The organism is Fluviicoccus keumensis (genome assembly GCF_004217445.1).
In the GTDB taxonomy this organism is placed as follows: Bacteria; Pseudomonadota; Gammaproteobacteria; order Pseudomonadales; family Moraxellaceae; genus Fluviicoccus; species Fluviicoccus keumensis.
In genome coordinates this window covers 516,549-573,489 of the sequence record NZ_SHKX01000012.1, presented here as the reverse complement: position 1 = coordinate 573,489, position 56,941 = coordinate 516,549, and the positions used below count along the sequence as shown (strand labels likewise).

The window sequence follows — 56,941 nt, the reverse complement described above, 5'->3', positions numbered from 1 at the left end:
CCTGACCATGACCAACCACCCGATCCACCTGCACGGCCATGATTTCGAGGTGACCGGCACCGACGGCGGCTGGGTTCCGCGCTCGGCGCGCTGGCCGGAAGTCACGACCGATGTCGCTGTCGGCCAGATGCGCGCCGTCGAGTTCACGGCAGAGGCCGGGGACTGGGCGTTTCACTGTCACAAGTCGCACCACACCATGAATGCCATGGGTCACGGCCTGCCGACGATGATCGGTGTCCGTCAGGACGATATTGCCGAAAAGATCCGCAAGCTGACGCCGGATTTCATGGGTATGGGCAGCGCCGGCATGGCGGACATGGCAGAAATGGACATGCCGCTGCCGGACAACACCCTGCCGATGATGAGCGGGCAGGGTCCCTTCGGCCCGCTGGAAATGGGCGGCATGTTTACCGTGCTCAAGGTGCGGGATAACCAGCCGCTGGGCGACTACCGCGATCCGGGCTGGTACACCCACCCGGAAGGCACTGTCGCCCGGCTCTATACCGGCGAGGAACCGGCCACCGTTCGCGCCGATGCGCCGCCTGTAGCCGCCTCCGACCTCCGCGTGCGCAAGCCCGGCGGACACATGGATCACTGACCAAGACTGACCCCGACAGGGGTGGGAGAAATGCGATGTACCTGCGTAAACAATGGCTGGCCCTCGGCCTGCTGACCCTGACCGGCCTGATGAGCGAAGCCGCTCTTGCGGAAGGAGCACATGCCGCGCCGTCCACCACCGCCAGCGGCCAAACTAGCAACAGCGACGCTGCCGACCGCTACACCCTTGGCGAAATCCGTAAGGTGGATACGGCGCAGGGCAAACTGACCATCCGTCACGGCGACATCAAGAACCTGGGTATGCCCGGCATGACCATGAACTTCAAGGTCAAGGACCCGGCCATGCTGGGTCAGGTGCAGGTCGGCGATCCGGTGCGCTTCGTGGTCGAACGCGAGAACGGCGGGCTGGTCATCACCGAACTGCACAAGGCCGGGAAGTAAGTGATGACCTATCGATCCGGGCTTGTGATGGCCGCCCTGACACTGGGTCTGGCGGGCCTCCTTGGCTTTGCATATTCCGGCGTCTATCCCATCGGCGCGGATGTTCCGCACTGGAAGCCCGTGGAGGCGGCGATCACGGTCTTCCGCGACCGCGCCATCCGCTCCCACGCCAAGGGCGTTACCGTACCCAAGAACCTGGAAGGCCCCGAGCTGATCGCGATGGGGGCCGAGCACTACAACGCCATGTGCGTCGGTTGCCACCTGTCGCCGGTGCAAACCGATTCGGAAATCCGGCCCGGCCTCTATCCGCAACCCCCGGCCTTGTCCGCAAACCCTATTCGTGATCCGGCGGAAGCGTTCTGGGTCATCAAGCACGGCATCAAGCTGACCGCGATGCCCGCTTGGGGCCCCACCCATGACGACGAGGAAATCTGGGCGATGGTGGCCTTTTTGCGTAAATTGCCTACGCTGGATGCAGCGGCCTACCGGAGTCTGACCGGTCCGGATTCGGAAGGGGAGTCGGATCATGAGCACAGCGACAAGGCCGGAAATACCCCCGGTGCGCATGAAACGGCAACGGAGCATGCGCATAGCCATTGATGACGCCCTAATGCGCGGGGCAAGGAGCCGGTCATGTATGTCACCGGCTCCGGACTGAGTAGCGCGACATGGAAACCGCTAGGGCTAAAGCCCGGGGCTTTACAGAATGAATGAGCGGCTTCCTTTTTAATCTGTCCCTAAGGACAACCTGACCCCTGATGGAGTAACACACCATGAAAAACCCCCTGCTGCTGTTGCCGCTGATCGCCGCCCTGAGCGGTCTGACTTACGCGGAAGACGCCGCCAAGCCCATGAACGGGATGGGCGGCATGGACAAGATGGAAAAGATGGAAAAGATGGACATGAAAACGATGGGCGCCAAGGGCGACATGAAGCCCGGCGCCGACACCAAGCCCGGCGCGGATATGAAGAACATGCATGACATGAAGAACATGCATGAGAAGTGCATGGGCGACAACAAGGCCGCCGACAACGCCAAGGGCATGGACGACATGAAGGCCATGCACGACAACTGCATGCAGGCCCAGGATGCCAAGAAACCGGCGGACAAGGCCGTAAAGAAGCCGAAGCACCGCAAGAGCACCAAGACCAAGCCTGAAGCCGCTCCCGAACATGACCACAATCATGGCGCGACAGCCGGTCAATAACCGCCCCAAGCCGTAATGACCGGAGGCCGCCATGCACGAGCATGACCCCGAACACCCCCACGACCACGCTCATCACGCCCACCATGAGCAGAGCAGCCGCCCGGGTACGGGGAAACTGAAGGATCCGGTCTGCGGCATGACCGTCACCCCGGCGTCTCCGCACCACGCGGAGCACGACCGGGCGACCTACTATTTTTGCAGCGCCAAGTGCCTCGGCAAGTTCCAGCTGGAACCTGCCCGCTACCTGGCGCCGCCCGCGCCGGCCCCGGTGAGCGCGGCCGATGCCGGGACTGAGTACACCTGCCCGATGCACCCTGAAGTCCGGCAAATCGGCCCCGGTAATTGCCCCAAGTGCGGCATGGCGCTGGAACCGGTATTGCCCGATCTGGAGGAAAAGGAAAACCCGGAACTGGTCGATTTCCGCCGCCGCTTTTGGGGCACGCTGCCGCTGACCCTGATCGTGTTTGTACTGGCAATGTTCGGTCATCGCCTGGGCTGGTTCGCCATGGATACCCAGAGCTGGGTCGAACTGGCGCTGGCCACACCGGTGGTGCTGTGGGCGGGCTGGCCGTTCTATGTGCGCGGCTGGCAATCGGTAATCAACCGCAGCCCCAACATGTGGACGCTGATCGGGCTCGGCACCGGCGCGGCCTATCTCTACAGCGTCGTCGCCACACTGGCGCCGCAAGCCTTCCCGGACTCCTTCCAGTCCATGGGCCGGGTGGCGGTCTACTTCGAGGCGGCGGCGGTGATCATTTCGCTGACCCTGCTGGGCCAGTTGATGGAATTGCAGGCGCGCTCGCAAACCTCCGCCGCCATCAAGTCCCTGCTCGGGCTGGCGCCCAAGACCGCCCGCCGCCTGCGTGACGACGGTACGGAAGAGGATGTCCCGCTGACTCATGTTCATGTCGGCGACCGCCTGCGCGTGCGGCCCGGCGAGAAAGTGCCGGTGGACGGCGTGGTGCTGGAAGGCGGCAGCGCCGTCGACGAATCCATGCTGACCGGTGAACCGCTGCCGGTCAGCAAACGCCCGGGCGACAAGGTGATCGGCGCTACTTTGAACACTAACGGCGCGCTGGTGATGCGCTCGGAGAAGGTCGGCGCGGGCACCATGCTGTCGCAGATTGTCACCATGGTCATGCAGGCGCAGCGCTCGCGCGCGCCGATGCAGCGCATGGTCGACCAGGTGGCCGGATACTTCGTGCTGACCGTCATCGCCATCGCGGTGCTGGCCTTCCTCGGCTGGGGTCTGCTGGCGGGCAACTGGGTTTACGGCATCATCAATGCCGTGGCGGTGCTGATCATTGCCTGCCCGTGCGCGCTCGGCCTGGCGACGCCGATGTCGATCATGGTCGCCACCGGCGCGGGGGCCGGACGGGGCGTGCTGTTCCGTGACGCCGCCGCCATCGAAAACCTGCGCAAGATCGACACCCTGATCGTCGACAAAACCGGGACGCTCACCGAGGGCCGACCCGCCTTTGACCGCGCGGTGGCCGCCGCCGATTTTGACGAGGCGGAAGTGTTGCGACTGGCCGCCAGTCTCGATCAGGGCAGCGAGCATCCGCTGGCCGCTGCGATCGTCCAGGAAGCCCGCAAGCGACAGCTGTCGCTGGCCAAGGCCGAACAATTTGAATCCGGCACCGGTATCGGCGTGCGCGGGGTGGTGGAAGGCAAGGCGTTGGCGCTGGGCAATACCGCGCTGATGCAGCAGTTGGGTATTGCCGTCGACAGCCTGCGCGCCGAAGCGGAACAACTGCGCTTGCTGGGCGCCAGCGTCATGCACCTGGCGGTGGACGGACAACTGGCTGGCTTGCTGGCGGTGTCCGACCCGATCAAGGCCACCACCCCGGACGCGCTGGCCACACTCAAGGCCACCGGCATCCGGGTGGTGATGGCCACTGGCGATGGCCTTACCACCGCGCGGGCCGTGGGCCAACGGCTGGGCCTGGACGAAGTGCACGGGGAAGTCAAACCGGCGGATAAGCTGGCGTTGGTGGAGCGGCTGCAAAAGGAAGGACGTTGCGTGGCGATGGCCGGCGACGGCATCAACGACGCCCCGGCGCTGGCCAAGGCGGATGTGGGCATCGCCATGGGCACCGGCACCGATGTGGCGATGAACAGCGCGCAGGTGACGCTGGTGAAGGGCGACCTGCGCGGTATTGCCACCGCGCGCGCCATTTCCGTGGCCACCGTGGCGAACATGAAGCAGAACCTGGCGTTTGCCTTTGTTTACAACGCTCTGGGCGTGCCGGTAGCGGCGGGCGTGCTGTATCCCTTTACCGGCTGGCTGCTGTCGCCGATGCTGGCGGCGCTGGCCATGAGTTTCAGTTCGGCATCGGTGGTGTTCAATGCGTTGCGATTGCGCCGGGCCGCGTTGCCGGAAGATTGATGTGCTGTGATCGGGGGCATGGAAGCCTTGGCGTCCGGGTGTTAAGGTTCCGCCATGACACATCAGGAAGCCCTTCATGAACATCCACGAGGTTTGCATCTGGGACGCCAAGCGCTTTGGGAAACCGAAGGATATGGATCAAGCGGCGGCGTTGCGCCAGCAGCCGGTGGATGCGCCCTCAGCAGCTATGCTGGCGTTCGCGGCGGAGGTGGAGCAGTCGGCCAAGGCGTTGCTGGATGAAGCGGAAGGGCTGGACGAATTGACCGGCCTGGAAGCCGCCATGCAACAGTCACCGCATGCGGGTTTTGTGGTGACGATGCCGTATTTCAGCTGGCAGCCGGTGTTGCTGATGCTGGGTGAAACGGCGGTCAAGCATGGGTTGGTGTTGGTGGATGGCGAAGTGGTCGCAGCTTATGTGCCGCCGGGGAAGGTGATTCCGGCGGAGGCGGCCAGGGCGTTGAAGAAGATGAAGGAGATGTATGAGGGGGATGATGCTTTACCGGCGACGTTGAAGCAGTTTGAGGCGTGGGTGGAGCCGATTATTGAGATGGCGTTGAAGCCGCATGGGTTTACACAAAATCCAGATAAAAAGCATAGATTCCAGAAAGCAACATATTATGAAAGAAATGTAGGTGTTGGCTGTCAGTATTTGTATATGATTTATCAAAAGTATTCAAATGGGTACTTTATGTTGTTTAATATGGAAATGGCTTGCGAAAACGTGCTTTCTATTTATGGGAAATTTCCGTTTTTTGAGTCTGAATCAATAATGCTTTGTACGTACAATACAGAGATTATGTCAAAGCGTAATCCTATTTTAACTAAGTGTGAGGCGATTAATTTAGTAGATGAAACTTTGCGTTGTGTAATTAATATTTTTGACTCAGCAGTAGATATTAAGGGGCTTGATGCAGTTGTTAATGGAGAGATTGATGTATTATTTAGAAATCATCTTCATAACTTCTTTTATATGCCGCATTGCCTAATAGTTGCACGATTGGCCGGTAATCCTCATTTTGAAGAGTTGGTTTTGTCTTTACGCAAGGGTAGAACTCCCGGAGCCAACGCCGATGCCATGATGACGGAATGGCCGAAACTGGTCGAATATCTCCGAAACGAAGTCAAGCCCCTCGTTTAACCGGCTTCGCCAAACCACGAAGCGGGAAGATCCGTAACCTCGGGGTCGCCTCTTTTGTACTGGCCGAAGTGAGTCTTTATGATGACTTCCGCAATATGGTTCACCACCTAAGGAGTGAGGATTATGAGCAACATGACGATCAGCATCTGGGACCCGGCAAACGACGCCAAGCCGATGCGTTCGTTTGAAGAGGGTGTGGCTCGGTTCAACCAGTGTCGCGAAGAAAGTCGGGAGCCGACACCGAACCTGTTGGCCTTTGGCGAGCGTTTGCAGGCGTTTGTTGAGGCGCACCGTGACTGGTTTGAAGATGAAGAAGATTTCCTGAACGATTTCGGGTTGCGGCTGGCGGCCGATGTGGCGGCTAACCGTGAGACGGTATATTCGTTGGAGATGCCGTATGGCGGCGATGCGGCGTTACGGTTGAAGCGGGCGGCAGTGGATGCGGCCTTTGACTTGGGGTTGATGATTTTTGATGAGGATATCGGGTTGATTGTGGCGCCGGGGCGGAAGATGTACCCGCCGTCGAAAGCGAAGTTGTGGAAGGGGATGGGGGAATATCTGGATATTCTGGCGTCGGAGTATTTTCCGTCGACGGGGGCGGGATTTGCCAAATTAATAAATCCGATGTTGGAGCAGATGATGCTGAGGCATGGGTTTGTGAAAATGGAAAAGCAGGATGATACACAATATGCAAGTTGGTATCAGCGAAAAATCGAGCTTGGCGAACAAAAGGTTACTTTTGTACCTTATTCAAGACGAGGAGGAGGATTTGCAGTGGGAGTATCATTTGATCTTCGTTATGATGCCATTTTAAATATTTGTGAAGCAGCTGGATTTCCTCAAGGCACAGGGTGGATTTCTGATGATATATCGCTGGCTAATGGGACACTTCCTCAGCATTCAAAGAGTGGCGTGTACTCTCCTCGTTATGAAATTTATGATGTTAGCGACCTAGGTAGTTACTTTAAAGTGTTGGAAGAAAATCTGTTTAATATAATAAATATGGCTAGCCACGTCAGTGGCCTGGATAAGCTTTTAAATGTTGGGAATGAGTACTCTGGCATCAGGTGTTTTGCACAAAATAAATACATGATGCCTGCATGCCTTGTAGTGGCTCGTTTGGCTAATAATGCACAATTTGAGGAACTGTCCATATCATTATCAACTGGGGTGCCTTGGCTTGAGAGTAATATGTCTGTGTACAAAGATTCTTGGGAAAAATTGGTTAATTATTTGCGTAATGAAGTTAAACCACTTATTTCATAGAGGCTCAGCAAAGTTGAAAAATCGGGAATAAATCCCGATTTTCACTCCCCCACCTCCCACGTTTCCCCACAATTCAACCCCGCCGCCCGATCCATCTTGCAGGCCAGCCCGGTTTGCCCGCGTTCCTTCAATTGGCCGCGCAGATAGCCGTCTGCCACTCCCAGCTTCAGCAACGATCCCCAATCCTCCAGCGGCAGCCACTCCGACAGCGTCTCCAGCAAGCCCGAGGCAGAGCCGTTCACCAGATAACCGCCGCTAAACGCGGCTTTCAACTGTTCATGATCCTTGAACAGCCAGGCCAGCCGCTTGCGTTTGTCGGGTATCGGCAGGGGGGATTGCGATACCGCCTGCATCGCTTCCAGCGTCCAGAAGGGGGGAACGCCCTGACTTTCCATGCGGCGCAAAGTCGCCTTGTCCAAGGCCTCCACCGCCGTGAGATACGCACGGTGTTCCTGCGCGCGATGCGCATTGATGAATGCCGCGAGCCCGCCACCCTGCTTCGGATCAACCTGCGGGTCGGTGACTTCCCCCTCCTTGAACAATTCCTTGAAGGCGGGGCAACTTTCCAGCGCGCTGGTGTCGCATTCCTGCTCAAAGATTTGCCAGACAGGGTCTTTAGGCTCCACGTCCACCAGGGCCGGCTTGCCGTTGACGGATTGCCAGCGCAGCAGCGCGGATTCGCTGGAGTTGCAACGGCCCGACGTGCGATACGACAGCCAGTAACGCTGGTTGGTGCGGGTGTCGCGCACCGGAGTCAGCAGGAAGGTGGCGGAAAACGGGGTTTCCAGCAGTTCCAGGGTCTGGTCGGGGCGAAGACGATACAAAGCCGTGGCATCGGTCGGGTCGGGGCAGGAAGGCGTCGGTTCGCGGGTGGGGCCGTCAAAGCTGTCCTGATCGCCGCCAATATAGGGATCGACCACCTCATCGCCGGACAGCAAAAGGCCGCACGTTTCCTCGCCCGGAATGGTCATCAGGCTGACGCCGCTGGCGTAGACGGCGCGGTCACTGCCAATCACCGGATTGCGGTACAGCATGCGGTAAACCGTGTCGCTCATCGTAAAGCGGCAATCGGCATCGCGGTCGGGAACCAGCACCGGCGACGTGACTTCCGACAGGGGCAGGATGACAGACTGGCGGATCAGGGTATCGGTCACCTCGGGCGGGCTGTGCCGCAGGCAGGACGGGGTCAGCGCCAGCGGAGCCGAGGATGCGCCTTGTTGACGCACGAAGTTGATCTTGGCGGGCAGGGTCTTGGGCAGGGCTGTCCACTCCCAGCGGCAGTCGCTGTCGCCGCCGGGGCGATAGGGGGCCAGCATCAGCGGGATCACCTGCGAGGCCATGCCCGGAAACCGGGCGGCCAGATCCGGCCAAAACCGGCTGAGTGGTTCCGGCGGGGTTTCCGCCAGAAACCGACCCAGTTCGGTTTCCAACTCGCCGGGGCGATAACCGCGCTGGAACAGCAGCGGCCACAAATCGGGCTCGGTGACGGCCAGTAGTGGTGGAAGTTGCGCTTGGTCCAGCGGGCCGGGCAGCCGCGCCAGCAGCGCTTTCCAGTTATCCGGATGCACGGGGTTGCGGCCATGGCTGCCGTCGGTGGTGAAGTCGACGCGGCCGTGCAGGCTCATGCCGCGCAGCGCCGCGCGGGCGTGCTTTTGCAGCACTGAACCATCAACGGTTTGCAACAGGGCGGGAAACTTGTCGGCAGGCATGACCGAGGCCCAGCCCAGCCAGTGCTCCAGGGTCGGGTCGTCATCCAGCGCCTGCCGCCACAAGGCGGGCGAGAGTTGCTGCAGGACCGGCTGCGCACTGGCGAGCGAGCGCGTCAGTTGCTGTTCATACACCATGTAACGCGGTTCGGGATACAGGTCGAGATGCAGCTGCTGCACAAAGCGGCGCACGGCGGGCACATCCGCCGGGATTGCCGGAGCAGGACTGCCGGTGGCGGGGCTGGTCGGACGGACGGCGGGCGGCTTGGGCAGCGCCATGTTGAACGGCGGCGCTTGCAGCGCCTTGACGATACGGGGGCGGTTGCGGTCCCGCGCCAGTTCCAGCGCATCCAGGTTGCCCGCGCTGGCGCTGGATTGCAGTTTCAACCGGGGATCGGCTCCCTGTTGCAGCAACCACAGGGCCGTCCGGTCCAATCCGGCGCGGATGGCGTGATGCAGCAACGTGCCGAAATGCCGGTAGGCGTTGAAATTGGCGCCGGCTTTTTGCTGCGCCGCCAGCCAGCGGATCAGCCGGTCTTCGTTCCAGCCCTGATAATCGTCGGCGTCGGGCAAGATCCAGCGACCGGTTTGCGGGGCGGCGGCGGGCTGGGTCAGCAGGGCGGCGAAGGCACGGTCAGTAGCGTCGCCGTTTTCCGCATGGGCGGCGGTGGAACCCAGTGCAAGGGCAGCCAGCACGGCCAGTACGGGTAATTTCATGGCACGATGGCCGGATTGATCCGCCACACATCCAGCTCCAGCCCGGACACGGACAAGTGCTGACGTTCGACGCGGAAGGTTTGCGGGTCCAGGCGTTGCTGCACGGCATCGGTCACCAGGATTTCCCCGGCGCGGGCCAGGTCTTCACCCAGCTTGTAGGCCAGGTTCACCGCGTCGCCATAGCAGTCAGCATCGGGAATCAGCAGGATGCGCCCAAAATCGAGGCCGATGCTCACCGGCAGGCCGTCCGCCGCACAGGCCGCCATCACGTCCAGCGCGGCGCGGACGCCATGGTTGCAGTCGCTGAAAACTACCATCAGGTTGTCGGCGTCGCACTTCACCAGATCGCCATCATGGCGGCGCAGCACCGGCAGGGCCAGCGCCTGCATCCGGCGGATCTTGCGCAGATAGGCGAGGATGCCTTGGCGGCGCACGGTCAGCGAGAAGCCGCTCATGTCGAGGGCGAAGACGGCTTTTTCACAACCGAAGACATCCCACACCATCGTCTCCAGCTGAGGCTGCTGGTCGGGGTGCTGGTTCATGCGGTCGATCAGGGAAAAGAAGGCTTTCATGGGCGTCCGTTCGGTATTGTTCTGATGCGGACACTGTAGCCGGAAAAAACAAGGGGCCGCAATTGCGGCCCCCGGTCTTTTACCCGAAAAACGGATTACATGTTCGGGTAGTTCGGGCCTCCGGTGCCTTCCGGTACCACCCAGTTGATGTTCTGGGAGGGGTCCTTGATGTCACAGGTCTTGCAGTGCACGCAGTTCTGCGCGTTGATCTGCAGACGCGGCTCGCCGCCGGCGGTCACGACTTCATACACACCAGCCGGGCAATAACGCTGGGCGGGCTCGTCGTACAGCGGCAGGTTCTTGTGCATCGGGATGCTGGCATCCTTCAGCTGCAGGTGTACCGGCTGGTCTTCCTCGTGGTTGGTGTTCGACAGGAACACCGAGGACAGCTTGTCGAAGCTGATCTTGCCGTCCGGCTTCGGATACTCGATCGGCGTGCACATCTTGGCCAGGTCCAGGCACTCGTGATCCGGGGTGTTGTCGTGGATCGTGATGGGAATCTGGAAGACGTTCTGGTCGATGAAGTTGAAGGCCGCGCCCATCAGGAAGCCCAGGCGGTGCATGGCCGGGCCGAAGTTGCGGTAGCGGTACAGTTCTTCATACAGCCAGGAAGCCTTGAACTTCTCGGGATAGCCGGTCACTTCGTCGTGACCTTCGCGGCCTTCCTTCAGCGCCTCGAACACGGCTTCGGCGCAGATCATGCCCGACTTCATGGCGGTGTGGCTGCCCTTGATCTTGGCGAAGTTCAGGTAGCCCGCATCGTCGCCGATCAGGCAGCCGCCGGGGAAGGTGGTCTTCGGCAGCGAGTTCAGGCCGCCCTTGACGATGGCGCGCGCGCCGTAGGAAATGCGCTTGCCGCCTTCCAGGTACTGCTTGATCACCGGATGGTGCTTCCAGCGCTGCATTTCATCGAACGGCGACAGGTAGGGGTTGCTGTAGGCCAGGTCGGTGATCAGGCCTAGGGTGACCTGGTTGTTCTCGGCGTGGTACAGGAACCAGCCGCCGGCGGAACCGGATTCGCTCAGCGGCCAGCCGGAACCGTGCACGACCAGACCGGGCTTGTGCTTGGCGGGATCGATTTCCCACAGTTCCTTGATGCCGATGCCGTAGTGCTGGGGATCGCAGTCCTTGTCCAGCTCGAATTGGCTGATCAGCTGCTTGCCCAGGTGGCCGCGGCAGCCTTCGGCAAACAGGGTGTACTTGGCGTGCAGTTCATAGCCGGGCGTGAAGGAATGCTTCTTCTCGCCGTTCTTGCCGATGCCCATGTCGCCGGTGGCGACGCCCTTGACGCTGCCGTCTTCATGGAACAGGACTTCCGAGGCGGCGAAGCCGGGGAACAGGTTCACTTCCAGCTCTTCGGCCTTCTGACCCAGCCAGCGCACCACGTTGCCGAGGCTGACAATGTAGTTGCCTTCATTGTGCATGGCCTTGGGCACGGCCCAGTCCGGCATCAGTTTGCTCTTGGTCTCGCTGAACAGCAGGTGGATCTCGTCCTTGGTGACGGGGGTGTTCAGCGGCGCGCCTTCTTCCTTCCAGTTGGGGAAGAGTTCGTTCAGGGCGCGCGGTTCGAAGACCGCACCGGACAGGATGTGAGCGCCGATTTCGGAGCCTTTTTCCACCAGACACACCGAAATGTCGTGGCCGGTTTCAATGGCCAGCTGACGCAAACGAATGGCTGCCGACAGACCGGCAGGGCCGCCGCCGACGATGACGACGTCAAACTCCATCGATTCTCTTTCCACGACACTCTCCTCAGGGCACAGAAGAAACGGGTCCGGTTAAGGACCGTACGGGCAGGCGTCCCGTCCGCTTGCAAAGCCGGGCGGGGCGCGTACCATGTTGAATGCAAGTATTATTCCCGTTCTGGCGGGAAGCGCGCGTAGTATAAAAGCACAACCTGCAAAGGCCAACTTTTTATACGGTATTTTGTCCGACAAATGATGGGAAGTGTACGGAATGACCCAGCAGTCACAACTCAAGGCCGATCCGGCGGCCATCGCCCGGCTGTTGCTGGATGAAAACGGGCAGCCGCGCAAGGGATTGCCGCCGGTACACCTGTGGAATCCGCCGTTTTGCGGCGACCTGCCGATGCAGGTCAAGGCCAACGGCCAGTGGTTTTACCAGGGTACGCCCATCAGCCGCATGCCGTTGGTGAAGCTGTTCAGCAGCATCCTGCGGCGCGAAGACGACGATGCCTATTACCTGCTGACCCCGGTCGAAAAGGTGCGCATTACCGTGGACGACGCCCCGTTCTTCGCCGGGGTGGTCGATCGGCTGGTGGAAGAAGGAGTGCCGTACCTGCGTTTCACCACGCTGACCGGCGATGCCGTGGTGGCCGACGCCGACCATCCGCTGCGGGTGGAATACGATGAGACCGGCGAGCCGCGCCCCTATATCCGGGTACGCGACCGCCTGGACGCCCTGATCGGGCGCAATGTGTTCTACCAGCTGGTCGATTGCGCGGAATTGCGCGAAGTCGACGGCAAGACCGGTTATGCCGTGGAAAGCGCCGGTCAGTGGTTCATGATCGCGCCTGAATGAAGGCGCGCACCGCCTCGGCGAAGTTGTCGGGGTGGTCCAGCAGCAATTGCCAGTGACCGCCGTCCACTTCCACGGTGGTGAGGTCCGGCGCCCAGATTTCCTGACGTTCCAGGACTTGCGGGGTGACGAAATTGTCGCCCTTGGCTACCAGCAGCTGCACCGGCACGCGTGAATGCCGTTCGCGCGGGCTGGTGATGCGCTGCAGCATGTTGGCGCGGTAGAGATTGATGCCGTTGACGCCATCGCGTACCTGCGTGGGGTTGGCTTCCGGCGTGCTCTGAATCCCTTCCAGTTTCACCAGCAATTCATCCCATTTCTTGCCCAGCACGGTCTTCCATAGCGTCGGCGCGATGACCGGCAGCTGGAACAGGTAGATGTACCACGAGTGCGCGGCCTGTCCGGCCAGCTTGGCCAGGTTGTCCGGGGTGGGGTTCATCATCAGGTGACGCATCAGCATGCCGACATGGTCCAGGCAGGGGCCGGAGAGGGTGGTGTAGGTGGCGATGCGGTCCTGCAAGGCCGGTTCGGTCACCGATTCCCAGGTCTGGATGGAGCCCCAGTCGTGCGCGGCCAGATGCACCGGGCGGTCGGGGCTGACGGCGTCCATGACCGCGACCAAGTCACGGCTCAGTTGCGGCAGGGCGTAATCGCCAATGCGGCGGGGGGCGTCAGAGGAGCCGCAGCCGCGCACGTCGTAGGCCACCACGTAAAAGTCCTGCATCAGGTTGGCGGCGACCTTATTCCAGACGCGGTGGTTGTCAGGGTAGCCGTGCACCAGGATCAATACCGGGTTTTGCGGGTTGCCGCAGGTGTGGACGGACAGGTTGATTTTGCCGGAGCGGACCTGGAAGTGGTTGTCGAAGGGGCTGGGCACGGGGTGGGTCTCCTGCGGGGCGGGGAAGTGAGGGGGACTTTGGCAGGATGGATGATTTTCGTCAAGAGTGTGACATTTTGTGATGTAATGTTTGGTGGTGTTGGGTTGTTGTTTTTAGCTTTGGAATGGTATTAGGGCATCCGCCTGCCGCGGGCCCTTCTTTTTGTCTTGGCAAAAAGAAGGCAAAAACCGTGTCCTTCGCCAAAACTCGCGGGCCGGCAGTTCGCTGTTGGGAGGAGGCGATTTGAAGGCTTCGTTGGTGAGCTTGTGGCTCGGACAGTTGGCTGCGGACGGCGGGTTGGTGGTGCAGAGGTGTGTGGGTTTGGTGGGGTGAGCGCGTTCCTTGCGCTCGGGGTGCTTGAATCCATGCGGGTTGGTGTTAGCCGGCTACAATCACGCGTAGCGTATCGCTGACCAGGTGCAGGTGCTGCAGGTGTTTCAGGCCTTGTTCCAGGTGGTGCTCCAGTGCGGCGATTTCCTGGGGACGTACGGCGGGGTTGATGGCTTGCAGGGCTTTCAGGCGGTCGATTTCCTGTTGCAGGGTGCGGGTGAAGGTGTCGCGGGCCTGTTGTTGCAGGGCGGGTAACTGTTCGTTGGCCAGTTTTTCCGCCTGGCGCGCGCGCAGGGCGATGATTTCGTCCTGCATCTTCACCACCTGACGGGCGGTGGAGCGTTCCAGCACCAGGATCTGCTTGTTCAGGGTGTCGTGGTTGACGCGGGCGCTGAGGTCGCGGCCTTCGCCGTCCAGCAACACGCGGATCACCAGTTGCGGCAGGGTGGCGGGCAGGTTCAGGTAGCGCGGGGCCACCACTTCCAGCCGATACCAGGCTTCCACCAGCAGGGTGCCGGGTTTGATGCCCTTGTTGCGGATCAGCGCGACGTTGGCGTTACCGAAGGGCTGGCGGGTCATCAGGTCGAGGACGCCCAACGTCATCGGGTGTTCCCAGGTCAGGAACTGCAGTTCTTCGCGGCTGAGCGCCTGCACGCGGTCGAGTGTGACCGACATGCCGTCGGCGTCGAGGCAGGGGAAGGCTTCGACCAGCATGTGGTCGCCGGGATGCAGGATGTGGCTGCCGTCGCCCTGATCGTCATGCTCCAGGCCGAAGGCGGACCAGACGCGGCCCATGAAGTCTTCCAGCATCAGGTCGTCGTCCTGGTCGGCGACGGTTTCCACCAGTTTCAGCGCGCCTTCCGGGCGGCAGGAATTCAACTCCAGCAGGTAGTCGCGGCCGGACTGCATTTCCGCTTCCAGCTGTTCGCGGTCGGCGACGGCTTCGGCAATCAGCGCTTCGAAGGCGTCGGCATTTTCCGTGGGGGCTTGCAGCAAGTCCTTCAGCGGGCCCTGATGGTATTGGTGCACCACCTGCGCGGTCGGCGAGATGCGGCCGATGGCGTTCAGCGCTTCGTGATGCCAGCGGAACAGCCGCTCCTGCGCGGTGCCGGCCATGTACGGCACGTGAATGTGGATGGTGTCGGTCTGGCCGATACGGTCGAGGCGGCCGATGCGCTGTTCCAGGATGTCCGGGTTGGCGGGCAGGTCGAACAGCACCAGGTGGTGTGCGAACTGGAAGTTGCGGCCTTCGGAGCCGATTTCGGAGCAAAGCAGGATTTGCGCGCCGTAGTCGGCTTCGGCGAAGTAGGCGGCGGCGCGGTCGCGTTCCAGCAGGCTCATGTGCTCGGTGAACAGCGTGGTGCGGATGCCTTCCTTCAGACGCAGCAGTTCTTCCAGCGCCAGCGCCACCGGGGCGGTGCGGCAGATCAGCAGCACTTTCTGCTGCTTGAGTTGCTTCAGCAGCTTGATCAGCCAGGGCACGCGCGGGTCGGTGTCCACCCAGGCGTCGTCTTCGGCCTGCACTTCCGGCCACAGCTGGAAGCGCACCGGGCCGGACATCGGCCAGTTGGCGGGCGGAGTCAGCGGCACGGGCAGGCATTCCCGTTCGGGGAAGCCGCGAATGGCGTCGCGGGTGTTGCGGAACAGCACGCGGCCGGTGCCGTGACGATCCAGCAGCTGGCGCAGCGCGTCCTGACGGCCTTCGTCGGTATTGATGTCCGGCACGGTGCCCAGGAAATCGCGGAGGATGGACAGCGTGTCGTCGTCGACACTGCCTGCGGCGAGCTTGCGGGCGGCATCGGCGACCGGCAGGAAGGCTTCTTCTTCCTCCAGGAACTGTTCCAGGCTGGGGAAACGCGCCGGGTCCAGCAGTTTCAGGCGGGCATAATGACTGGCCACGCCCAGTTGTTCCGGGGTGGCGGTCAGCAGCAGCACGCCGGGAGTCTGTTGCGCCAGGCGGTCCACCAGCTGGTAAGCCTCGCTGGGCGCTTCTTCATCCCAAGCCAGATGGTGCGCTTCGTCCACCACCAGCAGGTCCCACTTCGCGCCCAAGGCGTCTTCGGTCAGGTCGGGGTGGTCAATCAGCAGGTCGATGCTGCACAGCACGCATTGCTCGGTGCTGAACGGATTCTGGTCTTCGTCGTGTTCGCGGATGGCGGCGGTGCGCGTCAGGTCGAACAGCGAGAAGTCGATGTTGAAGCGGCGGCGCATTTCGACCAGCCACTGGTATTGCAGGCTGTCCGGCACCAGCACCAGCACTCGCTGGGCGCGTCCGGTCAGCAGTTGCTGGTGGATGATCAGGCCGGCCTCGATGGTCTTGCCCAGGCCGACTTCATCAGCCAGCAGCACGCGCGGGGCCATGCGCTGCGCCACTTCGTGGGCAATGTAGAACTGGTGCGGAATAAGGCCGACGCGCGGGCCGACCAGACCGGCCACCGGGCTGCGGGCCAGCTTTTCGCGGGCGCGCAGGGCCATCACACGCAGTTCATACCATTCGTTGTTGTCCAGCTGGCAGGCCAGCAGGCGCTCGGACGGCCGCGACAGCTGGATGTTCGGCGACAGCTTCGTTTCCGCCAGCGTCGCGGTTTCGCCATTTTCATCCATCACGTCATAACGCAGCACAAACTGGCGCTCGTGCACGGTGGAAACGGTCCAGTGCTTGCCGTCGGTATCCTGGATGGCATCGCCTTCGTTGAAGCGGATGCGCGACAACGGCGCGTTCTGCCGGGCGTAGACCCGGGTTTCCTCACTCTTGGGGAAGAGGATGGTGACGGTGCGGGGATTGACTTCGATAACCATGCCCAGACCCAATTCCGTTTCGGCGTCCGATAGCCAGCGCTGGCCAATAGCAGGGGTGGGAGTACTCATAGGCAGTGTTCTGTGTTTCTAAAATGGAGCGGGCAGGGTGAGGCGGAGGCGCTCGCCGCTGACCGGATGGGTGAATTCTAGTGTCTCCGCGTGCAAACACAAACGCGAAGCGGTGGAAAGATCGAAATCGGTGGCGTAAAGCTGGTCGCCGACGATGGGATGACCCAGCGCCTGCATGTGTACGCGCAGCTGGTGGGAACGGCCGGTGACCGGCTCCAGCAGCACGCGGGTATGGCCGGGCTTGCGTTCCAGCACCGTCCACAGCGTTTGCGAGGGCTTGCCGTGTTCAAAGTCGACAATGTGCGTGGGCGGATGGTCCGGGTCGTAGCGGATGGGCAGGTTGACCTCGCCCTTCATCTCGGCGGGATGGCCGTAGACCAGAGCGATGTAACTCTTGCTGACGGTGCGGTCGGCAAACTGGCGGTTGAGGTGCTGCTGCGTCGGCAGGTTGCGGGCGAAAACCAGCAGGCCGGACGTATCGCGGTCCAGCCGGTGCACCACGCGGATACCGGGCCACATCTGTTGCAGTCGCCAGTAGAGGGAATCGAGTTTTTCAGGGCCCTTGCCGGGCACGGACAGCAGGCCTTCAGGCTTGCCGATGACCAGTAGATGCTCGTCGTCCAACAGGATGGGACAATCTGTCAGCACGGCATCGCTCCGGGTTTGAAGTGAGGCGCAATTGTAATGACAAACGGATTTAAAGCAATGGTTATTCCCGGCGTCTCGTCCGACTCCGCCGACACCGCGTATAATCCGCCGCCATGAATACTCTCCCTGCTTCCGCAAACACTTCCGAAACGCCGGAAGACGACTACGATCGCCGCTTTACGGGCACGCGTCGCGTCTATGGCGACCGCACCTTCGCCTTGTTCCAGAACGCCCATGTGATTGTCGCCGGGGCGGGCGGCGTGGGCAGTTGGGCGATTGAGGCGCTGGCGCGCACCGGCATTGGTCGTCTGACGCTGATCGACATGGACGTGCTGGTGCCGTCCAACGTCAACCGCCAGTTGCCTGCACTGGATGGCACTTTTGGCCGCAACAAGATTGATGTGCTGGGGGAGCGCGCCCGCGCCATCAATCCCCGGCTGGACCTGCGGCTGGTGGATGACTTCCTGACCTGGGACAACCTGCCGCAGCTGATGGCCGAGACGCCGCAACTGGTGCTGGACTGCACCGACGATGTGCAGGCGAAGATTTCGATGATTTTGTGGTGCCGCCGCCGCCGCATTCCGCTGGTGGTGTGCGGCGCGGCGGGCGGCAAGACCGATACCGCGCAATTGCGCGTTTCCGACCTGGCGCATACCGAACGCGATCCGCTGATCGCCAAGATCCGCCGCCAGTTGCGTCACGACTACAAGTTTCCCACCAACCTGAAGGAAAAGTTCGGCATTGCCTGCGTCTATTCCAACGAGGCGGTGACGATGCCGGAAGGGGCAAGTTGTGACGCCAACCTGAACTGCGCCGGTTACGGCTCGGCGGTGGCGGTGACGGCAACGATGGGGATGATGGCGGTGTCAGAAGGATTGCGGCTGATGGCGCATCGCATGGAGCTGGCCATCAGCCGGGGTCAGTTGCCCGACGTTTAGAAACGGTAGCCCAGGTTGAAGTTGATGACCGGGTACATGTCAAAGTTGTTCATGTCGTCTTGCAGGCTGGCCTCTTCCTTTTTCAGTTGCGCCTGGAAGGTGGGGTCGCTGGCGGAGACCGTGCCGGGGATGCCGCTGGTCTTGTCGAACTTGCCGGTGGCGGTCAGGCTGGCTTGCGGGGTTCCCTGGAACAGCACGCCGATATCCGCGCCGAAATACCATTTACCGCCGCTCATGGCGTTGCCCCAACCGATGCCGGCATAGGGCGCCATGCTCTTGAAGTCCACCATGGCGTTGATCTTGCCCGGATCAAGCGCGTTGCTCTGATACTGGTTGCCGTCCACATCGCAGGACTGCTTGCAACTGGCCACCATCTTGAACTCGTTGCCGTTGTTCATGACCCCGGCGGAAATGCGGAAGCTGCCCTTGAAGGGGTGCCAGTCAGCCGTCAGACCGTAGGTGGACAGCGTGGCGTCGCCGTCATAACTGACGCCGCTTTCGTCAAACGTATCGGAACGGGAGAAATGGTTGACCGAGGCGCGCACATTGAAGCGCTCCGAAACCTTGAAGGTGGCTTCCGCCCCCAGTCCCAGCGTGCCCCCCTTGACGCCGACGCCGACATCAAAGGCCTGAGCGTTGGCGGCCAGGAAAGTCAGGGTGAGGATGCCCAGCAGCTTGTTATTTTTCATCGGAATATCCCTGTTATGAATGTGGGTGCTTTCCGACTATAAACCCAAAACGGCGCACCTGAATAGTGCTTCGCGCTCTAGCGGTTAACCCAGGTTAATGCACGCCGGACGGGGAGTGGCGACACTGCGGATCATCCACACCACATCGGGGAAGTCCGCCATGCCCATGATCAATTTGCCTACCGGAAATATCCATTATCGGGATGCCGGCAGCGGCGAGCCCTTGTTGCTGTTGTCCGCCAACCCCGGAGACAGTCGCGATTTTGCGGCGGTGCTGCCCGAGCTGGCGCGTCATTTCCGGGTGATTGCTCCCGATTGGCCGGGTTATGGCCGCTCGACACCGGCGGTGGCGGCAGAAGCAATCAGCACCGGGTATTTCGCCACGGTGCTGCGGCAGTTGGTGGAGGCGCTGGGCCTGCCTCCCGTGAGGATTATCGGCAACTCGGTGGGCGGCAATGTGGCGGTGCGACTGGCGGCGGAGTGTCCGGAACGGGTGAAGGCGCTGGTGCTGGTTGCGCCGGGCGGCTTTACGGGCCAGAACCTGTTCACACGGGCATTCTGCCGTTGGCAGGGCAGTCGCTTGTCCTTGCCGCCCAAAGTATTCGCGAGTCTTTACCTGCGGCGACGCACGGCGGTTGTTCGGGACATGCTGGACCGTGCCGCGACTGAGCAGGCCTCGTCATCGGCGCTGGCGGTGAACCGGGCCGTTTGGCGAAGTTTCGGTGATCCCGATAATGATGTCAGGGAAATCGCCGGTCGCATCGCAGCGCCTGCGACGCTGGTGTTCGGCCGCTACGATCCGGTGATTTCGCCGTGGACCGATGGCCGTTCGGCGCGTCGTTGCCTGCCGGAAGCCGTGTGGAGCGTGCTGCCCTGCGGTCATGCCGCCTTTGCGGAAATGCCGGAGGCCTTCCTGGAAACCGTCAGCGGCTTCCTGATGGATCCTGCTCGCTGCGCCCCCGCAAGCGGCTCAGGTGTACCGGGGTGATGCCGATATAGGAGGCGATGTCGCGTTGGGTAAACAGCGTTTCCAGGTCCGGCCAGCGCAACAGGGTGCGCTGGTAGCGGGCGGCGGCGTCGAGGGCCAGCAGTTCGTATTCCCGCTCCACTTTCCGCAGATACAGTTCCTCGGCCATGCGCCGCGCAAAGCGCGCCCAGGCGGGGTTGTTTTCGGTCAACTGCCGGTAGACCGACCAGTCCGCGCTGATCAGGGTGGTCTGGGTCTCGGCCGTGACCCAGGTCCGGGATGGCGAGGCGGCCAGCAGGTCCGACATTGACCCGGCAAAATCACCCGGCAGGTTGAAGGAACGGGTGCGTTCATGGCCGTCCGGCAGCACGTAATATTCCCGCAATGCGCCGCTGACCACGAAAGAAACCTGCTTCGCCGTTTCACCCGCCCGCAGCACATGACTGCCGCGCGGCCAGTAGCTGCGGTGCAGCGGCGTCAGCAGCGCCAGGTCTTCAGCGGCAAGCGGCGAAATGCGGTTGAGGGCGCGTGCCAGCCGGGCTTCCGGGGAATCGGTTTCGTCGTGATCCGCTGTAGTCATCGCCGTGTTTTCCCGGTCTTTTTTGATAGACTGATTTAAGCCACGGTTTGTCCGCTCCTGTCAACGCAGCCCGCTGACGCCGGGTCCATACATCACAAGAATACGAGGCCGCCCTTGACGCCCTGGATTGTCGCGCTGCTTGCCCTGCTTTATGTCGCCGGCCTGTTCGGGATTGCCCGGCTGGCGGAGCGTCCCTCGGCGGAAGCCTTCCTGCAGCGGCATGGCGGACTCATCTACAGCCTGACATTGGCCGTTTACTGCACCTCGTGGACCTATTACGGCGCGGTCGGCACGGCGGTATCTTCCGGCTGGCAATACGTGCCGATCTATCTGGGGCCGCTGCTGGTGCTGCTGTTCGGGCAGGCGCTGCTGACCCGCATCGCCCGCATTACCCGCCAGCAGAACGCGGCTTCGCTGGCGGACTTCATCAGCACCCGCTACGGCAAGCGGCAGGGCGTGGCCGTGGGCGTGACGCTGGTCTGTCTGATCGTGGTGGTTCCCTACATTGCGCTGCAACTGAAGGCGGTGGCGCAGTCCTACCGGGTGCTGCTGGGCGAGCAGGCCGACCCCGATATCTGGTGGCAGAACAGCGCCCTGATGAGCGCGCTGGCGATGACGGTCTTCGCCATGTTGTTCGCCACCCGGCCGCAGCACCTGACCGGCCGCAATCGCGGCATCATGGCGGCCATTGCCTTCGAGTCGCTGGTAAAGCTGGTGGCGCTGGTAACGCTGGCGGTCGGGGCGGCTTTCCTGCTGGCAAGGCCGCAGCAATGGCTGGCGGATTTCACGGCCCATGCCGCCCGCACGCCCTTCGATGCCTTGTCCTTTTTCACCAAGACCGTGCTGGCGATGGGTGCGGTATTCCTGTTGCCGCGGCAGTTTCATGTCGCCTTTGTTGAAAATACTGATCCGCGCCACCTGCGTCAGGCGCGCGGCTGGTTTGGCGGTTATCTGCTGCTGGTGACGCTGGTGGTGATGCCCATTGCCTTGGCCGGGATGCAGTTGTATCCGCACCTGACCGGGCAGGCCGACCGCTTTGTGCTGCTGCTGCCTTCGGGTCAGGGCTGGGGCGTGGTCAGCGCGTTGGTGTTCATCGGCGGCTTCTCGGCAGCGACTTCCATGATCATCATCGCCACGCTGGCCCTGAGCGCCATGATCAGCAGCAGCGTGGTGATGCCCGCCTTGCTGGACCGTTTCCGTGAGCAGGGGGCAAACCGGGACTTCGGGCCGGTGATCTTGCGTGTGCGGCGGTTGATGATCGCCACGGTGATGGCGCTGTCCTACGCCTGGTACGCCGGTTTCGCCCGCGATCATGAGCTGGCCGAAACCGGACTGCTGGCCTTCTCGCTGATCATCCAGCTGCTGCCGGCCGTGGTGGGCGGTTTGTACTGGCGGCGCGGCCATGCCTACGGCGTCTATGCCGGACTGCTGATCGGCACGGTGCTGTGGTTCTTGCTGCTGATGATGCCCTCGCTGATGAGCGCCGTGGCCAACGCCGCCGGACTGCCGCGCGCCGATGACGACGGGCCGCTGGATGCCCTGAGCCGGGGAGTGTTCTGGTCGCTGGGGCTGAATACGCTGGCCTATGTCGGCGTCTCGCTGCTGTCACGTCCGGACCTGCGCGACCGCTTGCAGGCCTCAGCCTTTATCCGTCCGCAACGCGGCGATGCAGACGAGGCGGCTTCATCACCCCGGCCCGCGCGCCGCGCGCGCATGAGCACCGACGACCTGATGATCCTGCTGGAGCGCTTTGTCGGCAACGCCCGCGCCCGTGAAACCCTGCATCCCTTCCAGCCCGGCGATGCCGCCACGCCCTCGCTGGCGCTGATCCGGCAGGTGGAGCGTGAGCTGGCCGGGGTGATCGGCGCGGCCGGAGCCGCCGCGATGGTGGAAGCCGCGCTGGACGGTCGCCAGCTGGATTTCGAGGACGTGGTCACGCTGTTTGATGACACCCGCGAGGTTATCCAGTTTTCCCGCCATATCCTGTTCGCGACGCTAGAGCATCTGGGGCAGGGTGTTAGCGTGGTTGACAAGGATTTGCAGCTGGTGGCCTGGAACCAGGCCTATCTCGACTTGTTCAATTATCCCGCCAGCATGGTGAAAGTAGGCAGGCCGATTGCCGATATCGTCCGTTTCAATGCCGAGCGTGGTTTGTGCGGTCCCGGTTCGCCGGACGAACATGTGGAAAAGCGCTTGCAGCATTTGCGGCGCGGCACGCCGCATGTGTTCCGCCGCGTGCGTCCCGACGGCACGGTGATCGAGATGCAGGGCAACCCCATACCCGGCGGCGGTTTTGTCACCCGATTCACCGACATCACCGAACAAGTGCGGCAAATGGAAGCGCTGGCCGAGGCCAAGGAAGACCTGGAACTGCGCGTGCAGCAGCGCACCCGCGAGATCAGCGACATCAACGCCGAACTGCGCGCCGAAGTCGACCTGCGCCGCGTCACCGAACAGCAGTTGCGGCAGGCCAAGGGCGAAGCCGAAGCCGCCAACGCCGCCAAGAACCGTTTCCTGGCGCTGGCCAGCCATGACATCCTGCAACCGCTGAACGCCGCGCGGCTATTCGCGGCGGCGCTGGAGCAGGGCGATCCCGCCCGCCGTCCCGCCATCCTCGGGCAACTGGACAATTCGCTGAAAGCCACCGAGGAACTGATTTCCACCCTGCTGGAAATCGCCCGCCTGGACGAGGGAAAGGTGGAGCCGGACAACCGACCGGTGGCGTTGCAACCCTTGCTGCAACAGCTGGACGACGAGTTTTCGCTGCTCGCGGAGCGTCAGGGACTGAAGCTGAAAGTGCGCGCCGCACCGTGGACGGTCAACAGCAATCCGACCTATCTGCGCCGCATCCTGCAAAACCTGATTTCCAATGCCATCAAGTACACCGCCCAAGGCAAGGTGCTGGTGGGTTGCCGCCGACGCGGCCGGTCGGTGGTGCTGGAAGTCTGGGATACCGGCCCCGGCATTCCTCCGGCGGATCTGGAGCGCATCTTTGAGGATTTCTACCGGGTGGACGCCACAGCGCGCGGCAGGCAGGGCATCGGTTTGGGTCTGGGGGTCGTCCAGCGCATGGCCAACAGCCTGGGGCATGCGCTTTCGGTCGCCTCGACGCCGGGCAAGGGGTCGGTATTCCGCCTGAGTGTTCCCTTGGCGGATGCGGCGGCTTCCACGGCCTCCGTTGTCCCCACGACCGCTGGTCAATCGCTGTTGTCCGGGCTCTCGGTGTTTTGCGTGGATGACGACCGCCAGAATCTAGAGGCCTTGAAGGCCCTGTTCGAGCAATGGGGCGTTGGGCAAGTAGAATGCCTGCCGGATGCTGAGGCGGCCGTGGAGCGGGCGATCACGCTGGCTGCCGCGCCTGATCTGCTGCTGCTGGATTACCAGTTGGGGGGCGGGCTTGATGGATTGAGTCTGGCGAAGGCACTGCGCGCGCGCTGGCCGCAGGTGGCGGTATTACTGGTGTCGGCGGCTCCGGACCCGGATTTGCCGCAGCGGGCCAAGGCGGAAGGGGTGCTGTTCCTGGCGAAGCCGGTCAGGGCGGGGGCGTTGAAAGCCGTTCTGAACTCGGTCAGGGTCAGCAAGGGGTAGGAAAACCGGTTGCGGCCCGCAAGTATCTTTTCTGACCGTGCGGTTCAATGACAGCGATAGCTGTCCGGATTCCCGCGGGCGTAATGTAACCGCCGGGCTCAAGGCAATGGTGAGAAAAAAACCGTGAATACATCCGTGGTGGACTGCAAGCTCGACAATGGCATCTGCACCATCGTCATGGCCGATGGCGGGCGCAACCTCATTTCTCCAACCATGATAGCCGCCCTGAACAAAGCGCTGGATCAGGCAGAACAGGCGGGGGCAGTGGTCCTGCTGACCGGCAGCGGCGACACCTTTTCAGCCGGTTTTGACCTGAAGATCCTGAAGCGTGGCAACCGCGATACCATCGCCATGCTGACCGGCGGTTTCAAGCTGGCGGAACGTTTGCTGAGCTTTCCGCGACCGGTGGTTGTCGCCTGTAACGGTCATGCCCTGGCCATGGGCGCATTCCTGCTGCTGGCCGGGGATTACCGCATTGGTCGCTCGGGATCATTCAGGATAGCCACCAATGAAGTGGAAATCGGGCTGACCATGCCTGCTGCCGGAGTAGAGCTTTGCCGTCAGCGTTTGACCCCTGCGCATTTCAACTGTGCGGTATTGTTGTCTGAATTATATTCGCCCGAAACGGCCGTAGAGGCCGGGTTTCTGGATGCGGCGGTTCCGCTGGAGCAATTGATGCCGGCGGCACGGGCAATGGCGGAACGATGCACCAAGCTGGATGGCACGGCGTATATCAACACCAAGGAGCGCGCTCGCGGTGAAACCCTGAGGCAGATTCGCAAGTTTATCCAGACGGATCGGGTGGGGTTTCTGATGGAGGGTGCAAGGCGGTTGATGGGGAAACGATCATGAAAGTTCGCATATGGGTGGCCTTGGCGGCGCTGCTGCTGTCGGCCTGTGCGTCCCTGCCCGGTAAAAAGACTGTCGAGGTGGAAGGACGGCAAACGCAACTTGTTATATCCCGCGTTACAGGTACAACGCCGGTCATTTTCGAGAACGGGCTGGGCGGCACCCTGGACTGGTGGAGCAAGGTGTATCCGGCGCTGGCTGCGGAAACCACGGTTTTCGCCTACAACCGGCCGGGCTACGGGCGCAGCGACTCCCCGCTAACGCCGCGCGACGGACAGCATGTGGTGGGGGAATTGCGGACGCTGTTGCGGAGTCAGGGCTTGCAGCCGCCGTATGTGCTGGTGGGGCATTCGCTGGGGGGCCTCTATATGCAATGGTATGCGCGTCGATATCCCGATGAGGTCAAGATGCTGGTGCTGGTCGATTCCACGCATCCCCTGCAGATGCAGGGCGAGGGTTCGCCGGAGCATTGGCCGTGGTGGGTGCGGCTGGCGATGCGCGGTCTGACTTCGTCAACCGGTAAGGCGGAACTGGAGGGCATCAACCGGACCGGGGCCGAAGTGCTGGCGATGCCGCCTTTTCCCGGCGAGCGGGTCATCATCCTGAGCGCGCAGAAACCCATGAACGGGACTTCGGCGCTGGCGCGGGACGCGAATGCGAAGCGCGTGGACCTGCTGCGTTTGTATCCGGGAGCCAGACAGGTCTGGGTAGACAGCGGACACGGGATTCCGCTGGAAAAGCCGGAGGTGGTCATTGAGGCCGTGCGGGAAGCGATCGGCAAAGACCGCTAGCTTGGGCCCTGCAATAGCTTACCGGCTAGAAGCGCAGTAATTGCTGAAGGCCTCGGGCGTATTCGGCAGGCTCATTTCCTGCGCCAGTTCCCACGGGCGGACACAGGCGGATTCACGCTCACACCAGCTGTAACCCGCCGACCCAATGCAGCCGTGGGCGTCGCGGTCAGCGCCGACCCGCTCGATGGGGGCGATTACGGGTACGGCAGGGCCGGAACAGGCTGAAAGGGCAAATCCGGACAGGAGCGTCAGGGCAATCGCGAAAGCAGGCATGGGGTTCATTTCCGGGTTTCCTTGCTGAAGTCGGCAACTGCCTGCCGGGTTACGCAGTCGATGGCATGATCATTCACCAGTCCCATCGCCTGCATGAAGGCATAAACCGTGGTCGGCCCCACGAACTTCCAGCCACGCTTTTTCAACGCTTTCGACAGGGCTTCGGATTCCGGACAGGTGGGGCGCACTACCGGAGCCGAGCCGTCGTCCGCCGGTTTGAAGCGCTGAACAAACGCCGACAGAGAACCTTCCTGCTCCATCAGTTCGATCATGCGTTGCGCGTTGTTGATCACCGCCTCAATCTTGCCGCGATGCCGCACGATGCCGGCATCCTGCAGCAGGCGTTGCACATCACTCTCTGTGTAGGTGGCCACCAGCCGGTAGTCGAAGCCGTCAAAGGCTTTCCGGAAGTTTTCGCGCTTCATCAGGATCGTTCGCCAGCTGAGTCCGGACTGGAAACCTTCCAGGCAGAGCTTTTCAAACAGGCGGCGGTCGTCGGTGACGGGGAAGCCCCATTCGGTATCGTGGTAGGCCAGGTATTCCGGGGTGCTCAGGCACCAGGAGCAGCGTAGGCGTCCGTCGGGGCCGGGTTGGGTGGTGATCATGATTTCAACGCCTTGTCTACGGGAGGTTCCAACTGTAACCGCTGCGCCAGGATCACCACCTGTGTCCGTGTCGCCACGCCCAGCTTGCGGAAAATCGCCGTCATGTGCGCCTTCACCGTCGCCTCCGAAATGTTCAGGTCATAGGCAATCTGCTTGTTCAGCCAGCCTTCGGTCAGGTAATACAGCACCTTGTATTGCTGTGGTGTCAGCTGCGCTACCTTCGCGGCCAGATCGGTATCGCTGTCGTCGCCGGGACGCTGCGTCAGCAAATGGCGCATGCCCGGCGGCACCCAGGTGTCGCCGTCCAGCACCGCTTGCAGCGCCTTGCCGATTTCCACCGGATGCGCCGACTTGGGAATGAAGGCCGACGCGCCGAAATTGATGACCCGCTTCACCACATCGGGGTCGTCGCTGGCCGAAATCACCACGATCGGCAGCACCGGGTATTCCTTCTTCAACTGGATCAGCCCCAGAAAGCCGCAATTGCCGGGCATGTGCAGGTCCAGCAGCAACAGGTCGGCGTCGGGGTTGGCTTCCAGCGCGGTGCATGTGCCCTCAAAGCTGTCGGCTTCCACCGTCGAAGTGGCGGCAAAGGTATGGCTGATGGCGTTGATCAGGGCATTGCGGAAAAGGGGGTGGTCGTCGGCGACGATCAGCTTGGCCATGACAGGCGATCCGGATTCTTATTGGATGCCAACATAGCGGGAGATCAGGAGAGGGGCAAGGGGGGAAGGCCTTGCAAACCAAGGAAATGTTCCCTCTCCCATTGGGGGAGAGGGCTAGGGAGAGGGGGGATGGACAGTCGCCTGAACACGACTCTTCAAGCGGTAACCACCGAACCCTCTCCCGGCACTATGCACCACCCTCTCCCAGACCTTGGGAGAGGGAAAATCGCCTCAAGCATTCAACCGGTGTTCGATCAGATGCTCCACCACGCTGGGATCGGCCAGGGTGGTGATGTCGCCCAGCGAATCATGTTCGTTGGCGGCGATCTTGCGCAGGATGCGGCGCATGATTTTTCCGGAGCGGGTCTTCGGCAGGCCCGGCGTCCACTGGATCAGGTCAGGGGTGGCGATGGCGGAGATGTCGCGGCGCACCCATTCGCGCACGGCCTTGGTCAGTTCCTCGCTGGGTTCCACGCCCACGCGCGGGGCGACAAACACGTAGATGCCCTGGCCCTTGATGTCGTGCGGATAGCCCACCACGGCGGCTTCGGCGATGGCTTCGTGCGCCACCAGGCAGCTTTCGATTTCCGCCGTGCCCAGCCGGTGGCCGGAGACGTTCAGCACGTCATCGACGCGGCCGGTCAGCCAGTAATAACCGTCTTCATCGCGGCGCGCGCCGTCGCCGGTGAAGTACATGCCGGGGTAGGTGGAGAAGTAGGTCTGTTCAAAGCGCTCGTGATCGCCGAACAAGGTGCGCATCTGGCCGGGCCAACTGCCCAGCAGCACCAGATTACCCTCGCAGGCGCCGTCCAGCATCTTGCCTTCGTTATCGACAATGGCCGGGCGCACGCTGAAGAACGGGCGGGTGGCGGAGCCGGGTTTCAGGGCGGTGGCGCCGGGCAGCGGGGTGATCAGGATGCCGCCGGTTTCGGTCTGCCACCAGGTATCGACAATCGGGCAACGGCTCTTGCCGACCTGTTCGTGATACCAGTTCCAGGCTTCCGGGTTGATCGGTTCGCCAACACTGCCCAGCACCTTCAGCGATGACAGGTCCATGCCGTCGACCGCCGCCGTGCCATGCGCCATCAGCGCGCGGATGGCGGTGGGGGCGGTGTAGAGGATGTTGACGCGGTACTTGTCGATGATCTGGGCGATGCGCTTGATGCTGGGGTACGTGGGAATGCCCTCGAACATGACGCTGGTGGCGGCGTTGGCCAGCGGGCCATAGACAATGTAGCTGTGGCCGGTCACCCAACCGACGTCGGCGGAACACCAGTAGACATCGCCGGGATGGTAGTCGAAGACATACTGGTGGGTCATGGCCGCCCAGACCATGTAGCCGCCGGTGGTGTGTAGCACGCCCTTGGGCTTGCCGGTGGAGCCGGAGGTGTAGAGGATGAACAGGGGATCTTCCGCGTTCATCGGTTCCGGTTCGCAATCGCCGGGCTGGCTGGCCAGGAGGTCGTGATACCAGATGTCGCGGCCGGCATGTTCGTCAATGTTCTGGCCGACATGCTTCACCACGATCACATGCTCCACCGGGTTGGCCTTGCCCAAATGGCCCAGCGCCAGATCGGTGTTGTCCTTCAGCGGGGTGGTGCGCGCGCCGCGCAAGCCTTGATCGGCGGTAATCACCAGCTTCGAGCCGCAGTCTTCAATACGACTGCCCAGCGCGTCCGGCGAGAAGCCCGCGAACACCACCGAATGCACCGCGCCGATACGTGCGCAGGCCAGCATCGCCACGGCGGCTTCGGGAATCATCGGCAGGTAGATGGTAACGCGGTCGCCCTTGCCCACGCCCAGTTGGCGCATGCCGTTGGCCAGGCGGCAGACTTCCTCGTAGAGCTGACGGTAAGTCATGGTGCGCTGCACGTCGGGGCTGTCGCCTTCCCAGAAATAGGCGACCTGATTGGCGTGCTCGGGCAGGTGACGGTCCAGGCAATTGACGCTGGCGTTGAGCACGCCGTCGGCGAACCAGTGGGCGTGCACATTGCCCAGCGTGAAGGAGGTATCGCGCACTTGGGTGTAAGGGCGCATCCATTGCAGGCGCTGCCCGTGCTCGCGCCAGAAACCGTCGGGATCTTCCACCGATTGCTGGTACATGGCGAGGTAGGCGTCGTTGTCGAGCCAGGTGCGTTGCAGGGCTTCCGGGGTGACCGGATATACCGAAGGATGCGTCATGTTGTTTTCCCCATCTATGGAGCCGGAAAAGGCCGTGGTTATGGGGTGTTGTTCTACGCCGGTCAGGGAGGACGGCCAATTAGACCTTGGTCGAGAGATCGGAATTGAGGGCATTCGACCAAAGGCGAATTGCCGGTTCCGGGCTGAAGGTCGAGAGTGAAGGCACAGAAAAACACCTTCAGAACAACAACCGGAGCCTTCCTCATGGCCGCATTCACGCTTCGTCCGCTCTCCCTGGCTATCGCCATCAGCACCCTGACCGTCGCCACGGCCGGGCACGCCGCCTTCAAGATGGGCGATACCGATGTCGGTTTCACCGGCTACCTCAAGCTGGATGCGATGGTCACCACCACCTCCGACGGCCAGATCGCCACCGGCATCGGCCGCGATTTCTATGTGCCCAGCCTGACGCCGGTGGGCGGCGGCAACGAGTCGCCGGTCTTCGACATGCACGCCCGCCAGTCGCGCTTCGCCCTGACCACGGACACGCCGCTGGATAACGGCCAGAAGGTCAGCGGCCGCTTCGAGTTCGACCTGATGTCGACCACCCTCGGCGACCAGCGCATCACCAACGGCTATGCGCCGGAAATCCGTCATGCCTTCATCACTTATGGCAATTGGACGATGGGCCAAACCTGGTCTACCTTCATGGATACAAATGCCTTGCCGGACAGCCTCGATTTCATCGGCGGCACCGATGGCGCGGTATTCGTTCGGCAGGGGCTGGTGCGCTACACCTCCGGCAGCTGGCAGTTCGCGGTGGAAAATCCGGAAACCACGGTGACGCAAGTTGTGGGCGGCGTGGCCGGGCGGGTGGTCACCGACGATAACGGCGTTCCCGATCTGGTGGCCCGCTACAACCACAAGGCCGGTTGGGGAGCCATGTCCGTTGCGGTGCTGCTGCGGGAACTGTCGATGGAGTCGGCCGGTGTGAACGACCAGACCCTGGGCTATGGCGTATCGGTATCCGGCAAAGCCAATGTCACGCCCGGCGATGAACTGCGCTTCACGGTAAATGTGGGCAGCGGCCTTGGCCGTTACATGAGCCTGAACACCGCCAACGATGCCGCCGTGTCGTCCAAGGGGGAACTGGAAGCCATCGATAGCCAGGGCCTGATGCTGGCCTGGAAACATACCTGGTCGCCGCAGTGGCGTTCCAGCCTCATTCTGGCCCAGCAAAACATCGATAACCCGGTGGCCTGGACCGGAAAGTTGCAGACCTCGGCCACGCACAGCGTTACCGCCAACCTGATCAAGCAGCTGGCCAACAAATTGTCGGTGGGGGTGGAGGTGCGTCATGCCGTGCGCGATCTGGAAAGCGGAGCACAGGGTGAGATGCTGCGGGTGCAGTCATCCGTGAAATACGATTTTTAACGATCTGCCCTTGGTCCATGCCATACGAGCTTTATCCCCTTTTGGCTCCGGCATGGGCCTTTTTTACTCCGGCTTCGGCAATATCCCCTTCAGCTGCAACGCCTCCCGGCTCAGGCTCAAGCGCAGCGGCAATTCCTTGACATCGTGAATCACCAGATTGGTGGCGAAGAACCAGACATCGTCCGCAGTTTGCACATAGCCCACATACCAGCCGGTCTGCGGGGTGGCCGAGCTCGCCCAGCCGGTCTTGGCCCGCAGGGTGTAAGTCGGGGCCTGTTCCACCAGCATGATCTGCCGCAGGGTGTTGTAGGAAGCATCGCTGAACGGCAGTGACCGCAGGTAGATGCGCCGCAACAGGCGGATCTGGTCCTGCGCGCTGACCTGCAGCGAGCCGTCCAGCCAGAAGGTGGTGGTGTTGAACGGCTGTTTCAGCTGCCCGTAATCCAGTTTCGACAGATAGCGCCGGTAGGTCTTGTTGCCGATACGTGACGCCAGTTCCTGATAGCACCACACGCAGGACACCTTGAAGGCGCTGGCCAGCGTCTGGTCGCGGTTCCAGTCGGTGATGTCATAGGTGTGGCCGTTCCATTTCAGGACTTCGTCCGGGGTCACCGCCTTTTCTTCCAGCGCAATCAGGCTGTTGAGTATCTTGAAGGTGGAGGCAACGGGGAAGCGGGTGGCGGCGCGGGCATCGTTATGGCTGAAGGTCCGGCCGGTGCCCAGCGAGGTGATCACCATCGTCCCGTCCATCCCGGCGCGATTGAAGGCGGCGGCGATATCGACATCCTCGGCGCGGGCCGTGGCGGACAGGCAGAGCAGGGCAGCAAGCAGGAAGGAGGACAAACGCATGGCAGAGGACTCGGGCGGAATCGGCCCGTCATTGTGAACGGGCCTTGGGTGGTCTACAAGCCGGCAGGCTGCTTGCCCGAGGACAGATACGGCCAGAACAGCAAATCACTGACAGCGCTGAATGGCAGGTCGATCGCTGCCGCCGGACACAGCACGGCCGGAAGCAGCACGGTCTTCTCGCCCAGCTCCCGCGCATGGGTCAGCGCATACCAGTCGGCCTTGACGCCAAACCACGGCCGCGCCTTGTCATCCTTGGTGGCGACGCCCCACAGCGAGGCGCATCCCGACAGCACGACCAGCATCGCCAGCATTCCCACCGCCTTCATCCTCTTTCTCCCGAAAAATTCCGCACGGATCGCTGCGCCGCACCCCGGCATTCCGCTATCATCGCACCGCCGCGCCAGCAGGATCAGCCCCCCGTGCAACTCACCGACGAACAACGCCGCATTGTCGATCACGACACCGGCCCCGCCATTGTCTACGCCGTCGCCGGGGCGGGCAAATCCACCACGCTGGCGCATCGCGTGCAGCGGCTGGTGACGGTGCACGGCGTCGATCCCGCGCGCATCCTCATCTGTTCCTTCAGCCGTGAAACCGTCGGCGACATCCGCCAGAAAATCGAGAACCTCGGCGTGCACGGCACGCAGTGCCTGACCTTCAACGCGCTCGGCCGCCGCATCGTGCAGAAGACGGTCGGCGCCGGTCACTGGCAGCCCTTCGACGAAAAGGACATCGAGCACAAGCCCGCGCAACTGGCCATGAAAGCCCTGATCGAACTGGGCCGCCGCCAGGGCAAGAACTTCGCCACCCTCGACCTGAATCCCGAAGACCTGCAAACCTGGATTTCCATCTGCAAGGGCAACCTGCGCTACGCTCACCTAGGCAAAGCCGACCTGCCGCCCGAAGGCCTGAAATCCGCGACGCAGGCCGCGCACCCCGATAACGCCCACTATCTGGAAGCCTACCGGATCTACGAGGAACTGCGTCAGAACACCCGCAGCCTGACCTTCGACGACCAGTTGCTGCTGGGCTGGGAGGCGCTGGTGCGTTTCCCGGACATCCGCGCCTGGCTGACCGGTGCTTACGACTACGTGCTGATTGACGAATACCAGGACGTGAACCTGGTGCAGGTGCAACTGGCCGATATCCTCACCGAACGCCACCGCAACTACATGGCCATCGGCGACGACGACCAGTGCATCTACGAATGGCGCGGCGCGGCGGTGCGCTTCATCCTCGATTTCGGCCAGCGCTACAACGCCGTGGAATACACCATTTCCGACAACTTCCGCTGTCCCGCCGAAGCCACGCTGCTGGCGGGCAAGGTGATTGCCGCCAACACCGACCGTCATCCCAAGGATCTGGTGTCGCAAAAGGGCTTTGGCGGCAACGTGCTGCTGAAAGGCTTCGCCTCCGACGGCGATGTCGCCAAGCATCTGGTGGAAGCATACCGCGCGCATCTGGCCAAAGGCGGCACGCCGAAGCAGGCCATCGTGCTGGTGCGCTCCTACGCGCAAACCCCGGCCATCGAGGCGCGCTTGATCCAGGAAGGGCTGCCATACCGCGTCATCGGCAGCCAGCGCTTTTACGAACGCCCGGAAGTGCGCACGCTGTTCACCTATCTGAGCTTCGCGCGGCAGGAACGGGACATGGCCAAGGGCCTGGGCAAGCCCTCCGAGCAATATACCCGCCGCTTCGCCGATATCATCCGCACCCCCAATCGCTTCGTCACCAATGACTGGATCCAGCGCATCCGTGACCAGTCGCTGATGCAGCAGGAATCCATCCCGGCGCTGATCGAGCGCGGCTTCTACGAAGTGCCGAACGAAGGCGCGCGCAAGCGGCTGCTGCGCTTCGTACAGGTGATCCGCGCCCTGCAAACCCGGCTGGAGGCCAACGCCGCCGACACGCTGTTCTGGCTGGTCACCGAGCTGGAATACCTCGATTACCTGCAAAAGGCCGCCGGGGTGGCCGAGCTGGGCGAGGAACGCTGCAAGAACGTGCGCGCGCTGGTGCAATATGCGCGCAGTCGCGGCAAGGTAGCCGATTTCCTCGAACACATCCGCCTGCTGCATGTGGAGGAAAACGAGGCCGATGCCAGCCTGCCCGCGCTACACATCATGTCCATCCACCGCGCCAAGGGCCTGCAATGGCCGCTGGTGTTCGTGCCCTCCTGCGCCGACGACCAGTTGCCCGCCAGCGCCGAGAACCAGGAAGAAGAACGGCGGCTGCTGTATGTGGCCATGACCCGCACCCAGCAGGAACTGCATCTGCTCTACGCGCCGCAGGACAAGCTCTGCCGCTTCCTCGACCACGCCGGGGCCGCCGAAGTGCTGACCCATGCCGACATGATCCGCCGTTCGCTGGCCAAGCCCGAAGGCAACTTCACGGCTGATGACGCCATCAACGTCGCGCTCGGCCTGCGCCTCTATCCGCTGGGCCGCTACATGGATGTCTGGTGGCAACCGCAGCCCTCGCAGATTCGCGCCATTAACCAGCAGCTGCATCTGGCGCTGAAACGGCAGCCAGACGCACTGTTGCAGGTGGAGCGTTTCAAGACGCAACTGGCTGAACTGGAAGCGGCGCAACCGGCGCGGGAAGAAGCGCTGTCGTGCTGGCGCAGTCTGGAACGGCGGCTGCTGCTGTTCCGCGAACGCCCGCTGAACGTGGTCCTGCATGCCGAGCCGCCGCCGGGCGATTTCGCCGGAACCACCTTCCTGTTCGCGCTGAAAGGGGACAAGGTGCAAGTGCGGCTGGCCGCCGACGGCAAGGTGATCGGCTGGGTGGATGCCAAGAACTCGCGATTCCCGGTCGACCAGATTGCCTGCTGGGAATGGGTCGAAGGCGTGCCGCCGGTTTCGGGGCAGCGTATTTCCGCCAGTCGTCGCAGCCTGTTCCTGCGCCTGCAGCCGGTCAAGTCGCCGGACCTGGAGATTGGCGCAGCCGCGCCCAGACCCGAGCCGTTGCCCTTTGCCGTGCAGTATCTGGCCTCCAGCCAGTTCAATGAAGATCTGGCGCGCTTGCAGGGCGCGCTGGAAGCGGCGGCCCGCCGTCAGGTCAGCGCCCAGCCAACGCCGGTCGTGTAGAATTGCCGCCATTGCCGCCCCCGGGAGAACAAACCGCGTGAAACCGATTCCGTCGCTGCCAGCCCTCGTTGTCCTCAGCGTCACCTTGAGCGCTTGCGTCAGCACGCCGTCCGTCACGCCCGCGCCGATCCCGGTCAGACCGACTCCCGCGCAGCCCGCCAACGCCGTCAGCGCGCCCGCGACCCCGGTCAGCCCGACGCCTGCCGCCGCGACGGAAACACCACCGTCATCTGAAACCGTCTTCCTGCCGCCGCTGGTTCCGCCCGTTGTCGTCCCCACGCCGCCCGGCCTGAGCGAAGCCGAGGCCCGCGCCTTGCTCACGCAACTGCTGCCAACCGGCATCAAGGACCGTAACGGCTGGCGCAACGACATCCTGTCCGCCTTCACCGCCCTGAAGATTCCCTATGAAGCCCCGTATTTCTGCGCCGCGCTGTCGATCATCGAGCAGGAGTCCAGCTGGCAGGCCGATCCGGGCGTGCCCGGTCTGGACAAGATCGTCTGGAAGGAAATCGAAAAGCGTGCCGCGAAATACCATGTGCCGCTGCTGGCGGTAAAGGCCGCCTTCCTGAAGTCCTCGCCGGACGGCCGCAGCTACAAGGCTCGCGTCGATGCGCTGCGCACCGAAAAGGAAATGAACGACCTGTTCGAGGACATGGCCGCCGACGCCCAGAAGCTGCATCTGCCGTTGGGCCTGAAGAACCCGATCCGTACCGGCGGGCCGATGCAGGTCAGTGTCGAGTTCGCGGAAGGGCATGTGCGGGTGTGGCCGTATCCCTACAGTCACAAGGACAGCATCCGCTCCGAAGTGTTCAGCCGTCGCGGCGGGGTGTATTTCGGCATCGCCATGCTGTTGCAGTACCGGGTCAATTACCCGGACATGAGCTACCGTTTCGCCGACTACAACGCCGGGCGCTACAGCAGCCGCAACGCAGCCTTCCAGGCGGCGGTGGGGAAGCTGGCCCGTGAAAAGATGGTGCTGGACGGCGACCTGCTGATGTATGAAAGCCGGGAAACCAGCAACACGCAGAAGCAGTTGCTGAAACTGGCGTCACGCCTGAACCTGAGTGAAGCGGCCATCGAACGCGACCTGCGCCTGGAAAAGACTGAAGGCTTCAGCCAGACACCGCTGTACAGGCGCGTGTTCGAAGCGGCCTCGGCGCAGGCCGGTCGACCCTTGCCGCAAGCGGTGATGCCGCAAATCCGCCTCAGCAGCCCGAAGATCACACGCAAGCTGACCACCGAATGGTTCGCGAAGCGGGTGGACGGACGCTACCAGAAGTGCCTGGCCCGGCTTCCCGACTAGCAGGCTGAGGCCTCAGGCCTACTCGATCATTCCCTTCTCCAGCACGCCGACAATCATGTCGGCCAGCACCGTCACCAGCTCCCGGTCGCGAATGACCGGGCTGCCTTCGCACAAATGCCGCGCCACCGTCGCCATGGCCCCGTTCAGCAGCACATACAGGCGGATATGCATGTCTTCAATGGGGTAGGTGCGGAAATGCTGGCGGAAATAATCGGTGCAGAGTTGCAGCAGATGCTGCTCGATCACCGCCATCGACCGTTGCAGCGACAGGCGGCTCCAGTGCCGTGACAACTCCATGAACACCGGATCGGCGCGCAGGCTTTGCAGCGTGAACAGGATGGAAGTTTCGGCAATGTCGCGCATCGACAGCGCCTTCAGGTCATAACCCGCCGCGTGTCCCACCAGTGTTTGCAGCAGGTCCTGCGTCAGCCGGTCCTGCAAGGCCTCGATCATTTCCTCCTTGTTGCCGAAGTAATGGTACAGCGAGGCGATATTCACCCCGGCTTCCTCGGCGATATGGTTGGTGGTGGCGTATTCCAGCCCCCGCGCCACAATCACCTTGCCGGTGGCGTCTATCAGCCGGTCGACCATCTCGCGTGAACGCAATTGTTGGGGTTTACGGCGCATGGAAGTCAAAATGCCAGTTGAAGTTAAGTAAATACTTGCATTAGGGTTGAGCGTAGTCAAGCCGTATCCATTCATGAGGGGGAGTGACATGCCCGATTTTGACGAAACCTTGCAACAGGGCGCGGTGACCACCGCGCAGGCGCTGGAGTTGTTCGACAGCCTGGACGGGGTGGACGTGGATTTCATGCGCGGCCGTTGGCGCGGCGCCGACTTTCCCACGGGGCATCCCATGGACGGCCTGCTGCACCGCTACGGCTGGTACGGCAAGGAGTTCGTGGATGCCGACCATGTGCACCCGCTGGTGTTCAACGGTGTTGGCGGCCGGCGCTACACCGTCAATCCCTCGTTGATGCCCATCGGGTTGGTACATCTGGTCCCGGATGCGCTCAACAGTGTCGCCGGGCGCATTTTTCCCTGGCTGAAGCCGGTGTTCGGCACCCGGCAAACCGCCGCGCGGTTGCGCCTGACCTTGTATCGCGGCAAGGTCAGCGCCGCCATGATCTACGACCATAAGCCCATTCAGGATGTTTTCCGCCGGGTGGATGACCATACCGTGCTGGGCGTGATGGACCTGAAGGGCATGTCGCAGCCGTATTTCTTTGTCCTGCGCCGCGATGTCCAGGCCTGATCCCCTCTGTTGCCATTCCACTTCCGGAGATTGATGCCATGCAAATGATGACCGCCCTGAAACCTGATGTGGAGAAGTCCAGCAGCCTGATCGAGCGTAGCGGGCTGAAGGTGCTGGAGTTGCGTCGCGGTTATGTGAAGTGCCTGATGCCGTTGGAGGCCAATAGTTGCCATGAGGGCATCATGCCGACCGGTGCGTTATTCATGCTGGTTGAAGCGTCGGGGAGGGCGATTTTCCTGTCCAGTTTCAATACGTCGCGCTTTCAGGTGTTTTTGAAGCATACGGAGTTGAAGATGGAGCAGGCGGCGGAGAGCGAGGTGACGCTGGAGGTGCAGCTCAAGGAAACCGTCATTTCGCAGGTGACTACGAAGGTGGATATTACCGGGCGGGCGGATTATGTGTTGGAGGGGGTGTTGCGGGATGAGGATGATGGGGTTGTGGCGAGGTTTCAGGCGGGGTATCTGGTGACGCCGGCGAGGCAATAAAAGTCCGTCTTCTCTCCTGATCCAGACTGCATACAAAAAACGGGACATGCCAATATGGTTAAGTTAACATTGGCATGCCTGCAATTTTCTTGTTTTTGGATGAAATGATGGGTGCATATACAAATAATGCAATAATCACGTTTGATGATAATGTCTGCACATTAATTAAAAAAGAGCCCATCTACTCTGTTGTGCTCCGATGGGTTGTATTGGTTAGCTGCGTATTATTGTCGTTTTTTATTTCAGCTCTGTCTTTTATGTCCCAGAAATTGCATTTTATTGGCTGGGTTTTTGGTGTAGTTGGGTTCGTTGTTCTTGGTGTTATCATTTCGGCATTTTTGCGCTCTGGCTGGAAGCTAACTGATCATTTCACTTACTGTTTTATTGATCGGGCTGGAAAAACAATTCGATTTTCTTATGATGGGAAAGCAATCGGAAAAGAATTTAACTTTTCCAAAATAAATAAGTTGGTGATTCGGAGTGTGCTTAAAACAAAGTGTAAATATTATTTGTTGGTCGCAAAGTGCGATATTGGCGATGTGGATCTATATACGTTTGTCCTCTCCCAAGGCTATGATCTTGAAGAGGAGCAACTAAGACAGATCAGTGCTTGGTCGTTGCCGCTGGCGGAATGGTTGGGTGTTGAATTGAAAGTTGAGCGCTCTTTAAGTTAAAGTCGCTCTTATCGCTACTGAACAATCCTAACCCCAGAAATACGAGTAGCATATCCAAGTCTATCGTCTATACTCCTGAGATAAGCTAAAACAGCTCCAGAAAAGACTTCAAAATCCACAGAATTACCACATGGTAAATAAAACTCAACCCGATAAATTAAAATTTGACTACCATCATCTGCCTTCTCAGAACTCTCACGTCGAAGCCCGCATAATGCAGGATCACCACTTCCATAATATATAGAATAGTAATCGGGTGGTTCGTCAGTTGTTGCGGGGAGTCTTCCCTTTCCTCCCATAGGAACAACTAGCACTCCCAATGATAAATCCTCAACGATATATGCTGGTCGCCGTAACCTAAGAGGTCCGCGCAACCTTATCTTTCGCATATAGTCTGCATCATTATCGCCTTCAATCCGAACAATAAAAGTCATATCATATCTCTGATGTCATTCAACGAGAACAAATGGGAACTGAGTAAAATTAATCATATCAATTATAATAACCACACCAAAATCATATTAATTTATTAGTTTGACTTCGTTAATCCGAGATATCCCACCAAGCCGCTCATACATATTATTGATGTGTGTCAAAACGGCTTCCTCAATAGAATTTTTATCTTCACAGCCCGGCGATAATAAAAATTCAACGCGATATGTTATTTGTTCAAAACCATCCGCCTTCTTCTCACAGCCTAAATAACGAAGTCCATACAACGAAAGATTATGATTTTTATCACGTACCGAGTAATAATCAGGTGGCTCTCCTGATGAGGCAGGCAGATCTCCTTTCCCTCCCATAGCGACGACTAGCAACCCCAAAGATAAATCCTCAACAATATATGCAGGCTTGCGAAAATCCAGCGGGCCACGCCGCCTTATATTTTGCATAAAGCTTGCGTCGTTATCGTTTTCAAGCCTAACAATAAAAGTCATATCTAACCTCTGATGTCAGTCAATGCTTTGTCTATAACCCTACCTCAAAAATGAGGGCGCTTACGCGCCCTCATTCACTCACTTCACCTTCATCCCCGGCGTCGCCCCCTCATCCGGCGACAGCAGGAAAATATCCCCGCCACCCGGCCCGGCCGCCAGCACCATCCCCTCCGACATGCCAAACTTCATCTTGCGCGGCGCCAGATTTGCCACCATCACCGTCAGGCGGCCAATCAGGTCTTCCGGCTTGTAAGCAGACTTGATGCCTGCAAACACCGTGCGCTGTTCATTGCCCAGGTCCAGCGTCAGCTTAAGCAGCTTCGCGGCTTCGGGAATGTGCTCGGCATTCACAATCTTCGCCACCCGCAAATCCACCTTCACAAAATCACCAATCGTAATGATAGGGGCCAGCGCCTCAATCTCGGCGGCGGGCTTGGCTTCCGCCTTGGCGGGCGCGGCGGCGACCGTGGCGGTCAGGTTTTCCTTCGAGGCATCCACCATCGCCTGCACCTTGTCCTTTTCCACGCGCGTCATCAGCGGGGTGAAGGCGTTGATGCGGTGGTTCAGCATCAGGTTATAGCGGCTTTCCCAGTTCAGGCTGGCCAGGTCCAGGAATGCGCGGCTGGCTTCGGCAATGCCCGGCAAAATCGGCGCCAGATAGACGATCAGCTGGCGATACAGGTTCAGGCCGACGGAACACACCGCCTGCACTTCGTCGCGGTTGGCGGGGTCCTTGGCCAGCGCCCAGGGCTTCTTCTCGTCAATGTACTGGTTGGCCTTGTCCGCCAGCGCCATGATCTCGCGGATGGCGCGGCCGAAATCGCGGGCTTCGTAGTGTTCCGCAATGCCGTCACCGGCGGCGATGAACTCGGAAAGCAGGGCTTCTTCGCTGCATTGGGCGGACAGTTGACCGTCAAACTGCTTGTTGATGAACCCGGCGCAACGGCTGGCGATGTTCACCACCTTGCCCACCAGATCGCTGTTCACCTTCAGCGTGAAGTCTTCCAGGTTCAGGTCGATGTCTTCCACCGAGCCGGACAGCTTGCTGGCGAAGTAATAACGCAGGTATTCCGGATTCTGCAGGTGATCCAGATATGTACGGCCCTTGATGAAGGTGCCGCGTGACTTCGACATCTTGTGGCCGTTCACCGTCAGGAAGCCGTGGGCAAACACGCCGCTGGGCTTGCGGAAGTTCGCGCCGTGCAGCATGGCGGGCCAGAACAGCGCGTGGAAATAGACAATGTCCTTGCCAATGAAGTGGTAGACCTCGGTCTTGCTCTCCGCACCGGGCGCCCAGTAATCGTCAAAGTTCAGACCCAGCTTGCCGCACAGGTTCTTGAAGCTGGCCATGTAGCCAATGGGCGCGTCCAGCCACACGTAGAAATACTTGCCCGGCGCATCAGGAATCTCGAAACCGAAATAGGGCGCATCGCGGGAAATGTCCCAGTCGTTCAGGCCGCTTTCAAACCATTCCGCCAGCTTGTTGGCCACTTCGTGTTGCAGGCCGCCGGCGCGGGTCCATTCCTTCAGCATGGCTTCAAAATCGGGCAGCTTGAAGAAGTAGTGCAGCGATTCCTTTTCCACCGGCGTTGCGCCGGAAATGGTGGAGTAGGGATTCTTCAGCTCGGTCGGGGCATAGGTGGCGCCGCAGACTTCGCAGGAGTCGCCGTACTGGTCCTTGGCGTTGCACTTCGGGCATTCGCCCTTGATGAAGCGGTCGGCCAGGAACAGGTTCTTTTCCGGGTCGAACAGCTGGCGTACCGGGCGGGTGGCGATGTGGCCGCCGTCGCGGTTGCGCCGGTAGATGGTTTCGCTGAACTCGCGGTTTTCCGGCGAGTGCGTGGAATGGTAGTTGTCGAACCGGATCAGGAAGTCGGCGAAGTCGCGTTCGTGGTCGGCCTTGACCGTAGCGATCTGCTCTTCCGGAGTCACGCCGTTCTGTTCAGCCTTGAGCATGATGGCCGTGCCGTGCGCGTCGTCGGCGCAGACATAATGGCATTCATGGCCGCGCGATTTCTGGAAGCGCACCCAGATATCGGTCTGAATGTATTCGACCAGATGGCCCAGATGGATGGGGCCGTTGGCATAGGGCAGGGCGCTGGTAACCAGCAGGCGGCGGGCTGTCGTGCTCATGGGCAGGGGGCGTCCGGATGAAAATTTGAAGGTCGCTACTATAACGCAAAATGGGGTAGCATACGCAGCCTGTCTTTCCACGCCGGAGCCGCTCATGTCCCTGTCCCGCAAGCACCTTGAATCCGCTCTCAGCCGTCAGGTCGACCCCTGGATGGGCAAGGATTTGCTGGCCTTGACGGAACGCATGGACATCGACGGCGATCTGGTTAGCATTCAGTTGGCGCTGCCGTATCCCTTCGCCAGTTGCGCCGGGGAACTGCGCGATCTGCTGGTGCAGACGCTGACCGACGCCGGTGCCGGACGCGTGGCCTATGACCTCATCCTCAAAGTGCCGCGCAGCAAGCCGACCAACAATGTCGAGTCCGCGCCGCCCATCAAGAACGTGATCGTGGTGGCCTCGGGCAAGGGCGGTGTCGGCAAGTCGACCACGGCCGTCAACATCGCGCTGGCGCTGGCCGCCGAGGGTGCGCGCGTCGGTATTCTTGATGCGGATATCTACGGCCCCAGCATTCCCACCATGCTCGGCCTGTTCAACCAGCGCCCGGAAATCCGCAATGAAGCCTTTGTGCCGTTGCAGGCGTACGGCTTGCAGGCCATGTCCATCGGCTTCCTGATCGATGACAACAATCCGGTGGTGTGGCGCGGTCCGAAAGTCACCGGCGCGCTGCTGCAGCTGTTCGGGCAAACCGCCTGGCAGGATCTGGATTATCTGGTCATCGACATGCCGCCGGGCACCGGCGACATCCAGCTGACGCTGGCGCAGCGTATTCCAGTGTCCGGTGCGGTGGTGGTCAGCACGCCGCAGGATATCGCCTTGCTGGACGCCAAGAAGGGCATCGAGATGTTCCGCAAGGTCAACATCGACGTGCTGGGTGTGGTGGAAAACATGGCCTTGCATGTATGCTCGAATTGCGGCCACACCGAGGCGATTTTCGGCGAAGGCGGCGGCGAACGCATTGCCCGCGAGTACCAGACCGAATTGCTGGGCCAGTTGCCGCTGAACAAGAGCATCCGCGAGCAGGCGGACAGTGGCAAGCCGACAGTGGTGGCGCAGCCGGACGGCCCGCTGACGGCGCATTACCGTCATATTGCCCGCCGCATCGCGGTGAAGCTGGCGCAGCATGAAGTGGTGCCGACCAACCGCATCGGCTTCTTTTCCCCCAAATAATTTCAGGCAGACAACGGAAGCGCAGTCATGACGATCAAAGCAGACAAGTGGATTCGCCGCATGGCCGAGGAAAACGGCATGATCAGCCCCTTCGAACCCGGCCAGGTGCGCACGGCGGGCGGTGAGAAGATCATATCCTACGGCGTCTCCAGCTACGGTTACGACGTGCGCTGCTCCAACGAGTTCAAGGTCTTCACCAACGTTTTCGGCGCCACGGTCGACCCCAAGAACTTCGACGAGAAAAGCTTTGTCGATATCCAGTCGGATGTCTGCATCATTCCGCCGAACTCGTTCGCACTGGCGCGCACCGTGGAGTACTTCCGGATTCCGCGCAATGTGCTGACGGTCTGCCTGGGCAAATCAACCTATGCCCGTTGCGGCATCATCGTTAATGTCACGCCGCTGGAACCGGAGTGGGAAGGGCATGTGACGCTGGAGTTTTCCAACACCACCAACCTGCCTGCCAAGATTTACGCCAATGAAGGCGTGGCGCAGATGCTGTTCTTCGAATCGGATGAAGTCTGCGAAACCTCGTACAAGGATCGCGGCGGCAAGTATCAGGGTCAAACCGGGGTAACCCTGCCGAAGGCATAGTTCACTACGCATGAAAAAGGGGCCTGATCGGCCCCTTTTTCATGCAACATTCCGCATCATTTGCCGCTGGATTGCGAGACCATCCAGGCCGCAAAAGCTTGACGCTCAGCCGGTGTCGCTTTCAACCAGAGTCCTTGCAGGGTCGTCAGGGTAGAGCCTGTCGCCGGCGTGTCGTCTGCCGTGGTGGCGCTCTGGAAAGACTTGCCAATGGTGTCAACCAGCGAAGCCTGTCCCATCGAACGGACCGTAACGCCGGTGAACTCTTGGTCGGACTGGGTTTCGGCCAGGTGGATTTCCGGATTTTTGGCAAAAACCTTGGCAGCTTCATATCGCTTGGGCGCATTTACCGAAAACTGGTAAGTTTTGCCACTTTCGACATTCAGACGGAAGGCAACGGGCGGAGACTTCAGGATGTCGTGGTCATCAGCCCCCAATGGAAACAACTGGGTATAACGGACACTGACCACATGCTCACCGGGTTTCAACGGCACCGTCTGGCTGCGCGAGCCAAAAATGCTGCCTGGAAGTTCCTCGCCGTCAATGGCCAGGATCTGCACCTGTTCAGGACTCTTCAGGGTTGCTCCATTCGTCGCAGCGTCCGCCAGGCAATGGCCAGTGGACAACAGCAGGGTTGGAACGGCCAGAAACCGGAACATTTGTTTAATCATTAAGCGTTTTTCCTGCGGTTGAATGAGCGAACCAGCCCCATCAATCCAAGCCAGGCAAGGCTGAACCAGCCCATGCTGCCGCCGGTAATCCCCAGATTCCCGGCCTGCTTGCCGTCAGCAGGGGCGGAGTTGTTGATGGTTACGGTCGCGGTATTGGATTCGGACAGGTTCCGGTCCAGCACGACATAGGTGAATTTGTCGGCAAAAGGCGACAAGGTGTTGCTGGGATGGTAGGTCAACGGGCCGCCATAGCACGTTTGCACCGAGGTCACCGAGTTGTCTGGGCACGGCCCCTGATACTGGGCGGTAATGTAGCCGACAGCGGGCTTGTCTACCAAACGGATATTGTAGGCGGGCGTGGTCGAACATTCTTCCAGCGCGCCGGGTTCCGGAGGCGTCGAGGTGGAAGACGGAGGCACCGGGTTGCAGTACAGCCGACCATATTTGCCATCACCGCTGTCATTATCATTTGCCAGCACATCAAGGCTGACAGAGACGGCGCCGCTGGGCAGGGTGACGCTGTCATCTTCCGCCTTCGGCGGGATATTGACGACTTCAAGGTTAACTGTGCCCTTGTTGGAAATCAGGCCGGTCGATTTCTGCTTGATCTGATAATCGCATTTGTCGTTGCGAGGAATACCGTGCGAATCATATTCCAGGAACGGAATGGTGTTATCCGCGCTGATATCCGTCAGGGTGCCCAGTTTGCAAGGTGCAAAGGGAATCAGCTCATAATCGGCAATGAAATCCTTGTTGAACACGGGGCGGTCGGTATCGGTTTCCGGCGCGATGTCATTGGACAGCACCATGGCCCGGATGATGCGGTCCGTACCGGATTTATTGGTGGAGTTCGGCTCATCCACGGCGGTAAGTTGCTTGCGTTCAACAGCACCGCGGTCACATTTTATGAACGGAGCGCGCAGGGCGCCTCGCTGGTCGCTGCTTTCCTGGCAACCGGCAATGGTATCAATCACATATTTCGACGTGGTCAGGGGCAGGAAGTTCTTGCTCAGGCCGCCGTGATAATCCAGACCCGAGAACTCGGTAGCCATGCTGACGCCGGCAACACCGTCAATCACCGAGTTCTTGGCTTCCGCCTTGAATGGCAACGGGCATTGCTCAAGCGTATTCTCATCCCCGGAAATGATGGTTGAGGACGGAGACGAATAATCCTTGCAGCCGCCGCCGTTGTTGAAGGCAATCACAGACGTTGCCAGGCTGACGGAATCCAGGCCTTCAAAGGCAAAAACCGGCGCGGTTTGATTCTCGACTGCCGTAACATAACGCAACGACATGGTGCCCGAAGCGCCCGGGCTCTTGCTGAAACGGACAATACCGCCGTGCGCCGTGCTGTCTACGGCCTTGTTGCCGGTAATGGTCGTGGTGGTCATGGCCAGTGAGGCGCTACCGCAGGCCTCGATCACGCTCTGGTTGGCGCCATCGCCATTGTTCAGAATGGCGGTCTGAACCATTTCAATGCCGCGCGCCGTGTAATACAGGTTGTCGAGACAAGACATCGACAATACCGCGCCTACCGGAGCGTAATTGTTTTCCAGGGTCGAAGCATTCGTATTAACCGTGGCGCTCTTTCCGGAAACATAAATGGCGCCCCCTTCCACCGTGGCCTGGTTATTGCGAAGAACGACATTACCCAGGCTGACAACCCCGCCCGCAAGAATGGCGCCGCCCCGTTCCGGAAAAGTCGGGCTACCGCCATTCTGAAGAATCACAGCCGTAAGCGTCAGGGCGCTATTCAGGCTGGTTGTATTGAAAATACGGCTTTTGGAGTTGGCATCAATAATCGATTCAGGCAGGTGCCGCAATGGGTGGATATTCGTCAAGGGGTCAACCTTGGTCGGATCGCTGGTATCCACGCCCTCAATCTTCACATCCCGGCTGATGACAAACTCACCGTATTTGGGATCCAGGGCATACGTGCCCTTGAGTGTCAGCAAAATGGTGTTTTGCAGATAGCGGTCACCGGGCTGACAGCCGCCAAAAGCCTTCATGTCATTGTTGGTCTTGATGGCTTCCCGCAGGGAGCAGGCTTCAGGATTCTCGCCGTATTCGTCAACAAGGGTATTCACGAGAATCTTGGTATTGATGCTCATGGCGCTGGAAGTCATTGCGCCACTCAATACGGCGATGCTGGCGGCCAGTAACAGCGGTGAAAACTTTTTCATTATTATTAGCCTCGTTGTACACGACGACGGAGTTGTGTCAGACCCAGCAGCGACAATAAGCCCCAGATGCCCAGGGAGCCGGCGTAGTTTTTGTCATCGATACCGGATGCAGGGTCAGCCACCACCTTGACACTCATGACGACGGTCTTGTCGTTATTGGCATCACTGAAACGGCTGAGGGTTGTCGTGTAGGCATAGCTGAAACGATCAAAGCCGTGGTAAGCGTAACCGGGGACATACACCGCTTCATGTTTCACGTCATCGAAAGTGACGGAGCCTTTCCCGGGCAAAATGGTCAGGAACGGACAGCCATCCTTGGTCAGGTCGGCGCGCGGATCCTTGACCACGGCGGCGCAGCGGGCCGCCGGCATCAACTCGCCGTCGCCGATCTTCTCAAGCATGCTGAAGTGCACCGTCTGGCCGACGAGCACGTCCTGACCCTGCTTGTCGGAATTGGTGGTGAGCAGCTCAACCGCGCCGATATCGCACAAGGTCCGGGCCTTGCCCCGTTGATCAACATTGTTGCAGTCATTGTCGGCATTGCCGGTGCCCATGACCCCTTTATTGACAATCGGCGAATCGGTCAAGGCAGAGTAACTGGCCAGCAGGCGGGGCTTGTGGGAACGGGTGGACCCGCCAAAATTACCCAGCGGACAGAGCAGGCCGGTTGCGGGAGGCAGGTCGCAAGTGGCTGCGTCGCTGGAGGGGCCGGCAAACAACTTTTCGTCACCGGTACCGGAAATCTGGCGGTTCATATCCGCCGGCACAGTGCCGGGGCAGGCGGCAGACATGTAAAGGTTGTATCGGAATTTGGTCGAAGCCCCCACATTCAGACAATCCTGTGGCGCGGCTCCGTCCTGGGCAATGATGCTGCTTGTCAGGTTGATATCAAGGCCGCGGAAGTCGACGCCGGCGGTGTTGGCAACAACGGTCAGGCTCAGCAGGCGAATCTGCTCGGGTACGGAGAGGGCGGTGCCGATATTGGTTGACAGTGTGGTATCGCTGATGATCGAGCGCCGGGTCAGCAACGAGCTGGAAGGAACGACTCCCGTCAGGATATGAACAATGGTGTCCGCAGGATTGACGCCGGTATTCTTGTAGAAGAGGGACTGCTGGATGCTCACACCCGACTGGGTGCTGTAAAAAGCCGCCCCATCCGGAGCGCGGTTTGCTTCAAAGTTCACGCCCGTGGCCAGCAGGAATGCCTGGTCCGCATTAAACAGGGCACCGCCATGGCCGGAAGCGCCGCCCAGGCTGAATTTGACATTGGTTAATGTCAGGTCTTCCTTGTTGTACACAATGCCGCCATCCACGGCGCAGGCAGTCAAGTCTGCCGCATTCGCGCGGCAGCCCCTCAGGTCCAGGTTAAGGAATCTGACGGCAATGCGCTTGGTGGCATCAGCTTGTCCATCATCCAGCATGAAAATCCGGGACGGTGTCGTTCCGCCGGCCTGAATAATGGCCGGGACCAGGTCGTCCGCGGTCGAGTCCGTCAGCTGGCTGGAACTTTGCGTAGTATCATCCAGCTTGATGATGATGCTGTCCTTGATCTGGATTTCCCCCAGATCAATATTGAACGGCGTTTTTTGCGCCGGGAGGACAACTTCATCCGTATCGGTCACAGACTTCGGAACACAGCCGTAGATCTGGAAGCCGATAATCTGATTTTCGAGATTTTTCTTCGCGGTTTGCAGAATGGCAATATCCGATTCAATGCCTTGAATCTGGATCTTCACCTGCGCGATTTCCGATTCCAGGGCCGGCTTTTCCGCAGCCGAGGCATCGGCCAACCGGATTTCAAGAACCTTCTTTTCATTGTTCAGCACGCCCAAACGGCTGTTTTTCTGGGAAATGCTGGATTCGATAGGGGCGATGTTCTTTTTGACGATGTTCTTTTGATTGATATAACTGACAGCTTCCCGTATCGAGCATTTGCTGCCGAGTACATTATTTTCATCATCAGAAGTGTTAACGACAATGGTGTCAGCATGGCTGTGCGAACAAACGATAGCTAGCAGAGCTGCAATGGACGCACCCTGAAGTCTTGACATGCTGGTATTCTCCTGATTCTGAATGCCTGTTCTTGTTATGCGACCGTATTGTAGTGGTATGGCGCACGTGTGTCTTTTGCTTTTATGTGTCAGAAAGCAGTCTTTTGCAGGCCCCGGCTGCTGTCATGCATCGGTAAAATGTCCGCCCGGAGTCGTTATTTCTGTAACGGCGGATGCCATCCTAACCTTTTTCATCCCGCATATGGGTCATGACGGCCACCAGGCGCTCACTGAGGTGGTCATTGATGGCTTTTTCCATGGCCCGACCGACTTCGGCGGCAATGGCGATATCGGCAATCGGCCGCAACCGCCACACCAGGCTGGTCAGGCGTTCCACGTCTTCAGGAGGAGGGAGCTTGTCTTTGCCGTAGGGATCAAATACAAGCCTCACCACCAGTTTGACCAGCTGGTCCGCGACAAACTCAACGTTGTTGCGGACGCCTTCGATGATTCCCAGCAGCTCTCCCAGCGGCAGGCCTTCAGCAACCAGTTGTATGCCGGCATTGAGCAAGCGGGGGCTGGGAACGCGGAATTTGGTTTCTTCCTGCGTAAACTCGATCATGCCAAGGCGGGCGGCATGCAGTATCTCATCCTGTGTGACGTTCGGACCGAACAGCTGCAGCAACTCAAGGGCGTCATAGTAGGTAGGGGTGTCGTCAGACCACGGGCTGGTGATGGCGTTTTCCAGACCCAGGAGCTGGCGCAGGTCATGCCCGCTTTCCCAGGCGGCAATCAACTCGGAGATATTGGCGATGCTGTAGCCGCGGGCCAGAAGCTGGCCGATGACACGCAGACGGGCCAGATGGGCGTCCGTGTAAATGCCGGTGCGACCGCGCCGCTCGGGAGGGGGAAGTATGCCCTTGTCCTGATAGGCGCGCACATTGCGAACCGTGGTGCCGGCCGCGCGGGCCAGATCATCAATAGTATATTCCTCAGGCAGTTTGGGCTGAGGAAAGCCATTGCGTTCGGTGTCGGTCATTACACTTGAATCCCGAGGTTAATCCAGGACGCCTGTTATTGGTCTGTGCGTCCCATTCATGAGTCAGCATCCTGACTGCTGTCAGTAGCGTCAAGCCGGTCAGTGCGCTGGTAAAAATGACTGTTCCGGTAGCTGTCGTGCGCATGCCGCAAGAGTACCATGATAATGGCGGCCACGGGCAGTGCCAATAGCATGCCAACCAGCCCGAACAGCTGTCCGCCGGCCATGATCGCGAAGATCACGGTGACCGGCGGCAAGCCGATCTTGTCTCCGATGAAGTAGGGCTGAAGCACCCATCCTTCCAGCACCTGACCGATCATGAAAACCAGGCCGACCAGCAACAGATGGTCAACATCGAAGCCGAACTGGAACAGCACGGAAACCGACGCGGAGAGGATTCCGATGATGAATCCGAAATAGGGAATGATGCTGCCCAATCCGGCCAGCAGGCCAATGATGATACCCAGTTTCAAGCCGATCAGCTGCAATCCGCCAGCGTAAACAATACCCAGCAGAAGCATGACAATGAATTGCCCGCGAATGAACGCCGCCAGAACTTCATCGCATTCGGCGGCAATACGTCCGACGACAGGTTCATGCTGGCGTGGAATCAGTTCGCGGATATTCTGTATCAGTTTGTCCCAGTCCAGCAGCAGATAAAACATGACTACCGGAATCAGGGCCAGCAGTCCGGCCAGCGACAGGATATCCATGCTGGATTGGGCTACCCGGGTCAGCACGTTGCCCGCCGCGGTACCGGCCTCCTGCCAGTATGAGGCCAGCCAGGTGCTGATCAGATCCATATCCAAGCGGTCGATGTCGGTGTGAAAGGTTTTTTCCAGCCAGGGAATGGCCTGGCGGTTGACCCACCGCAGCAGCGATGGCAAGCGGGACTCCAGATAAATGAACTGCCGCCAAAGCGGGGGCAACAACAAAATCAGCGAGATTGACAGCGAGATCAGGAGTGAACTGAACACCATGGTGACAGCGACGGGCCGCTTGACCTTGAAGCTGCTCATCAGCCGGTTGACCAATGGATTGCACAAATAGGCCAACAGTGCGCCGGCCAGAAACGGCATCAGGATGGACTGCAGCGCCCAGACCAGCCAGACCAGAAGGGCGGCAATGGCAAAAACAGGCCAGCGGTTCAGAGAGGGATTCATGATGATAATGTGCCTGTAGTCACGGCGTCGTAGCCCCTTGCCAGCGAAAGACGGCGGAACGGTCGCTGAGTTGACGTCCCATGAGGATCATGTCGTCAAGGCCGTTGTCGATCAACGGAACGGCCTGCAAAGGCAGATTGCCGGTTCTTTCCGGCACGGCGGCCTGCGGTCCGGACTGGCAGGCAAAACTGACCGTATCACCTTCAATCCGCAGCAGGCGGGTGGAACGGCAGATGGTGCCCAAGGCGGTTTCCGCTGTTTTGAAATCCGTAAAGCTGTTGATGTTGCCGATATGGACCAGGGAGGCCTGACGCAGCCCCGGCCATTGCCACTGCAGCGCCATATTTTCGGCCCACACATGAGGCAGGTATTTCTTGCCCGCGGGTTCAATAACGCCTGACAGCGTCAAATCGGGCAATATCAACTGCCATTGCAGCGGCATCCCTCGCGACAACACGACAATCCCGTCAATTTGGGCGGTTGCGAGAAAGGCCGTGAGGGCGGAACGGTCGGCTGTCAGGTTGTGCATGACTGCGTAGAGGGCCGTCAATGAGGCAGCCGGGACTTTACGCTCAACGACCAGGCCACGGCGATCCAGCTCCGGCTTCAATATGGCGTCGGGTTCAATGGGAACCGGCTTCTGTTTGTCAGCCGCTTCCAGCAGCCATAAGCGCCCACCCGCCCAAGGGCGGTAACCCGCGGTCAGGGCAAGCTTTTCCAGATTGCCCGGAGAAGAACCGGACAGCAGCACGTCGCGCACGACCGGCGAATCGAAAACCGTGGCCGTACCTGTCAGGCCCAGAAAATCCTCGGTCCAGACCGGCGTCTCGGCCGCCGCGTGACCGGCGGCTACCAGCAGGCAAAGCCCGCTCAGCAGGAATCGTGGGGTAGGGAAAGCCATATCCGGAAAGCCGCGCATCCAAAAAATGCAACCTTAACGCAAGAGTGCCGTCCATTTCCACAAACCAGAACGTCGGCGTAGCGATTAATATCGCCTTGCCCTAGAGGAATCGGGCCCAAAAAGGTAAAATGCGCGCCCATTGCCTGACCCTTTCTGGATATGACCATGAGCCAAACCCCAACTTCCCTCAGCTATAAAGATGCCGGTGTGGATATCGAAGCCGGAGACGATCTGGTTGAACGCATCAAGGGTGTGGCCAAGAAGACCGCCCGGAAGGAAGTGCTGGGCGGCCTGGGCGGATTCGGCGCCCTGTGCGAGATCCCCGAGGGCTATCGCAAGCCGGTGCTGGTTTCCGGCACCGACGGCGTTGGCACCAAGCTCAAACTGGCGCTGCAACTGAACCGCCATGAAAGCATCGGCATTGATCTGGTCGCCATGTGCGTCAACGATCTGGTGGTTTGCGGCGCGGAACCGCTGTTCTTCCTGGATTACTACGCTACCGGACATCTGTCGGTGGAAACCGCTGCAACCGTGGTGACCGGTATCGGCGAGGGCTGTCTGCAAGCCGGTTGCGCGCTGGTGGGCGGCGAGACCGCGGAAATGCCCGGCATGTATGAAGGCGAGGATTATGACCTGGCCGGTTTCTCGGTCGGCGTGGTGGAAAAAGACGAGATCATCGACGGCAGCAAGGTCAAGGCCGGCGACGTGCTGATCGGTCTGGCCTCCAGCGGGGTGCATTCCAACGGCTATTCGCTGGTCCGCAAGATCATTGATGTGCGTCAGGCTGACCTGAACCAGGATATCGAAGGCAAGTCGCTGGCCGACCGCGTCATGACGCCGACCCGAATCTACATCAAGCCGCTGCTGTCGCTGATCAAGGCGATGCCGGTGCACGCGATGGCGCACATCACCGGCGGCGGATTGCCCGGCAACCTGCCGCGCGTGCTGCCGGAAGGTGCGGACGCCCGTATTGACGAATCCTCCTGGCAGTGGCCGGCCATCTTCCGCTGGCTGCAGGAACAGGGCAGTGTCGATCGCTTCGAAATGTACCGCACCTTCAACTGCGGCGTCGGCATGGTGGTGGTGGTTCCGGCCGATCGCGCCGATGACGCCATTGCCCATCTGAAGGCCGCCGGCGAAGACGCCTGGAAGCTGGGCGAGATCGTGCCGTCAACGCATGCCGAGCCGACCGTGGTTTTTGCCTGATTAGCCGGGCTTTCCGTGTTGACCGCAGAGACGCACCCGTTGCGTCTCTGTTGTTTCTGTCGTCCTGAATGAATGATCCTGTGAGCGCCTGATGAATATCGTTGTCCTGATTTCCGGTTCCGGCAGCAACCTGCAGGCCATCATCGATGCCTGCCGCGCCGGGTGGATTGCCGGAAAGGTGGTCGGCGTGCTTTCCAACCGGGCGGACGCCTATGGGCTGGTGCGTGCGACGGAAGCGGGTATTCCGGTCGCGACCATCGCCCACCGCGATTACCCGTCGCGGGAAGATTTCGATACCGCCATGCAGCAGCAGATCGATGGCTGGCAGCCAGATACGGTAGTGCTGGCCGGATTCATGCGCATCCTGACGCCCGGCTTCGTCCGTCACTATGAAGGGCGGCTTCTCAACATCCATCCTTCACTGTTGCCACGTTACAAGGGCTTGCATACCCACCGCCGTGTCCTGGCGACCGGCGATCGCCTGCACGGCTGTTCCGTACATTATGTGAACGCTGAACTCGATGGCGGACCGGTGATCGCGCAGGGCGTCGTGCAGGTGCATCCTGCTGATAATGAACAAATCCTTACCGAAAAAGTGCACAAGGTCGAACACTGGCTTTATCCCCAGGTGTTAAGCTGGATGGCATCCGGACGCTTGGTATATCGTGACGGCAGCCCCCTGCTGGACGGCCAGAAACTGCGGCAACCGGTCCAACTCCTGTTCTGAAAAGGGAATGCTGATGCGCCTGCTCACCTGCCTGTCTGTTTCACTGCTGACCATGCCGGTCATCGTGCAAGCCGATCCGGTGCCCTATACGGCAACCTACAAAGTCAATCTGGATAACAAACTGAATGGATCGGCAACCGGTACGCTGACCCGTCAGGGCAATCGTTACCATTACGAGTTGCGCGCCACGGCGCTGATGGCCAACTCGCTGGAACAAACCGATTTCATGATCAACAAGGGTGATCTGGTTTCACTCAACTACCGAAACCAGCGTCAGGTATTTTTCCGTTCCCGCGCCACCAGTATCGATTTTGACTGGAAGCAGAACAGCGTGCATGTCGTGCGCAACGGCAAGGACAACAATTATGCGGTTCCGCCCGGCACGCTGGACCCGCTGAATATGGAAATGCAGATTCGCGAGGATCTGATGACGACCGGCAAGATTGACCGGGATTACCCGTTAGCGGACCCCAAGGAGTTTCATCCGGTTCGCTTCGAAATCAACGGTACCGAGGTGTTGAACACGCCGATGGGGCCGATTGAAACGCTCAAGGTTCGCCGCGTCCATGGCAGTCCGGATCGCAGCACCCAGTTCTGGCTGGCCCGGTCGATGGAATATCTGCCGGTCAAGGTGGTGCAGATCGATGACGGCGCTGTCTACAAACTGGATCTGACCGGCTACAAACCGGCCGGGCCGGTCAGGACTGCGCCTCCTGTAGTTTCCGCAACTTCCCCTGCCGCTTCACTTCCAGCGACGAAACCACCATCAAAGCCGTAATCAGCGCCGTGCCCGCCATTCCAGACCAGCCTTCAATCCCCGGTTTGAAGCAAAGCATGGTGGCATAAGCGGTGTAAAACAGCAGAACCACCGAAAAGGTGAGCAGCTTGCCGGGATCGCGACGCGCCACCATCGGCAGAAAAAACAGCGCCGGAAGTATCTTTAGCAATGCCACCAGCGTGACGGTCAGCCAATCCACCCCGGTGGGGCGGAAGGCAAAGGTATCGCCAACCAGCCAGAGCAAGGTGACGGCATACAACGGAAAAACCAGCTTGGGAATCATTTGGCGGCCCACATGGCAAGACGTTTGCCCAACGCCAGGCACAATGCCTGTTCGTCTGAGGTGATCGGGCGGCTGCCGTCGCTGCCGGCCCAGTGCGAAGCGCCGTAAGGCGTACCTCCCGCCGAGGTTGAGTTCAATCCGGCTTCCCGATACGGAATACCCAGCATGACCATGCCGTGATGCATCAGCGGCAGCATCATGCTGAGCAGCGTGCTTTCCTGGCCGCCATGAAGGGAGGATGTGGAGGTGAACACCGCCGCCGGCTTGTCACAGAGCGCGCCGCTCAGCCAGAGGTCGGAGGTCCCATCGAGGAAATACTTCATCGGCGCGGCCATGTTGCCGAAGCGGGTAGGGCTGCCCAACGCCAGCCCGGCGCATCCGGCCAGATCCTCCGTAGTGCAATACAGGTCGCCGGCTTCGGGAATGTCGGCCTGGGTTGCCTCGCAAACGGTCGAGACAGCGGGAACCGTGCGCAACCGCGCGCGCATCCCGGCGGATTCGACGCCGCGCGCAATCAGTTTCGCCAGTTGGCGTGTGCTACCATGGCGGCTGTAGTACAGCACCAGCACGTAGGGTTCGGACATTGGCGGGAGCCCTGAAGGAAAAACGCGATTCTAGCAAAACGAGACCGAGATGCAGTGGCAGCGCCTGTATAAACGTTCCCTTTCCATGGCGAAATTCGTTATTCGCCGCTTCCTGCATGACGATTGCCGCAGTAACGCTGCGCAACTGACCTACACCACGCTGTTCGCCATCGTACCGATGCTGACGGTGCTGTTCGCCGTGCTCTCCGGCATTCCCTCGCTGCAAACGCTCAGCCAGGACATCACCAACGTCATCTTCAATAATTTCCTGCCTGACACCGGCGTCAAGATCCAGACCTATCTAAGCGATTTCGCCAAGCAGGCATCCAACCTGACCGCCATTGGCGTACTGATGCTTTTCGTGACGTCGTTACTGATGCTGATGAATGTTGAGCGCGCCTTCAACCAGGTCTGGAAGGTGCGGCAGCCCCGCCAGAACCTGATCAGCTTCCTGCGTTACTGGGCGGTGCTGAGCCTGGGGCCGTTGCTGCTGGGCGTGGCGTTTACCGTTTCTTCATACCTGACATCGCTGCGATTCATGAACAATGCCGGCGAACTGGTGGAAACGGTGATTCCCGGGTTGCAGATCATGCCGTTCATCTTTACTTCGCTGGCGTTCACGCTGCTGTACGTGACCGTGCCGAACTGCAAAGTGCCGGTCAAGGCAGGCTTCGCCGCCGGAGTATTTGCAGCAGTGCTGTTCGAGGCCGCCAAGCGCACCTTCGGCCTGTTCGTCACCAACTTTTCTTCCTACAAACTGGTTTACGGTGCGTTCGCGGCGTTCCCGATCTTCCTGATCTGGATCTATGTATCGTGGATGATCGTGCTGTTGGGCGTGGAAGTCAGCCGGGCGCTGACGCTGTACAAGGAACAGCATTACAGCAACCGCCATCCGGTGCTGGCAATGCTGGATATTTTGCAGCTGTTCCTGCGGCGGCAGAAGGATGGGCATTCCGTGTCGGATATCGAAGCGATGTCGATCCTGGGCCGTTATGAGGTGGAAACCTGGACGGACATGGCCAACCTGCTGCAAAACCTGAATTACATCAAGAAGACCGAGAACGGCAATTACGTGCTGGCGCGTAATCTGGACCGCATCAGCTTCTGGGATTTTTACCAGCAGCTGCCGTGGCATCTGCCCCGTCCCGAAGACCTGAAGACCCTGCATGCCGACGATAACTGGGCGCGCGAGCTGGCGCCGCACCTTCTGCGCGTGCACGAACTGACCGGACAGGAACTGAACCAGACGCTGGGACAGATTTTGTCCGTGGATTAGGTATAATTCCGCCACGATTTCCCTCACTCACCCTTTCTTGCGGGAAAGGGTTTCCGGAGCCCCACGATGACCGTGATCAAGCAAGACGACCTCATCCAGAGCGTTGCCGATGCCCTGCAATACATTTCCTACTACCACCCGCTGGATTTCATCCAGGCGGTGAACGAAGCCTACGAGCGCGAGGAAAACCAGGCCGCCAAGGACGCGATGGCGCAGATCCTGATCAATTCCCGCATGTGCGCCGAGGGCCACCGTCCGATTTGCCAGGACACCGGCATCGTGACCGTGTTCGTGAAGGTGGGGATGAATGTGAAGTGGGATTCGACCCTGTCGCTGGACGACATGATCAACGAAGGCGTACGCCGCGCTTATCTGAATCCGGACAACGTGCTGCGCGCCTCGATCCTGCGTGATCCCGCTGGCAAGCGCCAGAACACCAAGGACAACACGCCGGCCGTGATCCATTACAGCATCGTGCCGGGCGATACCGTCGACATCCAGATCGCGGCTAAGGGCGGCGGCTCCGAGAACAAGTCGAAGATGGCGATGCTCAATCCTTCTGACTCCATCGTCGACTGGGTGCTGAAGACCGTGCCGACAATGGGCGCTGGCTGGTGCCCGCCCGGCATGCTGGGCATCGGCATCGGCGGCACCGCCGAGAAGGCAATGCTGCTGGCCAAGGAATCGCTGATGGATCCGGTGGACATTCATGAGCTGCAGGCGCGCGGCCCGCAAAACCGCGTGGAAGAACTGCGGCTGGAACTGTTCGAGAAAGTGAACGCGCTGGGCATCGGCGCGCAGGGTCTTGGCGGCCTGACCACGGTGGTCGACGTAAAGATCCTCGATTACCCGACCCACGCGGCCTCATTGCCGGTAGCGATGATTCCCAACTGCGCCGCC

General features: G+C 60.4%; 52 protein-coding genes (2 of these 52 only partly in view). 26 read left to right on the top strand and 26 right to left on the bottom strand.

Annotated elements, in window-relative coordinates:
- The 7 genes from EV700_RS10850 to EV700_RS10820 form a co-directional block, all read left to right on the top strand.
- Nucleotides 1-598, top strand: the 3' end of a protein-coding gene (locus tag EV700_RS10850) for a multicopper oxidase family protein (protein WP_130413605.1). 767 nt of this gene lie to the left of the window's left edge; 598 of the gene's 1,365 nt are visible here — the last part of the coding sequence; the start codon falls outside the window, past its left edge; its stop codon occupies nucleotides 596-598.
- A 35-nt stretch (nucleotides 599-633) separates the two neighbouring features.
- Nucleotides 634-999 carry a copper-binding protein gene (locus EV700_RS10845; RefSeq protein ID WP_207224640.1) on the top strand — a complete coding sequence of 122 codons (366 nt, stop codon included), beginning with the start codon at nucleotides 634-636 and terminating at the stop codon, nucleotides 997-999.
- 3 nt (nucleotides 1,000-1,002) lie between these two features.
- Nucleotides 1,003-1,599: a c-type cytochrome gene (locus EV700_RS10840; protein WP_130413603.1), complete on the top strand. Its 597-nt coding sequence runs from the start codon at nucleotides 1,003-1,005 to the stop codon at nucleotides 1,597-1,599.
- A gap of 173 nt (nucleotides 1,600-1,772) precedes the next feature.
- Nucleotides 1,773-2,207, top strand: a complete 435-nt coding sequence (locus EV700_RS10835; RefSeq protein ID WP_130413601.1) for a hypothetical protein — start codon at nucleotides 1,773-1,775, stop codon at nucleotides 2,205-2,207.
- Nucleotides 2,208-2,238: 31 nt separating this feature from the next.
- Nucleotides 2,239-4,596 (top strand): heavy metal translocating P-type ATPase, encoded by a 2,358-nt coding sequence (locus tag EV700_RS10830; protein ID WP_130413598.1) that lies wholly within the window; start codon nucleotides 2,239-2,241, stop codon nucleotides 4,594-4,596.
- A 76-nt stretch (nucleotides 4,597-4,672) separates the two neighbouring features.
- Nucleotides 4,673-5,734 (top strand): hypothetical protein, encoded by a 1,062-nt coding sequence (locus tag EV700_RS10825; protein WP_130413596.1) that lies wholly within the window; start codon nucleotides 4,673-4,675, stop codon nucleotides 5,732-5,734.
- A 123-nt stretch (nucleotides 5,735-5,857) separates the two neighbouring features.
- A complete protein-coding gene (locus EV700_RS10820; protein ID WP_130413594.1) occupies nucleotides 5,858-7,000 on the top strand; it encodes a hypothetical protein in 1,143 nt (380 codons plus the stop codon).
- Between the two features lie 41 nt (nucleotides 7,001-7,041).
- On the opposite strand, the gene EV700_RS10815 is transcribed toward EV700_RS10820, so the two are convergent.
- The 3 genes from EV700_RS10815 to EV700_RS10805 form a co-directional block, all read right to left on the bottom strand.
- Nucleotides 7,042-9,423 (bottom strand): hypothetical protein, encoded by a 2,382-nt coding sequence (locus tag EV700_RS10815; protein WP_130413592.1) that lies wholly within the window; start codon nucleotides 9,421-9,423, stop codon nucleotides 7,042-7,044.
- Entirely contained in the window at nucleotides 9,420-9,995 is a 576-nt protein-coding gene (locus tag EV700_RS10810) for an adenylate/guanylate cyclase domain-containing protein (RefSeq protein WP_130413590.1), read from the bottom strand. Before EV700_RS10810 ends, EV700_RS10815 begins: the two co-directional genes overlap by 4 nt.
- Before the next feature lie 95 nt (nucleotides 9,996-10,090).
- Nucleotides 10,091-11,722: an electron transfer flavoprotein-ubiquinone oxidoreductase gene (locus EV700_RS10805; RefSeq protein WP_130413683.1), complete on the bottom strand. Its 1,632-nt coding sequence runs from the start codon at nucleotides 11,720-11,722 to the stop codon at nucleotides 10,091-10,093.
- A 229-nt stretch (nucleotides 11,723-11,951) separates the two neighbouring features.
- Here EV700_RS10805 and EV700_RS10800 point away from each other — a divergent pair, with 229 nt between their 5' ends.
- Nucleotides 11,952-12,536 (top strand): DUF1285 domain-containing protein, encoded by a 585-nt coding sequence (locus tag EV700_RS10800; protein WP_130413588.1) that lies wholly within the window; start codon nucleotides 11,952-11,954, stop codon nucleotides 12,534-12,536.
- On the opposite strand, the gene EV700_RS10795 is transcribed toward EV700_RS10800, so the two are convergent.
- The 3 genes from EV700_RS10795 to EV700_RS10785 all read right to left on the bottom strand — a co-directional run bounded on the left by EV700_RS10795 (nucleotide 12,517) and on the right by EV700_RS10785 (nucleotide 17,257).
- The gene (locus tag EV700_RS10795) at nucleotides 12,517-13,410 is read right to left on the bottom strand and encodes an alpha/beta fold hydrolase (RefSeq protein ID WP_165391432.1); all 894 of its coding nucleotides are present in this window, start codon (nucleotides 13,408-13,410) and stop codon (nucleotides 12,517-12,519) included. The two genes, EV700_RS10800 and EV700_RS10795, sit on opposite strands and share 20 nt — an antisense overlap.
- Before the next feature lie 379 nt (nucleotides 13,411-13,789).
- Nucleotides 13,790-16,609, bottom strand: coding sequence for an RNA polymerase-associated protein RapA (gene rapA / locus EV700_RS10790; protein ID WP_130413584.1), 2,820 nt, complete (start codon nucleotides 16,607-16,609; stop codon nucleotides 13,790-13,792).
- An 18-nt stretch (nucleotides 16,610-16,627) separates the two neighbouring features.
- Nucleotides 16,628-17,257, bottom strand: coding sequence for an RluA family pseudouridine synthase (locus EV700_RS10785; protein ID WP_130413582.1), 630 nt, complete (start codon nucleotides 17,255-17,257; stop codon nucleotides 16,628-16,630).
- Between the two features lie 113 nt (nucleotides 17,258-17,370).
- Here EV700_RS10785 and EV700_RS10780 point away from each other — a divergent pair, with 113 nt between their 5' ends.
- Entirely contained in the window at nucleotides 17,371-18,195 is an 825-nt protein-coding gene (locus EV700_RS10780) for a tRNA threonylcarbamoyladenosine dehydratase (RefSeq protein ID WP_130413580.1), read from the top strand.
- Here the strand turns inward: EV700_RS10780 and EV700_RS10775 are convergent.
- On the bottom strand, nucleotides 18,192-18,884 hold the full coding sequence (locus tag EV700_RS10775; RefSeq protein ID WP_130413578.1) for a hypothetical protein: 693 nt from the start codon (nucleotides 18,882-18,884) through the stop codon (nucleotides 18,192-18,194). The two genes, EV700_RS10780 and EV700_RS10775, sit on opposite strands and share 4 nt — an antisense overlap.
- A gap of 160 nt (nucleotides 18,885-19,044) precedes the next feature.
- Between EV700_RS10775 and EV700_RS10770 the strand changes: the two genes are divergently transcribed.
- A complete protein-coding gene (locus EV700_RS10770) occupies nucleotides 19,045-19,872 on the top strand; it encodes an alpha/beta fold hydrolase (protein WP_165391431.1) in 828 nt (275 codons plus the stop codon).
- Here EV700_RS10770 and EV700_RS10765 read toward each other — a convergent pair.
- Nucleotides 19,808-20,431: a Crp/Fnr family transcriptional regulator gene (locus EV700_RS10765; RefSeq protein ID WP_130413574.1), complete on the bottom strand. Its 624-nt coding sequence runs from the start codon at nucleotides 20,429-20,431 to the stop codon at nucleotides 19,808-19,810. The two genes, EV700_RS10770 and EV700_RS10765, sit on opposite strands and share 65 nt — an antisense overlap.
- A gap of 114 nt (nucleotides 20,432-20,545) precedes the next feature.
- On the opposite strand from EV700_RS10765, the gene EV700_RS10760 reads away from it, so the two are divergent.
- The 3 genes from EV700_RS10760 (at nucleotide 20,546) to EV700_RS10750 (ending at nucleotide 25,659) form a co-directional block, all read left to right on the top strand.
- Nucleotides 20,546-24,019 (top strand): hybrid sensor histidine kinase/response regulator, encoded by a 3,474-nt coding sequence (locus tag EV700_RS10760; RefSeq protein ID WP_130413572.1) that lies wholly within the window; start codon nucleotides 20,546-20,548, stop codon nucleotides 24,017-24,019.
- A gap of 123 nt (nucleotides 24,020-24,142) precedes the next feature.
- Nucleotides 24,143-24,871: a crotonase/enoyl-CoA hydratase family protein gene (locus EV700_RS10755; protein ID WP_207224639.1), complete on the top strand. Its 729-nt coding sequence runs from the start codon at nucleotides 24,143-24,145 to the stop codon at nucleotides 24,869-24,871.
- Nucleotides 24,868-25,659: an alpha/beta fold hydrolase gene (locus tag EV700_RS10750; protein ID WP_130413570.1), complete on the top strand. Its 792-nt coding sequence runs from the start codon at nucleotides 24,868-24,870 to the stop codon at nucleotides 25,657-25,659. The genes EV700_RS10755 and EV700_RS10750 overlap by 4 nt, the downstream gene beginning before the upstream one ends.
- An 18-nt stretch (nucleotides 25,660-25,677) precedes the next feature.
- On the opposite strand, the gene EV700_RS10745 is transcribed toward EV700_RS10750, so the two are convergent.
- The 4 genes from EV700_RS10745 to acs form a co-directional block, all read right to left on the bottom strand.
- Nucleotides 25,678-25,932, bottom strand: coding sequence for a hypothetical protein (locus EV700_RS10745; RefSeq protein WP_130413568.1), 255 nt, complete (start codon nucleotides 25,930-25,932; stop codon nucleotides 25,678-25,680).
- A 5-nt stretch (nucleotides 25,933-25,937) separates the two neighbouring features.
- Complete coding sequence (locus tag EV700_RS10740) at nucleotides 25,938-26,537, bottom strand: DNA-3-methyladenine glycosylase I (RefSeq protein ID WP_130413566.1); 600 nt, start codon at nucleotides 26,535-26,537, stop codon at nucleotides 25,938-25,940.
- Entirely contained in the window at nucleotides 26,534-27,202 is a 669-nt protein-coding gene (locus EV700_RS10735; protein WP_130413564.1) for a LuxR C-terminal-related transcriptional regulator, read from the bottom strand. The genes EV700_RS10740 and EV700_RS10735 overlap by 4 nt, the downstream gene beginning before the upstream one ends.
- Before the next feature lie 231 nt (nucleotides 27,203-27,433).
- A complete protein-coding gene (acs, locus tag EV700_RS10730; RefSeq protein ID WP_130413562.1) occupies nucleotides 27,434-29,383 on the bottom strand; it encodes an acetate--CoA ligase in 1,950 nt (649 codons plus the stop codon).
- A gap of 204 nt (nucleotides 29,384-29,587) precedes the next feature.
- Between acs and EV700_RS10725 the strand changes: the two genes are divergently transcribed.
- Nucleotides 29,588-30,757: a DcaP family trimeric outer membrane transporter gene (locus EV700_RS10725; RefSeq protein ID WP_207224638.1), complete on the top strand. Its 1,170-nt coding sequence runs from the start codon at nucleotides 29,588-29,590 to the stop codon at nucleotides 30,755-30,757.
- 63 nt (nucleotides 30,758-30,820) lie between these two features.
- Here EV700_RS10725 and blaOXA read toward each other — a convergent pair whose 3' ends face one another.
- Nucleotides 30,821-31,606, bottom strand: coding sequence for a class D beta-lactamase (gene blaOXA / locus EV700_RS10720; RefSeq protein WP_130413560.1), 786 nt, complete (start codon nucleotides 31,604-31,606; stop codon nucleotides 30,821-30,823).
- A gap of 53 nt (nucleotides 31,607-31,659) precedes the next feature.
- The gene (locus EV700_RS16850) at nucleotides 31,660-31,932 is read right to left on the bottom strand and encodes a YceK/YidQ family lipoprotein (RefSeq protein ID WP_165391430.1); all 273 of its coding nucleotides are present in this window, start codon (nucleotides 31,930-31,932) and stop codon (nucleotides 31,660-31,662) included.
- Nucleotides 31,933-32,025: 93 nt separating this feature from the next.
- On the opposite strand from EV700_RS16850, the gene EV700_RS10710 reads away from it, so the two are divergent.
- Complete coding sequence (locus tag EV700_RS10710) at nucleotides 32,026-34,692, top strand: ATP-dependent helicase (protein WP_165391429.1); 2,667 nt, start codon at nucleotides 32,026-32,028, stop codon at nucleotides 34,690-34,692.
- A 37-nt stretch (nucleotides 34,693-34,729) separates the two neighbouring features.
- Nucleotides 34,730-35,995, top strand: coding sequence for a DUF1615 domain-containing protein (locus EV700_RS10705; RefSeq protein ID WP_207224637.1), 1,266 nt, complete (start codon nucleotides 34,730-34,732; stop codon nucleotides 35,993-35,995).
- Nucleotides 35,996-36,013: 18 nt separating this feature from the next.
- On the opposite strand, the gene EV700_RS10700 is transcribed toward EV700_RS10705, so the two are convergent.
- Nucleotides 36,014-36,622 carry a TetR/AcrR family transcriptional regulator gene (locus tag EV700_RS10700; RefSeq protein ID WP_165391428.1) on the bottom strand — a complete coding sequence of 203 codons (609 nt, stop codon included), beginning with the start codon at nucleotides 36,620-36,622 and terminating at the stop codon, nucleotides 36,014-36,016.
- Nucleotides 36,623-36,710: 88 nt separating this feature from the next.
- On the opposite strand from EV700_RS10700, the gene EV700_RS10695 reads away from it, so the two are divergent.
- From EV700_RS10695 to EV700_RS10685, 3 genes are all read left to right on the top strand, one after another.
- Nucleotides 36,711-37,250, top strand: coding sequence for a DUF4334 domain-containing protein (locus tag EV700_RS10695; RefSeq protein ID WP_242610239.1), 540 nt, complete (start codon nucleotides 36,711-36,713; stop codon nucleotides 37,248-37,250).
- Nucleotides 37,251-37,288: 38 nt separating this feature from the next.
- Nucleotides 37,289-37,735 carry a hotdog family protein gene (locus EV700_RS10690; protein ID WP_130413550.1) on the top strand — a complete coding sequence of 149 codons (447 nt, stop codon included), beginning with the start codon at nucleotides 37,289-37,291 and terminating at the stop codon, nucleotides 37,733-37,735.
- Nucleotides 37,736-37,809: 74 nt separating this feature from the next.
- On the top strand, nucleotides 37,810-38,409 hold the full coding sequence (locus tag EV700_RS10685) for a hypothetical protein (protein ID WP_130413548.1): 600 nt from the start codon (nucleotides 37,810-37,812) through the stop codon (nucleotides 38,407-38,409).
- A gap of 14 nt (nucleotides 38,410-38,423) precedes the next feature.
- Here EV700_RS10685 and EV700_RS10680 read toward each other — a convergent pair whose 3' ends face one another.
- The 3 genes from EV700_RS10680 to metG form a co-directional block, all read right to left on the bottom strand.
- Nucleotides 38,424-38,843: a hypothetical protein gene (locus tag EV700_RS10680; RefSeq protein WP_130413546.1), complete on the bottom strand. Its 420-nt coding sequence runs from the start codon at nucleotides 38,841-38,843 to the stop codon at nucleotides 38,424-38,426.
- Between the two features lie 87 nt (nucleotides 38,844-38,930).
- Nucleotides 38,931-39,347 (bottom strand): hypothetical protein, encoded by a 417-nt coding sequence (locus EV700_RS10675; RefSeq protein ID WP_130413544.1) that lies wholly within the window; start codon nucleotides 39,345-39,347, stop codon nucleotides 38,931-38,933.
- A 78-nt stretch (nucleotides 39,348-39,425) separates the two neighbouring features.
- The gene (gene metG, locus EV700_RS10670) at nucleotides 39,426-41,480 is read right to left on the bottom strand and encodes a methionine--tRNA ligase (RefSeq protein ID WP_130413542.1); all 2,055 of its coding nucleotides are present in this window, start codon (nucleotides 41,478-41,480) and stop codon (nucleotides 39,426-39,428) included.
- Nucleotides 41,481-41,574: 94 nt separating this feature from the next.
- Between metG and apbC the strand changes: the two genes are divergently transcribed.
- Nucleotides 41,575-42,648, top strand: a complete 1,074-nt coding sequence (apbC, locus tag EV700_RS10665; protein WP_130413540.1) for an iron-sulfur cluster carrier protein ApbC — start codon at nucleotides 41,575-41,577, stop codon at nucleotides 42,646-42,648.
- A gap of 27 nt (nucleotides 42,649-42,675) precedes the next feature.
- On the top strand, nucleotides 42,676-43,242 hold the full coding sequence (gene dcd / locus EV700_RS10660) for a dCTP deaminase (protein WP_130413538.1): 567 nt from the start codon (nucleotides 42,676-42,678) through the stop codon (nucleotides 43,240-43,242).
- Nucleotides 43,243-43,298: 56 nt separating this feature from the next.
- Here dcd and EV700_RS10655 read toward each other — a convergent pair whose 3' ends face one another.
- From EV700_RS10655 to EV700_RS10630, 6 genes are all read right to left on the bottom strand, one after another.
- Nucleotides 43,299-43,910 (bottom strand): DUF2057 family protein, encoded by a 612-nt coding sequence (locus EV700_RS10655; RefSeq protein ID WP_130413536.1) that lies wholly within the window; start codon nucleotides 43,908-43,910, stop codon nucleotides 43,299-43,301.
- Nucleotides 43,910-46,093 (bottom strand): CSLREA domain-containing protein, encoded by a 2,184-nt coding sequence (locus EV700_RS10650; protein WP_130413534.1) that lies wholly within the window; start codon nucleotides 46,091-46,093, stop codon nucleotides 43,910-43,912. Before EV700_RS10650 ends, EV700_RS10655 begins: the two co-directional genes overlap by 1 nt.
- A gap of 5 nt (nucleotides 46,094-46,098) precedes the next feature.
- Complete coding sequence (locus tag EV700_RS10645) at nucleotides 46,099-48,144, bottom strand: CSLREA domain-containing protein (RefSeq protein ID WP_130413532.1); 2,046 nt, start codon at nucleotides 48,142-48,144, stop codon at nucleotides 46,099-46,101.
- Between the two features lie 181 nt (nucleotides 48,145-48,325).
- Nucleotides 48,326-49,123, bottom strand: a complete 798-nt coding sequence (locus tag EV700_RS10640; RefSeq protein ID WP_130413531.1) for a MerR family transcriptional regulator — start codon at nucleotides 49,121-49,123, stop codon at nucleotides 48,326-48,328.
- A 56-nt stretch (nucleotides 49,124-49,179) separates the two neighbouring features.
- Nucleotides 49,180-50,286 carry an AI-2E family transporter gene (locus tag EV700_RS10635; protein ID WP_130413529.1) on the bottom strand — a complete coding sequence of 369 codons (1,107 nt, stop codon included), beginning with the start codon at nucleotides 50,284-50,286 and terminating at the stop codon, nucleotides 49,180-49,182.
- Between the two features lie 19 nt (nucleotides 50,287-50,305).
- Nucleotides 50,306-51,187, bottom strand: a complete 882-nt coding sequence (locus EV700_RS10630) for a hypothetical protein (protein WP_130413527.1) — start codon at nucleotides 51,185-51,187, stop codon at nucleotides 50,306-50,308.
- A 153-nt stretch (nucleotides 51,188-51,340) separates the two neighbouring features.
- Between EV700_RS10630 and purM the strand changes: the two genes are divergently transcribed.
- The 3 genes from purM to EV700_RS10615 all read left to right on the top strand — a co-directional run bounded on the left by purM (nucleotide 51,341) and on the right by EV700_RS10615 (nucleotide 53,898).
- Nucleotides 51,341-52,393: a phosphoribosylformylglycinamidine cyclo-ligase gene (gene purM, locus EV700_RS10625; protein WP_479724183.1), complete on the top strand. Its 1,053-nt coding sequence runs from the start codon at nucleotides 51,341-51,343 to the stop codon at nucleotides 52,391-52,393.
- A 91-nt stretch (nucleotides 52,394-52,484) separates the two neighbouring features.
- A complete protein-coding gene (gene purN / locus EV700_RS10620) occupies nucleotides 52,485-53,120 on the top strand; it encodes a phosphoribosylglycinamide formyltransferase (protein WP_130413523.1) in 636 nt (211 codons plus the stop codon).
- Nucleotides 53,121-53,133: 13 nt separating this feature from the next.
- Complete coding sequence (locus tag EV700_RS10615; protein ID WP_165391427.1) at nucleotides 53,134-53,898, top strand: DUF3108 domain-containing protein; 765 nt, start codon at nucleotides 53,134-53,136, stop codon at nucleotides 53,896-53,898.
- Here the strand turns inward: EV700_RS10615 and EV700_RS10610 are convergent.
- Nucleotides 53,819-54,181, bottom strand: a complete 363-nt coding sequence (locus EV700_RS10610; protein ID WP_130413519.1) for a DUF2069 domain-containing protein — start codon at nucleotides 54,179-54,181, stop codon at nucleotides 53,819-53,821. The genes EV700_RS10615 and EV700_RS10610 overlap by 80 nt on opposite strands.
- Nucleotides 54,178-54,765, bottom strand: a complete 588-nt coding sequence (gene wrbA / locus EV700_RS10605; RefSeq protein WP_130413517.1) for an NAD(P)H:quinone oxidoreductase — start codon at nucleotides 54,763-54,765, stop codon at nucleotides 54,178-54,180. The genes EV700_RS10610 and wrbA overlap by 4 nt, the downstream gene beginning before the upstream one ends.
- A gap of 85 nt (nucleotides 54,766-54,850) precedes the next feature.
- Between wrbA and EV700_RS10600 the strand changes: the two genes are divergently transcribed.
- Together EV700_RS10600 and EV700_RS10595 are read left to right on the top strand one after the other, a co-directional pair.
- Entirely contained in the window at nucleotides 54,851-56,041 is a 1,191-nt protein-coding gene (locus tag EV700_RS10600; RefSeq protein WP_165391426.1) for a YihY family inner membrane protein, read from the top strand.
- 66 nt (nucleotides 56,042-56,107) lie between these two features.
- Nucleotides 56,108-56,941: the 5' portion of a fumarate hydratase gene (locus EV700_RS10595; RefSeq protein WP_130413513.1), read on the top strand. 678 nt of this gene lie beyond the right edge of the window; 834 of the gene's 1,512 nt are visible here — the first part of the coding sequence; its start codon is at nucleotides 56,108-56,110; the stop codon falls past the right edge of the window.

Bases quoted from the DNA above. Each gene is read 5' to 3' on its own strand.
- EV700_RS10845 (WP_207224640.1), top strand. From the start codon at position 634: ATGTACCTGCGTAAACAATGGCTGGCCCTCGGCCTGCTGACCCTGACC.
- EV700_RS10840 (WP_130413603.1), top strand. From the start codon at position 1,003: ATGACCTATCGATCCGGGCTTGTGATGGCCGCCCTGACACTGGGTCTG.
- EV700_RS10835 (WP_130413601.1), top strand. From the start codon at position 1,773: ATGAAAAACCCCCTGCTGCTGTTGCCGCTGATCGCCGCCCTGAGCGGT.
- EV700_RS10830 (WP_130413598.1), top strand. From the start codon at position 2,239: ATGCACGAGCATGACCCCGAACACCCCCACGACCACGCTCATCACGCC.
- EV700_RS10825 (WP_130413596.1), top strand. From the start codon at position 4,673: ATGAACATCCACGAGGTTTGCATCTGGGACGCCAAGCGCTTTGGGAAA.
- EV700_RS10820 (WP_130413594.1), top strand. From the start codon at position 5,858: ATGAGCAACATGACGATCAGCATCTGGGACCCGGCAAACGACGCCAAG.
- EV700_RS10815 (WP_130413592.1), bottom strand. From the start codon at position 9,423: ATGAAATTACCCGTACTGGCCGTGCTGGCTGCCCTTGCACTGGGTTCC.
- EV700_RS10810 (WP_130413590.1), bottom strand. From the start codon at position 9,995: ATGAAAGCCTTCTTTTCCCTGATCGACCGCATGAACCAGCACCCCGAC.
- EV700_RS10805 (WP_130413683.1), bottom strand. From the start codon at position 11,722: ATGGAGTTTGACGTCGTCATCGTCGGCGGCGGCCCTGCCGGTCTGTCG.
- EV700_RS10800 (WP_130413588.1), top strand. From the start codon at position 11,952: ATGACCCAGCAGTCACAACTCAAGGCCGATCCGGCGGCCATCGCCCGG.
- rapA (WP_130413584.1), bottom strand. From the start codon at position 16,609: ATGAGTACTCCCACCCCTGCTATTGGCCAGCGCTGGCTATCGGACGCC.
- EV700_RS10780 (WP_130413580.1), top strand. From the start codon at position 17,371: ATGAATACTCTCCCTGCTTCCGCAAACACTTCCGAAACGCCGGAAGAC.
- EV700_RS10775 (WP_130413578.1), bottom strand. From the start codon at position 18,884: ATGAAAAATAACAAGCTGCTGGGCATCCTCACCCTGACTTTCCTGGCC.
- EV700_RS10770 (WP_165391431.1), top strand. From the start codon at position 19,045: ATGCCCATGATCAATTTGCCTACCGGAAATATCCATTATCGGGATGCC.
- EV700_RS10765 (WP_130413574.1), bottom strand. From the start codon at position 20,431: ATGACTACAGCGGATCACGACGAAACCGATTCCCCGGAAGCCCGGCTG.
- EV700_RS10750 (WP_130413570.1), top strand. From the start codon at position 24,868: ATGAAAGTTCGCATATGGGTGGCCTTGGCGGCGCTGCTGCTGTCGGCC.
- EV700_RS10745 (WP_130413568.1), bottom strand. From the start codon at position 25,932: ATGCCTGCTTTCGCGATTGCCCTGACGCTCCTGTCCGGATTTGCCCTT.
- EV700_RS10740 (WP_130413566.1), bottom strand. From the start codon at position 26,537: ATGATCACCACCCAACCCGGCCCCGACGGACGCCTACGCTGCTCCTGG.
- EV700_RS10735 (WP_130413564.1), bottom strand. From the start codon at position 27,202: ATGGCCAAGCTGATCGTCGCCGACGACCACCCCCTTTTCCGCAATGCC.
- acs (WP_130413562.1), bottom strand. From the start codon at position 29,383: ATGACGCATCCTTCGGTATATCCGGTCACCCCGGAAGCCCTGCAACGC.
- EV700_RS10725 (WP_207224638.1), top strand. From the start codon at position 29,588: ATGGCCGCATTCACGCTTCGTCCGCTCTCCCTGGCTATCGCCATCAGC.
- blaOXA (WP_130413560.1), bottom strand. From the start codon at position 31,606: ATGCGTTTGTCCTCCTTCCTGCTTGCTGCCCTGCTCTGCCTGTCCGCC.
- EV700_RS16850 (WP_165391430.1), bottom strand. From the start codon at position 31,932: ATGAAGGCGGTGGGAATGCTGGCGATGCTGGTCGTGCTGTCGGGATGC.
- EV700_RS10700 (WP_165391428.1), bottom strand. From the start codon at position 36,622: ATGCGCCGTAAACCCCAACAATTGCGTTCACGCGAGATGGTCGACCGG.
- EV700_RS10695 (WP_242610239.1), top strand. From the start codon at position 36,711: ATGCCCGATTTTGACGAAACCTTGCAACAGGGCGCGGTGACCACCGCG.
- EV700_RS10690 (WP_130413550.1), top strand. From the start codon at position 37,289: ATGCAAATGATGACCGCCCTGAAACCTGATGTGGAGAAGTCCAGCAGC.
- EV700_RS10685 (WP_130413548.1), top strand. From the start codon at position 37,810: ATGCCTGCAATTTTCTTGTTTTTGGATGAAATGATGGGTGCATATACA.
- EV700_RS10680 (WP_130413546.1), bottom strand. From the start codon at position 38,843: ATGACTTTTATTGTTCGGATTGAAGGCGATAATGATGCAGACTATATG.
- EV700_RS10675 (WP_130413544.1), bottom strand. From the start codon at position 39,347: ATGACTTTTATTGTTAGGCTTGAAAACGATAACGACGCAAGCTTTATG.
- metG (WP_130413542.1), bottom strand. From the start codon at position 41,480: ATGAGCACGACAGCCCGCCGCCTGCTGGTTACCAGCGCCCTGCCCTAT.
- apbC (WP_130413540.1), top strand. From the start codon at position 41,575: ATGTCCCTGTCCCGCAAGCACCTTGAATCCGCTCTCAGCCGTCAGGTC.
- dcd (WP_130413538.1), top strand. From the start codon at position 42,676: ATGACGATCAAAGCAGACAAGTGGATTCGCCGCATGGCCGAGGAAAAC.
- EV700_RS10655 (WP_130413536.1), bottom strand. From the start codon at position 43,910: ATGATTAAACAAATGTTCCGGTTTCTGGCCGTTCCAACCCTGCTGTTG.
- EV700_RS10650 (WP_130413534.1), bottom strand. From the start codon at position 46,093: ATGAAAAAGTTTTCACCGCTGTTACTGGCCGCCAGCATCGCCGTATTG.
- EV700_RS10645 (WP_130413532.1), bottom strand. From the start codon at position 48,144: ATGTCAAGACTTCAGGGTGCGTCCATTGCAGCTCTGCTAGCTATCGTT.
- EV700_RS10640 (WP_130413531.1), bottom strand. From the start codon at position 49,123: ATGACCGACACCGAACGCAATGGCTTTCCTCAGCCCAAACTGCCTGAG.
- EV700_RS10635 (WP_130413529.1), bottom strand. From the start codon at position 50,286: ATGAATCCCTCTCTGAACCGCTGGCCTGTTTTTGCCATTGCCGCCCTT.
- EV700_RS10630 (WP_130413527.1), bottom strand. From the start codon at position 51,187: ATGGCTTTCCCTACCCCACGATTCCTGCTGAGCGGGCTTTGCCTGCTG.
- purN (WP_130413523.1), top strand. From the start codon at position 52,485: ATGAATATCGTTGTCCTGATTTCCGGTTCCGGCAGCAACCTGCAGGCC.
- EV700_RS10615 (WP_165391427.1), top strand. From the start codon at position 53,134: ATGCGCCTGCTCACCTGCCTGTCTGTTTCACTGCTGACCATGCCGGTC.
- EV700_RS10610 (WP_130413519.1), bottom strand. From the start codon at position 54,181: ATGATTCCCAAGCTGGTTTTTCCGTTGTATGCCGTCACCTTGCTCTGG.
- wrbA (WP_130413517.1), bottom strand. From the start codon at position 54,765: ATGTCCGAACCCTACGTGCTGGTGCTGTACTACAGCCGCCATGGTAGC.
- EV700_RS10600 (WP_165391426.1), top strand. From the start codon at position 54,851: ATGGCGAAATTCGTTATTCGCCGCTTCCTGCATGACGATTGCCGCAGT.